The sequence below is a fragment of the Brevundimonas bullata genome (genome assembly GCF_003350205.1).
GTDB lineage: Bacteria > Pseudomonadota > Alphaproteobacteria > Caulobacterales > Caulobacteraceae > Brevundimonas > Brevundimonas bullata.
The window spans coordinates 1-54693 of the sequence record NZ_QLLC01000004.1 but is presented as its reverse complement, the minus strand read 5'-3'; the positions used below and the strand labels follow the sequence as shown (position 1 = coordinate 54693).

Sequence of the window (54693 nt, the reverse complement as noted above, 5' to 3'; positions counted from 1 at the left end):
GGCCTATGACCCCACCGCGGACGAGGCCCTGCTCAACAAGGCCTATGTTTATGCGATGAAGATGCACGGCTCGCAGCTGCGGGCCTCGGGCGATCCCTATTTCGCGCATCCCATCCAGGTCGCGGGTATCCTGACCGACTACAAGCTGGATACGGCGACCATCGTCACCGCCCTGCTGCACGATGTGGTCGAGGACACTTCGGCGACGCGCGACGACATCGCCGCCATGTTCGGCGAAGAGGTCGCTGTCCTGGTCGAGGGCGTGACCAAGCTGTCGCGACTGGAGCTTCAGGCTGAGCACACGCGCCAGGCCGAGAACCTGCGCAAGTTCATCCTGGCCATCTCCAAGGACGTGCGGGTCCTGCTGGTCAAGCTGGCTGACCGCCTGCACAACATGCGCACTCTCCAGTACGTCAAGCCGGAGAAGCGCGAGCGCATCAGCCGCGAGACCCTGGAAGTCTATGCCCCGTTGGGCCGCTCCATCGGCATCCACTCCATCGCCTCCGAGCTTGAGGAACTGGCGTTCGAGCATCTGAACGCCACGGCCCGCGTCGCCATTCAGCGGCGTCTGGAGGCGCTGAAGCTGGAGCATGGCCGCGCCATCGAGGGCGTGTCGCGCGAAATCGAACTGGTGCTGAGCGAAGCCGGCGTGCGCGCCCATGTGAAAGGCCGCGAGAAGACGCCCTATTCGATCTGGCGCAAGTTGCAGCGCAAGTCGGTCGGCTTTTCGTCCCTGTCGGACATCTACGGCTTCCGTGTCATCGTCGAAGCCGAAGACGACTGTTACCGCGCCCTGGGCGTCATCCACCGCGCCTGGCCCATGGTGCCGGAACGGTTCAAGGACTTCATCTCGACGCCCAAGTCGAACAACTATCGCTCTTTGCACACCACGGTGGTCGGGCCGGGCGGTTTGCGCATCGAGATGCAGATCCGCACCGAGATCATGGACCGTGTGGCCGAGGACGGCGTGGCCGCGCACTGGGCCTACAAGAACCACTCCTACGGCTTTGACCGCGAGGCGATGGAGGCGGACGGCGGGCGCGACCCGCTGCTGAACCTGCGCCATCTGGTTCAGGTCATCGAGCACGGCGAAGGCGGCGAGGACTGGGTCGAGCACGCCAAGCTCGAAATGTACCTGGATCAGGTCTTCGTCTTCACGCCCAAGGGGGCGCTGATCACCCTGCCGCGCGGCGGCATGGCGCTGGACTTCGCCTACGCCGTCCACACGGAGGTCGGTGATACGGCGGTGGGCGTGAAGATCAACGGCGAACTGAAGCCGATGCGCACGGCGTTGCAGAACGGCGACGTGGTCGAGATCATTCGCGGGACCAAGCGCGAGGTGCCGACCGACTGGCGCAGCCTGACCGTCACGGGCCGCGCCCGCTCGGCTATTCGCCGCCACATCCGTACCTCCGAACGCGACGAGTTCGTGCGTCTGGGCAGGGCGACGCTGGAGCAGACGCTGGAGCGGGCGGGCAAGTCCCTGGCCGAGGTCAAGCTGACCGAGACGCTGAAGACCTTCGCCATCGCGACGGAAGAGGATCTGTTCGACGCCATTGGCCGGGGTCGTCTGGCCGCCACCAAGATCGCCGAAACCATCTTCCCCGCGCTGAAGGGCCAGCTGAAGGCAGGGCCGGAGCGTAAGCGGATCGGCAATGACCAGGCGCGCCTGTTCGTACGCGGCAGCGGCCTGACGCCGGGCGTCAGCATCCACTTCGGCGCCTGTTGCAGCCCTGTGCCGGGCGACCGCATCGTCGGCATCCTGGAGCCCGACAAGGGGCTGACGGTCCACACCATCGACTGTCAGACCCTGGCCGACTTCGCTGACGACGACAGTGTCTGGCAGGACCTGCAATGGACGCCGCAGGCGGAACAGGACGCGGTGGCTTCGGCCCGTCTGCGCGCCACCATCCGCAATGCGCCCGGCGTGCTCGGGCAGGTGGCGACCATCATCGGCGAGGCCGGCGGCAACATCCTGAACCTGTCGATGGCCCATCGGCAGCAGGACTTCTTCGACGTCGACATCGACGTTGAGGTCGAGGATGCGCGTCACGCCACCATGATCATCGCGGCGCTGCGCGCCAATCCGTCCGTCGACACCGTGGACCGCGCGCGCGGCTGATCGGCCGCGCATCTGACTTTAAAGGCCGAAATGTCCCCCGAACAACAAGCACTCGCCAACGCCGCTCAACTGGCGTCGCCCTCCTATCGTCTGGCCGCCCTGGATCGCGATTTCCTGCTGGGCGAGTCGATGCGCGGCGTGCGTTTCCTGATGGAGTACGAGAAGGCTGAGGAGGCGCTGAAGGCCTGGGGCGTGCGCTCGACCATCGTGGTGTTCGGCAGCGCTCGCGTCGGCGTCAACGGCGATGGGCGTCACGCCCACTGGTACGAACAGGCCCGCCAGTTCGGTCGCATCGCCTCGGAGCGGGGCGGGGCCTTCCGCGGTTCGCCGGGCGAGGTGCGCGACAACGTCATCGCCACCGGGGGCGGGCCGGGCATCATGCAGGCCGCCAACCAGGGCGCGCACGAAGCCGGGGCGCCCTCGATCGGCTTCAACGTCACCCTGCCGCACGAACAGGTGCCGAACCCCTGGTCGACGCCGGAGCTGACGTTCCAGTTCCACTACTTCGCCATGCGCAAGATGCATCTGGCCATGCGGGCCAATGGTCTGGTGGTCTTCCCCGGCGGGTTCGGCACGCTGGATGAGTTGTTCGAGATTCTGACCTTGCGTCAGACCGACAAGGCGCCGCCCATCCCTATCGTCCTGTTCGACGAGGCCTATTGGCGCTCGGTCATCAACTTCGACACCCTGATCGAGCACGGCATGGTCAAGGCCTCAGACATGGCGCTCTTCTCCTTCGCCGACGACGCTGAAACGGTCTGGACCAGGCTGCTGGACGGCGGACTGAAGCCGAACTGCGACATCAAGTAGGTCGCTCGGCTTGAGGGGCGCGGATGCAGGGTCTAAGGGAGCCTTCCATGAACACTGAAGACGTCCTCAACGAATTCCGCGACGCCGGCGCCCTGCGCGAAGGCCATTTCGTCCTGTCGTCCGGCCTGCACAGCCCGGTCTTCCTGCAGAAGAACCTGGTCTTCATGGACACGCGCCGCTGCGAGCGCCTGTGCAAGGCTCTGGCCGACAAGATCGTGGCCACGGTCGGCCCGGTCGACGTGGCCATTTCGCCCGCCGTCGGCGGCATCATTCCCGGCTATGAGACGGCGCGCCATCTGAACGTGCGCTCGCTCTACGTCGAACGGGAAGGCGGCGAGTTCAAGCTGCGCCGCGGCTTCACCGTCGAGCGAGGCGAGAAGGTCGTCATGGTCGAGGACATCGTCACGACCGGCCTGTCGTCGCGCGAGTGCATCGCCGCCATCCAGAAGGCCGGGGGCGAAGTCGTCGCCGCCGCCTGCATCGTCGACCGCTCGGGCGGTCGCGCCGACGTGGGCGTGCCGCTGATCGCCCTGGCGACGCTGGACGTGCCGGCCTATCCGGCCGACGCCTTGCCGCCTGAACTGGCCGCCTTGCCGGTCGAGGACCCGGGCAGCCGCCGGCTGTCCAAGTAGAGAAAGAGAACGGGATGAAGCGCGAGCGGGTTCGTCTGGGCGTCAACATCGACCACGTCGCCACGGTTCGTAACGCGCGCGGCGGCGCTCATCCCGATCCGGCCCGCGCGGCCGAGGCGGCGCTGGCGGCGGGGGCGGACGGCATCACCGCCCACCTGCGCGAGGATCGCCGCCATATCACCGACGCCGACATCGACGTGCTGACGGCCCTGTGCCGCCGCGCGGACAAGCCGCTGAACCTTGAGATGGCCGTAACGGACGAGATGCTGGCCATCGCCCTGCGTCACCGTCCGCACGCGGCCTGCCTGGTGCCGGAACGGCGCGAGGAGGTCACGACCGAGGGCGGTCTGGCCGTCGCCGGTCACGAGGCGCGCATCGCCCCCGTGGTGAAGGCCCTGTCCGACGCCGGCATCCGCGTCAGCCTGTTCATCGAGCCGTCGGAAGCCCAGGTCGAGGCCGCCGCCGCCGTGGGCGCCCAAGTGGTCGAGTTCCACACCGGCCGCTATTGCCATCTGACCGATCCGGCCGAGCGCGCATTCGAGCTGGACCGTCTGGCCGCCGCCGCCGCCCAGGCCGACATCCTGGGGCTGGAAGTTCATGCCGGGCACGGCCTCGACTACGCCACCGCCAGCGTTGTTCTGGCCATCCCCGAGATCAAGGAACTGAACATCGGCCACTTCCTGATAGGGGAGGCTGTTTTCGTGGGGCTGGACGCGGCCATCCGCCGGATGCGGACGGCGATGGATGAGGCGATCAGCGGAGCCGGTCGGTGATCATCGGCGTCGGCGCCGATCTTTCGGACATCCGTCGCATCCAGAAGTCGCTGGATCGGTTCGGCGAACGCTTCAAGGAGCGCTGCTTCACCGAACTGGAACGCACCCGCTCGGACCGCAAGCCCGACCCGGCCTGGAGCTACGCCAAACGCTTCGCGGCCAAGGAGGCCTGCGCCAAGGCTCTAGGCACCGGGATGCGGGCCGACGTCTACTGGCGCGACATGGGCGTGGTGAATTTGAAGTCGGGTCAGCCGACCCTGGCCCTGACCGGCCACGCCGCCGAGCATCTGGCGCGCCTGGTCCCGGCGGGGCATGAGGCGCGTATTCATCTGACGCTCAGCGACGAACACCCGTATGCTCTCGCTTTCGTGGTGATCGAAGCCTTGCCCGTGGCGTAATCAGCCTTTACGCCTCAGGCTTCCAACCCCGCGTTCGGCGGGGGATTCGAGCAGACCATGAGCGACGACCACAAGGCGAACGGCGGCGCCGGCAATCCTGCCATCGACCCCACCGAGCAGCGACCGATCTGGAGCGACGACGGCGACGCCCCCTTTGACATGGGCGACGACCCCGAGGCCCTCGACAGCGACAAGCCGATCTACGCCACGCCGCGTCCCAAGAAAGCCAAACGTGTGAAAAAAGAGAAGTCCGCGAGCAACGAGACGGTCGAGATCATCAAGACCGTCGTCTTCGCCCTGCTGATCGCCTTCGTGCTGCGGGTGCTGCTTTTCCAGCCCTTCACCATCCCCTCGGCCTCGATGGAGCCCAACCTCTATGAGGGCGACTACATCGTCGTGTCGAAGTGGTCCTATGGCTATTCGAAGCACTCGATCCCGTTCAGCCCGCCGCTGTTCGACGGCCGCATCCTGGGCAAGGACCCGACGCGCGGCGACATCGTCGTGTTCAAGCTGCCGCGCGACAACAAGACGGACTACATCAAGCGCGTGATCGGCCTGCCGGGCGACAAGGTGCAGATGATCGCCAACAAGCTGTATCTCAACGGCGCGCCGGTGAAGGACGTCGTGGTCAGCCGCGCCGAACTGGCCGACATGTTCGGTCCGCGTCCGGTGACGCAGGTTCGCGAGACCTTGCCGAACGGCAAGAGCTTCATGACCCAGGACTATGGTCCCGGCGGCGATCTGGACGACACCCCGGTCTATGAGGTGCCGAACGGCCACTTCTTCATGATGGGCGACAACCGCGACAACTCGATCGACAGCCGCGTCGAGATGTCGGCCGGCGTGGGCATGGTCCCGGCCGAGAACCTGGTCGGCAAGGCCGAGATCATCATGTTCTCCTGGTCGCCGGGCGCGTCGCTGTTCAACCCGGTCAGCTGGTTCGCGAACCTGCGTCCGAGCCGGTTCTTCAAGATTCTCGACTGATGGCCAACGTTCGGGCCGAGGCCGTCGCCGCGCTCAGGCGTCGGCTGGGCCATGATTTCGCCGATCCGACCTTGCTGGAACGCGCCCTGACCCACGCCAGCGTGGGCGAGGGCGGGGGGCAGGTCGACGGCCGCACCGTGGCCGACAACGAGCGGCTGGAGTTCCTGGGCGACCGGGTGCTGGGCCTGCTGGTCGCTGATCGGCTGACGCGGGACTTCCCCTCGGCGGACGAGGGGCAACTGTCGGCCCGTCTGCACGCCCTGGTGGACAAGGCCGCCTGCGCCCGTGTCGGCGAGCGGCTGGGCGTAGGCGCGGCCCTGCGTCTGTCTGCGGGCGAGACCAAGACGGGTGGCCGCAGAAAGGCCGGAGTCATCGCCGATGCTGTCGAGGCTATTCTGGCCGCCGTCTATCGCGACGGCGGCCTGACGGCGGCCAAGGCCATGTTCGACATCGCCTGGGCCGAGGAGTTCGCGTCGCCGCCCGCCGCGGCCGTGACCAATCCCAAGTCCGCTCTGCAGGAGTGGGCCCAAGCCCAAGGGCGTCCGCTGCCGACCTATCGGGTGGTGGAACGCACCGGATCAGATCATGCTCCGACCTTCGTGGTCGAGGCGACGGTGGTCGGTTTCGACCCCGTGAAACAAACAGGACGTTCACGTCAGGAAGCGGAAAAAGCCGCGGCCACGGCGTTGTTGAAACGAGAAGGCGTAATTTGACCGAGACCCTCAACCCGAACCAGCGCGCGGGCTTCGCCGCCATCATTGGCGCGCCCAACGCCGGCAAGTCGACGCTGGTGAACCGGCTGACGGGAACCAAGGTCTCGATCGTCACGCAAAAGGTTCAGACCACGCGCTTTCCCGTGCGCGGCATCGCCATCGAGGGCGACGCCCAGATCGTTCTGGTGGACACGCCCGGCATCTTTACCCCGCGCCGCCGTCTGGACCGCGCCATGGTCGCCTCGGCCTGGGGCGGGGCGCAGGACGCCGACGTGGTGGTTCACCTGATCGACGCCCAGTCCCACATCGACGCCGAGGGCCGCGAAGGCACCGCCGCCGACCGTCGCTCGGCTGAAGACACCGAGACCATCATCGCCAATCTGCAATCGACGGGGACCAAGGTCATCCTGGCGCTGAACAAGATCGACGGGATGCGTCGCGACACCCTGCTGGCCCTGTCGAGCCGCCTGTTCGAAACCGGCGTCTATGAAGAAGTCTATATGATCTCGGCCCTCAGCGGCGACGGCGTGGATGACCTGAAGAAGCGTCTGGCGCGCTCCATGCCCGCTGGTCCGTGGCTCTACCCGGAAGATCAGTCGGCGGACGTGCCCGTCCGGGTCCTGGCCGCCGAGATCACCCGCGAGAAGGTCTATCTGCGCGTCCATGAAGAACTGCCCTATTCGGCGGCGGTCGAGACGACCTCGTTCGAGGAAAAGGCCGATGGTTCGGCACGGATAGAGCAGACCATCTATGTCGAGCGCGAGAGCCAGCGTCCCATCGTTCTGGGCAAGGGCGGCCAGACCCTGAAATGGATCGGCCAGAAGTCGCGCGAAGAGCTGATCGAACTGCTCGACCGTCCCGTTCACCTGTTCTTGACCGTCAAGGTCGATCCGAAGTGGCAGGATAGCCGCGCCCTTTACGCCCAATTCGGGCTGGAGTTCGACGTCTAGGATCGTAGTTCAGTATCGTGTTTGTAGTTCCCAAGTCTGCTGGCGGTCGGCCCTGGTTCCTCGGAACCTTGGCCGCGGTCGCCCTGGCCTCCGCCGGCGCCGGCGCCTGGATCGTCCACGCCATCGCGCCGGAGACCCAGGCGGCGACGGCCAGCAAGACCAGGCTGCCCGAGCGACCGCCGGTGGAGGTGGTCGAGGCCTTGCCGCAACTGAAGGCGCGGCTGGATTACCTGGGCGAACACAAGCAGTTCATGGGCGCCATCCTGGTGGCCAAGGGCGATCAGGTCCTGTTCCGACAGGTCTATGGCAAGGCGAACTACGAGAACGATCAGCCGCTTAAGCTGGACACCCGTTTCCGTCTGGCCTCGGTCTCCAAGCAGTTCACCGCCGCTGCGATCCTGAAGCTGCAGGACGAGGGCAGGCTGTCGGTCAATGATCCGGTGTGCCAATGGATCGAGGCCTGCCCGGATGCGTGGAAGCCTCTGCGCATCCACCACCTGCTGTCGCACACCTCGGGCATTCCCGATCTGATGGCCCAGTCCGAATGGGGGCGCATCCGCGTCACCCCGCGCACGCCGCAGGAACTGACTGAAACCTCGGCCCACTATGGCCTGCAGTTCCAGCCGGGGACCAAGATCCGCTACGATAACGCCGCCTATAATCTGGCTGCCGAGATCGTCGCCAAGGCCAGCGGCAAGCCGTTCGAGACCTATCTGAACGACGCCATCCTGAAGCCCCTGGGCCTGAAGGACACGGGATCGGACGCCCATGCCGATGCGCAAGGCCTGGCCATGGGATACGCCAACTTCCCCGGCGGTCTGACGGCCCAGCCGATCGCCAATGTCAGCGTCGTCTTCGGCGCCGGGGCGCTGTATTCGACGCTGGACGACATGCTGGCGTGGAACCGCGCCCTGCATAAGGGGCACGTGCTGAGCGACGGCGCCTATGCTCAGATGATAGCCGACCACGCCCCTGCGGACACGCCCAAGGAGCGGGGCCGCCCGCATCGGTCCTATGGCTATGGCGTCTACGTCAACAGCCTGGGTGCGCAGGTCTCGCCGTCGTTCGACGACAAGCAGATCTATCACACGGGCAGCTGGGCCGGGTTCCGCAACCTGGTCCTTTATCAGCCGGACGCCGACGTGACCGTGGTGGTCCTGTCCAACAACTACCACCAGCGCGACCTGGTCTTCATGCTGAGCCAGCAGGCCATGGCGGAGGCTCTGGGCCGACCCTTTCCGACCGGCCTGAACCGCTAGGCGCAGCCCCCGGCGGGCAGGCCTGACCAGTCCATGGGCTCGAAGGCGCGGGGCAGGCGCAACGCGATCTGATCGCCGGCCAGCGCGGTCAACTGCTTCATCGTCTGATCAAAGCGATCAATCGCATAGGGGAAGGGCTTCAGCGGCTCATCCAGCGAACGCGAGAAGTCGTCCCAGTGGATCGGCACGACCAACCGCGCGCCGGTCGCCGCCACCGTGTCGCGCCAGTAGGCGGCGACAGCCTCAGGCCCTTGCCGGGACAGGTTGCCCACACCCAGCATGACCACGTCGGAGCGCACGTTGTGGAAGACGTCGCCCGGATGGCCCGCGCTGGGCACGATCAGGATGCGGCACGTCCCATGTGTGATCAGGAAGGAATGAGCGTCGCCCTCGGGGTAGGCGCGGGCACGGGCCGGGATGCGGAAGTCCGCAGCCGTCGCGCCCGCCGCGACGTCGCCGGGTGCGTGGGGCGTGCGGAAGGGCGTGATCTGAAAGGCGCCTACGGTCCAAGGCTGGCCTGACGCCAGGCGATGGACGGGCGCCGTGACGCCCTCGGCGGCGGCGATGGCCGCCATCGTGTCGCCGCCATACAGGGTCGCGCCATAGGCCTTGGCCAGACTGGCCGAGTCCAGGGCGTGGTCGAAATGGGTGTGGGCGACATAGAGGGCCGAGATGCGTCGAATGTCCGCCTGTTTCAGGTGCCGTACGATGGCGGCCTGATCCGGGCGCAGAGGTCGTGTCAGCAGGGCGACGACGCCGGGGCGGCTGAGATAGCCGTCGATCAGGACCACGTCCCGACCGTCGTCGAAGGCCAGCGTCGAGGTCCCGAGGAAGCGGACGGTCAGTTGCCCCGGCGTAGGCGGCCCGGCGCGCGCGGCCAGCGTCGGATAGGCCTCGGGCGAGGGACGCAGGGTGAAGGCGACGACCCGTCCTGCAAGCGCCAGCCCGACACAGGCAAGCGCGATGCGGCCCAGCGGCCGTTTCAATAATCCCCGCCCCATGCGTCGCCCCTCCATTGGGAGAGCGACGATACGCGTCATGCGGCGAGGGGCAAGGCGAAGCTTACGGCTTCATCGACCCCGTTTCGATGAAGCGCTGGTGCCAGGACAGGGCCTCGGTCAGCAGGTGCGGCGATTGCAGACCATAAGAGCCCTTCAGCGCGCGGTCGTAGTAGTCCTTCAGCGCGTCGCGATAGTCGGGATGGGCGCAGTTGGCGATGATGACCTGGGCGCGTTGTTTCGGCGACAGGCCACGCAGGTCGGCCAGACCCTGTTCGGTGACGATGACCTGCACGTCCTGGGTGATGTGGTCGACGTGGCTGGCCATGGGGACGATGGCCGAGATCTTGCCGCCCTTGGCCGTCGAGGGCGTGACGAAGCAGGAGATGTAGGCGTTGCGCGCAAAGTCGCCCGAGCCGCCGATGCCGTTCTGTATGCGCGAGCCCATGACGTGGGTCGAGTTGACGTTGCCGTAGATGTCGGCCTCGATCAGGCCGTTCATGGCGATGCAGCCCAGACGGCGGATGATCTCCGGGTGGTTCGAGATTTCCTGCGGGCGCAGGATGATCTTGCCGCGGAACTGCTCCATGCGGCTGTTCAGGTCGGCGGCAGCCTCGGGGCTGAGCGAGAAGGCGGTGGCCGAGGCGACGGTCAGCTTGCCCGAGTCCAGCAGGTCCAGCATCCCGTCCTGAAGCACCTCGGTATAGGCGGTCAGTTGCTCGAAGGGGCTTTCGGCCAGTCCCGCCAGCACGGCGTTGGCGACATTGCCGACGCCCGATTGCAGCGGCAGCAGATGGGCGGGCAGGCGACCCAGCTTCACCTCGTGCTGAAGGAATTCGATCAGATGCCCGGCGATGGCGGTGGCTGAGGCGTCAGGCGCGGCGAAGGGCAGGTTGCGGTCAGGGCTGTCCGTCTCGACGATGGCGACGATCTTGGACGGATCGACGCGGAAGACGGTCTCGCCGATCCGGTCGGTAGGCTTGGTCAGCGGGATCGGCACGCGCGCCGGCGGCAGGGCCGTGCCGTAATAGATGTCGTGCATCCCCTCCAGCGCCGGGTTTTGCCAACTGTTGACCTCCAGGATGATGCGGTCGGCGCGGTCCAGCCAGGTCTTGTTGTTGCCGATCGACGACGAAGGGATCAGTGATCCGTCCTCGCGGATGCCCGAGACCTCGACCACGGCGGTCTCCAGCGGGCCGAGGAAGCCCTGCCAGGCGGCGGGCGCCACCTGCGACAGGTGCATGTCCAGGTACTCCATCTCGCCCTTGTTGATCTTTTCGCGGGCGATGGGATCGGAGTTGTAGGGCAGGCGGAATTCGATGCCGTCCGCCTTGGCCAGGGCGCCGTCCAGTTCCGGCCCGGTTGAGGCGCCGGTCCAGACCTTAAGCTTGAACGGATTGCCCGCTGCGTGCTCGGCCTCGATCCGGCTGGCCAGGGCCATGGGCACGGTCTTGGGATAGCCGGAGCCGGTAAAGCCGCTCATGCCCACCGTCGAGTTGGCCGGGATCAGGGCGGCGGCGTCCTGGGCGGACATGATCTTCGACTGCAGGGCGGCGTTGCGGACGCGGGACATCGGAAACCTGACGGCTGCGGCCCAGTAGGGCGCGGGGGAACGGGGGCGGACATAGGCGCCGCATCACCCTGATTCCAATACGGCTTTGGTCGTAACATCGCGTGATCACAAGGGCGTTAGCTGGCCGGTTTCACAGGTTATGGGGGCGGGCCTTCTGCCCCTTGTGACCTGACGACGGGTGGGCGAGCGCAGCGGTGATTTGATGGGCCTATTCATCAGCGGTTGCGAGACCCCTCATCCGTCAGCCTCCGGCCGCTCCCTTCTCCCACAAGAGGCGAAGGGAAGAAGTTGTGGCGTTGGTCTTGTGGTATTTTAATACCGTTTATGATAAGTTATTTTAAATCAATGCGTTGACATAAGTTGGTGTTGCGGACTGGTGTTGACCTGCGGGGGGGGAGCCTCTATCAGCACGCCTTCCGCTCATTCCTGCCTTGGGATGAGCCGCACCGTTCGTCTTTCAGGACCCTCAATATGCTGAAGAGCACTACGGCTTCGATGAAGCCGGCAGAGGTCGAAAAGAAGTGGATCCACATCGACGCCGAAGGCGTCGTGGTGGGCCGTCTTGCGACCTTCATCGCCAACCGTCTGCGCGGCAAGCACCTGCCGACCTACACCCCGCACGTTGACATGGGCGACTACGTCATCGTCACCAACGTCGACAAGGTGGTGTTCACCGGCAAGAAGAACACCGACAAGGTCTACTATCGCCACACCGGCCACCCGGGCGGCATCAAGCAGACGACCCCGGAGAAGGTCCTGAACGGCCGCTTCCCCGAGCGCGTGCTCGAGAAAGCCGTTGAGCGCATGCTGCCGAAGGAAAGCCCGCTGGCTCGCAAGCAGATGACGCACCTGCGTCTGTTCGCCGGCGCCGCCCACGAGCATGAAGCCCAACAGCCGCTGACCATCGACTTCAAGTCGGCGTCGCCCAAGAACACCCGGAGCGCCTGAGCATGACCGACGTGACTGCTGAAGCCACCGGCTTCGACGCCCTGAAGAGCCTGGGCACTGTTGAAAACGACACGCCCGTCTATGAGCAAAAGCTGGACGCGCAAGGCCGCGCCTATTCGACCGGCAAGCGCAAGAACGCGATCGCTCGCGTCTGGATCAAGCCGGGCACCGGCAAGATCACCGTCAACGGCAAGGACCAGGAAGTTTACTTCGCTCGTCCCGTCCTGCGCATGATGATCGCCCAGCCGCTGACCGTTTCGGACCGCGCCACGCAATACGACGTGATCTGCACCGTCGAAGGTTCGGGTCTGTCGGGTCAAGCCGGCGCCATCCGCCACGGCCTGTCGCACGCCCTGACGCACTTCGAACCGGAACTGCGCAAGGTCCTGAAGCCGCACGGCTTCCTGACCCGCGACAGCCGCGTCGTCGAGCGTAAGAAGTACGGCCGCGCCAAGGCACGCCGCAGCTTCCAGTTCTCGAAGCGCTAATCGCCTTCAGGCGATTTGGATTTGGGGCGCTTCGGGGAAACCCGGAGCGCCCTTTTTCTTTTTTGCCCTTCTCCCGATGGGAGACGGTGGCGCGCAGCGCCGGATGAGGGGCGGGGCTGTCCTTCGGCGAAGCCGCCGCCCTAATTGTGCTACTGCTTTCGCCGACTGATGCGGCGGACCCTCACCCTTTCGCGCAGCCGATCGCCTTCGGCTCTCGGGCGCTCAAGCCCTCTCCCATTGGGAGAGGGGGACGGAGTTAGACGATGCATAAGGTCTTCATCGACGGCGAGGCCGGGACCACGGGGCTGGAGATCCGCGAGCGTCTGGAGGCGCGTACTGATCTGGAGTTGATCCTGCTGGGCGAGCGTCGGCGCGACGTGGCGGCGCGGCGTGAGGCGCTGAATAGCGCGGACGCTGTGATCCTGTGTCTGCCTGACGATGCGGCCAAGGAAGCTGTGTCGATGATCGAGAACCCGAGCGTGCGGGTCATCGACGCCTCGACGGCCTATCGGGTCGATCCGGCCTGGACCTATGGCTTCGCCGAGATGGATGCAGGTCAGCGCGCGGCCATCGCCGCCTCGACGCGGGTGTCGAACCCCGGGTGCTATCCGACCGGCTTCATCGGCCTGATGCGGCCGCTGGTGCGGGCGGGTCTGGTGCCGGCCAGCCATTCGGTCACGGTCAATGCGGTGTCGGGCTATTCCGGCGGCGGCAAGGCCATGATCGCGGAGTTTGAAGCTGAGGGCGCGTCCACCGCCTATCGCGCCTATGGCCTGACCCAGAAGCACAAGCATGTGCCGGAGATGACGCAGCATACGGGGCTGACGCTGCCTGTCCTGTTCGCGCCCGCTGTTGGGAACTATCGCCAGGGGATGCTGGTCGAGGTTCCGCTGCACCTGTCGACCCTGCCGGAGACGCCCTCGGTAGAGCGGCTGCATGGGGCCTTGCTGGAGGCCTATGAGGGGCAGCGCTTCGTCGAGGTCGCCGATCTGGACGAGACCGAGGCCATGACGGGCATCGAGCCGGAGGCCCTGAACGGCACCAACCGGATGCGGCTGCATGTCTTTGGCGATCGGGGCGGGGAGCAGGCGCGCCTGGTCGCCCTGCTCGACAACCTGGGCAAGGGCGCTTCGGGGGCGGCGGTGCAGAACCTGAACATCATGCTGGGTCTGGACGAGGCGACGGGTCTGGTCTGAACCAAAAGCGTTTGCCCGCCGTATAGGGGGCATGGACGCTGTATTCGACCGTCGATCCGTGCTGCTGGGGTGCGTCGCTGTCGCCTTGAGCGGCTGTGCGCCCGAGGCGGCGGACGCGTCGGAAGGGCAGTGGGCCAACTCGCCGTTTCGCCGGATCAGCGACGCGGAGTGGAAGCGACGTCTGGGCGACGCCTCGTGGCGGGTGCTGCGGCATGAGGGCACCGAGCAGCCCTTCAGCAGCCCTCTGAACGACGAGCACCGACGCGGCGTCTTTGTCTGCAAGGGCTGCGCCCTGCCGCTGTTCCAGTCGGGATGGAAGTACGACAGCGGCACCGGCTGGCCGAGCTTCTTCCGCGTGATCGAGGCCAATATCGGGACCAAGACCGACCGACGGATCGGCATAGCCCGCATCGAATACCACTGCGCCCGGTGCCTGGGGCATCAGGGGCATCTGTTCATGGACGGGCCGCCGCCGACCGGGCGGCGCTACTGCAACAACGGCTTAGCGCTGAGGTTTCAGCCTGCCTGACGGGCCTTGATCGCGGATTCCACCGTCACGCCGAACCACAGGCCGGCGATAATGATCAGCAGGCCATAATCGTGGCCGGGCCAGAATACGGGAATCGCCGCCGACAGCATCACCATCATGGGGAAGATGCTGGCCCAGGCGGCGGTCGAGGCTGCGGCCGGATGGATCATCGGCGGGCGGTCCCATCCCATGCGCTTGCGGAACATGGCGTTCAGCGGGATGAAGGCGACCACCACAACCACAACGAGGATGGCGTATTTCAACGCGCCGCCGGGCTGTCCGAAGACGCTGGCGGTCAGGATCAGCAGCAGCAAGGCGATGCCGGTCGTGATCGCCAGCAGCAGGTTAGGTTCGATACGCTTCAAGACTTCACTTTCACATAGGCGCCGGGCGCGGGCTCGATAGGCTTTAGCTGGCCGGTCTTGGGGTCGCGGGCGGGAATCTGTTCGCCCGATTTCTCACGCAGCCAGGCGGCCCAGTGAGTCCACCAGCTGCCCGGATGTTGCTCAGCCTCCGCTTGCCAGTCCGCAAGCGTCTCGGGAAGGGCGGGGTTGGTCCAGTGCTGGTATTTGTTGGCGGCGGGCGGGTTGATGACCCCGGCGATGTGGCCCGATCCGGCCAGCGTATAGGTCACGGGGCCGCCGAACAGCCGCGCCGAGCGATAGACCGAGTTCATCGGTGCGATGTGGTCCTCGCGGCTGGCCAGGAAGTAGAGGGGCGTCTTGACGGTCGAAAGGTCGATGCGCTCGCCGTCGATCTCGAACTCGCCCTTGGCCAGGGCGTTCTGGCCGTACATGTGGCGGAGGTAGTCGAGGTGCAGGCGCTTGGGCATCCGCGTCTGGTCGGCGTTCCAGAACAGCAGGTCGAAGGCTGGCGGCGCCTTGCCCATCAGATAGTTGGACACGAAGAAGGACCAGATCAGGTCGTTGGCGCGCAGGGCGTTGAAGGTGTCGGCCATGGCGGCGCCGGGCAGGACCCCGCCGGCGGCGTCGATCTGTTGCTCGATCTCGGCCAGCCAGTGTTCGTCGGTGAACAGCAGCAGGTCGCCGGCCTCGGCGAAATCGTGCTGGGCGGCGAAGAAGGTGGCCGAGGCGACACGGGCGTCCTTGCGCGCCGCCATATGGGCCAGGGCCGCGCCCAGCAGGGTGCCGCCGATGCAATAGCCGACCGCGTTCAGCTGCTTCTGGCCCGTCTGCTCCAGCGTCTTTTCAACGGCGCGATAGACGCCCTTGTCCAGGTAGTCGTCGAAGCCGTACTCGGCCTTGTCCAGATCCGGGTTGACCCAGGAGCAGACGAAGACGGTGAAGCCCTGGGCCGACAGCCAGCGGATCAGCGAGTTCGCCGGCTGCAGGTCCATGATGTAGAATTTGTTGATCCACGGCGGGAAGATGAGCAGCGGTATAGCGTGCTGGGCGTCCGTCGCGGCGTCGAACTGGATCAGCTCGAACAGTTCGTCGCGCCAGACCACCTGGCCGGGGGCGGTGGCGACATTTTCGCCGACCTTGAACTGACCGTAGTCGGCCTGACTGATCTTCAGCTTGCCGGCGCCGCGCTCCAGATCGGCGGCGAAGTTCTGCATCCCTTTCACCAGGGATTCGCCGCCCGTCTCGGCCAGGGCCTTCAGCGCCGCTGGGTTGGAGGCCAGGAAGTTGGCGGGCGAGAAGGCGTCGGTCAGCAGTTTGGTGAAGAACTCGGCCTTGCGCTTCACGCGCGGATCGACGTTCTCGACGCTGGAGACCAGGCCGTTCATCCAGTCCGAAGTGACCAGATAGGACTGGCGCATGACGTCGAAGACCGGGTTCTCGCTCCAGGCCGGGTCGCGGAACCGCTTGTCGGTGGAAGGGGCGGGGGCGACCTCTTCGCCCATGGCGCGGCGCGACGTCGTGGACCACAGGTCCATATAGCGGCTGAACAGGTCGGCCTGGGCCTGGAACAGCTTTTCGGGGCGGGCGGCCAGACTGGTCATGACCGAGGTCATGGCCGGGGCGACGTTGAAGGGATCGGGCGACAGGGCGGCGGGCCGGTCGGCCTGGCTGAGGGCGGCCTCGGCGATGGCCGACTGGGCCGTCATGGCCGCCTTGGCCAGGTTCAGCGACAGGGTTTCCAGCAGATGACGTTGATCGGCCCCGAAGGCGAAGGGATCGGCAGCCTCGGCTTGGGGCGGCGGCGCATTGGGGGCGGTCGGTTCGGCCGACGATTCGGGGGCCGGTTCGGGTGTCGCCGCCTTCTTCGGCCGGGGCTTGGCCGAGGTCGGACGGCCTGATTTACGCGGCGCTGCGGCGGCTGCCAGCGGGGCGGGGGGAGCCTTGGTCGGGTGCTTGGCCATGGGCGAACCTGTGGAACCGGCCTCGCGTCGGGCCGCGAGCCTTCCTCCGGGACGGATGATGGCATATGACCGGGGTTGAGATGAATGTGTTCCTGTCGAAAAAGACGATCCTGCTGGCGATGACCGGCTTGCTGTTGCCCGTGGGCGGCTGCGTGGGGTCGTTCGACCCGCAAACGGACGCCACGTCGCCGCTGGCGCCGCGTATTCAGCAACTGGTGGACGCGAACCGAAACTACCCGCGCTGGGCCGATTTTCCGGCTGCGCCAACCGACGTGCCGCAGCCGGCCCAGGTGGCGGCCAATGTTAGCACGCTGAACGCCGACAGCGGCGCTCTGGCCGGTCAGGTGGCGCAGATCGACTGGACCATGGACAGCGATCCGACGGCCTTTATCGAATCGATCCGGCAACGCTTCGATCCGGCGAAGATGGCTCCCATCGGCGCCCAGACGCCGGAGGAGGTCGAGGCCTTCGCAGAGGCCTTGCGTCGCCGCGCCGCCGCGCCGCCGCCCATCGACCGTCCGCGCCCCTGACGCTCCGCCTGTCGGATCAAGGTCGTCTGGCAGACAGAATCCCGGAATGATGTCCGGGCCAATAAGGATTGCTCATGGCTGACGGTGGAAACGCTCCCGCCTTCCTCGACGTGTCGCGCTCGCTGTCGGGCCGCGCCTGGCGTCAGCGTCCGGCCGAGGCGGGGACCATCCGCGCCCACATGCAGGCCCTGAACCTGGACGAGCCGATGGCCCGCGCCCTAGCGGCGCGCGGCGTGGCGGCGGATCAGGGCGAGAATTTTCTGAGGCCCACGCTGCGGGCGCTGTTCCCCGACCCGTCCAGCTTCATGGACATGGATACGGCGGCGACCGCCATCATCGACGCCCTGCAGGCGGGCAGCAGCATCCACGTCTTCGCCGACTATGACGTCGACGGGGCGTCCAGCGCGGCCCTGCTGGTGCGCTGGTTTCGGACGCTCAATGCGGAACTTCCTATCTATGTCCCCGACCGCCTGACCGAGGGCTATGGCCCCAGCGCGCGGGCGTTCGATACGCTTAAGGCGCGCGGCGCCGATCTGGTCATCACGGTGGACTGCGGGGCGGCGGCCAATGAGGCCGTGGCCCATGCCGCCGCCATCGGTCTGAAGGTCGTGGTCATCGACCACCACATGATGCGCGAGGAGCCGCCGGCCTGTCTGGCCGTGGTCAATCCCAACCGACCCGGCTGCAACTCTGGCCAGGGCAATCTGGCGGCGGCGGGGGTGGTCTTCGTCCTGCTGGCCGCCCTGAACCGCGAGGCGCGGGCGCGGGGGCTGTTCGAGGGCAAGACCGAGCCCGACATTCGCCAGTGGCTGGATCTGGCCGCGATGGGGGCCATCTGCGACGTGACGGGGCTGACGGGCTTCAACCGGGCGCTGACCAGCCTAGGTCTGAAGGTCATGTCGGACTGGAAAAATCCGGGGTTGAAGGCCTTGCTGGCCGCCGCCGGGGCGGAGCCGGGACCGGCAAAGTCCAATCATGCGGGCTTCATTCTTGGCCCGCGCATCAACGCCGGCGGTCGGATCGGCAAGTCGGACCTGGGCGCGCGCCTGCTGTCCACCGACGATCCCGACGAGGCGCGGATGCTGGCGCAGGAACTGGACGCCCTGAACATCGCCCGGCGCGAGGTCGAGGCCCAGGTGACGGAACAGGCGGTGCGCCGGGTCGAGGCGACGGGCGCGCACAACGACGAATCCGCCATGGTCGTGATCGCGGGCGAGGACTGGCACCCCGGCGTGGTCGGCATCGTCGCCGGGCGTCTGCGCGAACGCTGGAGGAAGCCGGTCGTGGTGATCGGCGTCGACGCCATCAATGGTCTGGGCAAGGGTTCGGGCCGCTCGCAGCCGGGCATGAACCTGGGCCGGGCCGTGCAGGCGGCCTGGAACGAAGGCGTCCTGATCGCCGGGGGCGGGCACGCCATGGCGGCGGGCCTGACGGTCGCCGCTGATCGGATCGACGAACTGCGGGCCTTCCTCAACGACCGCCTTTCCGGCGAGCGGGCCGAGGCCGTGGCCCAGGACTGGGTCGAGGTGGACGCCCTGATCGACCCGAGTGCAGCCACCCGCGATCTGTTCGAAGCCTTCGAGCAGTTGGCGCCCTATGGGCCGGCCAACCCTGAGCCCCTGTTCGCCCTGCAAGGCGTGCAGGCGCGTGAGCCGGCGGCGATGAACGGCGGCCATGTGCGGTGCCGTCTGGTCGGTGCGGACGGGGCCTCGGTGCGGGCCATCGCCTGGCGCTGCGCCGATCTGCCCAGCGGCAAGGCGCTGCTGGCCGGGCAGGGCGGGCTGAACCTGGTCGGGCGACTGAAAGCGGATGACTGGAACGGCCGTCGCGGGGTGCAGTTCGAGATTGAGGACGTGGCTGATCCGCGCATGGCCTGAGACGGGACCTTGCCGAGCGCAGGTCTTTGAAAAAGTCACACAAACTGCGCAGCAAGCGCTTGCAAGCGGCGGAATCGGCGGCTATTACCCCGGTCCTCCGCGCAGCGGTCCCTTCGTCTATCGGTTAGGACGTCAGGTTTTCAACCTGAAAAGAGGGGTTCGACTCCCCTAGGGACTGCCACGCGGAGCCTTCTTCCTTCCCTGACATCGACAGCCTCAATCGTCCTGCAAGGGGCGTTCTCGCGCGCCCAGTGCGCCGGTGAAGTCTTTGTTCAGAAAGTTGAAAAACAGACTTGCTTCATACGGTGGGGATGGCTATCAGACCACTCCTCCGCGCAGCGGTCCCTTCGTCTATCGGTTAGGACGTCAGGTTTTCAACCTGAAAAGAGGGGTTCGACTCCCCTAGGGACTGCCACGCGGAGCTATCCCCCTGCATCATGGATCGTGGTCGCCCGCTCAGCGGGAAGGGGCGCTTTTGTCGATGGTCGGGCTTAAAATCGTCATTTTTGTTTTTCCGCAGTTCACAGAACCGTGTTAATCATAGCCTCTGCACGCTTTGCAGGCGAGGGTTGTGAGTTGTCGGACTACGACGAGATTGAAGCACCGGATGTCGTCCTGATCGCCGGTACGGTGAAATGGTTCGATCCGGGCAAGGGCTATGGCTTCATCGTGCCCGATGAGCCGGACCTGACCGAGCTGAAAGATGTGCTGCTGCACGTCAGTAGCCTGCGGGACGGGGGGCATGAGGTCGCCGCCGAAGGCGCAGTCATCACTTGCGAATGCGCCCGCCGCGCCAAGGGATGGCAGGTCGTGCGCGTGATCGATCTGGGGCAGGGGCAGCCGACGCCGATGCGTCGCGAAGCGCCGCGTGCTTCGGCATCGCCGCGCCCTATCTTTGAGATGACCGGCGATGGCCCGCTGGAGACAGCGGTCGTCAAATGGTTCAATCGCACCAAGGGCTATGGATTCGTGGTGCGCGACGGCGCGGCCGGCGATATCTTCGTCCATGTCGAAACGCTGCGACGCTGCGGGCTGGATGATCTGGCGCCCGGCGAGGCGGTGCAGGTGCGGTTCGCCGACGGCCCCAAGGGCCTGGTGGTGGCCGAGATCAGGCCGGGCGAATAGGTTTCGCCCATTGGGGGGCGAAGTCATGGGTTTCTCGCGTCGTATGCTGTTGGCGGGCGTCCTTGCGGTCGCGGGCCTGGCCTCCGCCTGTGCGCCGAAGGGGCCGGTCGATGCCGCCGGTCAGCCGCTGGAACCGCTGAGCATCGTCACCGCCTCGGGCGAGCATAAATTCATGGTCGAGATCGCCGACGACGACGCCGAGCGCGCGCGCGGCCTCATGTACCGCCCGCCGCTGGAAGACGACCGGGGAATGCTGTTCCAGTTCCCGGCGGCGACCGAGCAGAGCTTCTGGATGAAGAACACGCCCAGCTCGCTGGACATCATCTACATCGACCCGCAAGGTCGGATCGTCTCCATCGCCAGCCACGCCACGCCCTATTCGCAGACGCCTCTGCCCTCGAACGGCGCGGCCAACGGCGTGCTGGAATTGCGCGCCGGCCGGGCCGACGAGATCGGCGCCAAGCCCGGCGACCAGGTTCGCCACAGCTTCTTTCGCCCCTAATCCAGATTAAGGCCTTGAATGCGTTGCGGTGGGACGCCCGCCGTGTCATGAGGGCGCTCCATCGGTTCGGGGTGTAGCGCAGCCTGGTAGCGCATCTGGTTTGGGACCAGAGGGTCGGAGGTTCGAATCCTCTCGCCCCGACCATGGAATAGCCCGTTTGGGCTGGATGAGTTTTACACTCATCCAAGAGGCGCAATTGCTGCCTTTCGATCCGTTTTCTTGATCGACATTGCCCTTGATCCCATAAGCGGACACAGTGAACGTCCGCTAAGGGGGCGGACCTAAGCTATGACTTTGGCCTCGCCAATCGCTCGCCCTTCCCAGAGAAAGAAGCGACCGGCGTTACGCATAATGGTCGCAGCTTTCTCGCCGGACAGAAAAACCATCCCCAAGCGTCGCTCTTCACCTGGTTTCAAGGGCTCACCAAGTAAGATGGGCCAAGCGTCACAACCCTCGAGCGGCTCTTCAAGAGACACCATGCATGGGCAACCCCAACCGAGGTGTGCCGGTGTCTTGCGGCCCCCATCCGCCGTTGCGTACATCCGTACGTCAGCAATCAAGTGGGGCTCAGCGTTCCTAAGGAAGTCTTCGCGGGTCATGACCTTAGCTTGAGGGTGGATTGCGGAGACCGCAATGGGGTCGAAAGCAGACTTGAGCACCCTGCTTGAGGTGGGACGAGCGTCTCCACCTCAGCCAGACCAGACCTCGCGGCCTTCCTTCCAGGTGCTGGTGACCTTGATCGCCGCCAGCTTGTCGCGGTCGATGGTCATGGGGTCAGCGTCCAGGATGGTCATGTCGGCGAGCTTGCCGACGGCCAGGGAGCCCTTGCGGTCGTCTTCGTAGTGCTGCCAGGCGGCCCAGAGGGTCATGGCCTTCAGGGCGATGTCGACGGGGACGCATTCATCGGGGCCGAGGATGTCGCCCGAGCGGGTGCGGCGGGTGACGGTGGCGGACAGGACGCGCATGGCGTCGGGATTGGCCACCGGCGCGTCGTGGTGGCTGGTAAAGCGCATCCCGCGTCGCACGACCGAGGCGCAGGGCGAGATGAACTCGGCCCGGCGCGGTCCCAGAACCGCGTCCCTGTGGAAGTCGCCCCAATAGAAGGTGTGCATGGGGAAGAGGGACGGCACGATGCCCAGGGTCTTGAGTTCGTCCAGCTGATCCATACGGACGGTCTGGCCGTGGATCATGACCGGGCGACGGTCCTTGGCGCCGTGCCGGTTTGTGGCGTCGCGCACCGCGCCGATCAACAGGTCGATGGCGGCGTCGCCATTGGCGTGGACCTCGATCTGCCAGTCGTTTTTGAAGGCCAGTTCGACCGCGTCCAGAACCTGTTGCTCGGTCGCGGCGGGATAGCCGCGATAGGAGGCTGGCTTGCCTTCGGGCGGAATATAGTAGGGCTGCGACAGCCAGGCGGTCTTGCCCTGGGGCGAGCCGTCAATGGTCAGCTTGACCCCGCCGATGCGGTATTTGCCGACGTAGTTCTTGCGATATAGCGGCGTCGCCATGACGTCGGTCGAGGTGAGAATGTCGGGGAAGGACAGGATGTCGATGGGCAGCTCGCCACGCTCGGCCAGCATGGCCATCATGCGGCAGGTGTCGGTCGAGGAGCGCCCATCCTGAGCCGTGGTGTAGCCGAAGCTGGAATAGAAGCGCGCGCCCTCGCGGATCATCTCAAGGTTGGCCCGAAGGTCCAGGCGGGTGAACAGGGCGCCCATGACCGTGAAGAGGGCGGTTTCCTCCATCACCCCGTTGGGTTCCTGCGAGCCGTCTTCGCGGCGGAAGGCGCCGCCGTCGGGGTTGGGCGTCGAGGCGCTGATCCCGGCGGCCTTCAGGGCCGCGCTGTTGGCCACGCCCAGGTGGCCGGACTGGTGCATGAACAGGATCGGCACGCTGTCGGAGATGGCGTCCAGCTCAGTCCGTGTCGGGTGGCGATGCTCTTTCAGCTGGGAGTCGTCATAGCCGAAGCCGATGACCAACTGGGTGTCGCGGACCAGCTGTTCGTGGGCGTTCATCCAGTCGCGGGTGATGCCTTGCAGGGCCGGGATGTCGTCGCCCTGGCCGTCGGGCGCAGGAAGCAGGTTGGCGTAGCGCGCCTGCAGGCCGACCATCGACACGTGGCCGTGGGGATCGAAGAAGCCCGGCAGCAGGGTGCGACCGTCCAGATTGACCACTTGGGCGTTGCGGCCCACAGCCGCGCGGGCGGCGTCCAGCGAGCCCACCGCGACGATGACGCCGTTGCGCACGGCCACGGCCTCGGCGGTCGGCATGGCGTCGTCGATGGTCAGGATGGGGCCGCCGGTGAAAATCATGGCCGACGCGCGTGACTGGGCCATGGCCGAGCGCCCTCCGATCAGGGCGGCGCCGGCCAGGGCGCCCGCGCCGGCCAGCAAGCTGCGGCGGTCGGTCGGCGGTGCGAGCAGGGTCATGGACGTCTCGTTCGGTTCAGTAGTTGGCGATCAGATTGACGTAGGCGCCGGCCCAGACGGGTGCGTCCTCGACGATGGACTTGGTCCCCGCGCCGGGCACGGAGACGGAAAAGCCCGTCGTTAGGTACAGGTTGGCCGATATCGCGCGAAAGTACTCGACGTAGAGGTCGTCGGACAGGTGGTGGCGGGTGACGCCGGTGATGGGGTTGTCGATGTCGTCGCCCTCGACGCGGGTCGCCTGACCGAACTGGATCGGGCTGCGCAACTGGTCGGCTTCGATGCGGTGGATGCGCAGCGTGAAGGTGTCGGCCGGCGTCGGCGCGACGCTGACTGCGACCTGCCAGGAGTTCACATTGGAGTTGATGAAGACCATCGACGACTTGGTGCCGGTCGACCAGGCCGAGGGGTTGCCCTCGTAATAGAGAGGGTCGAACCGCTCCAGCCGGGGGGTGTCGGGATCGTCGCCGGAGAAGGTCTGATAGCCCAGGGTGAAGGTCGGCTTCCAGCGATGTTCGGCGAAGGCGTAGCCGATCTGGGCGCGGCCCGCCCAGGCGCGCAGGTCGATGCGGTCGTTGCGCTCGACCGCCAGATCCGCCGCCATGAAGGCGTTGGGCGCGCCCCTGAGCGGCGAGCGGATGTAGAGATTGGCGAACTTCAGTCCGTCGCGGGCGCCGGGAATGATGCTTGGAACGCCGATCCCGCCGGGCGGGGCCTTGGGGTAGGGGGACTCGGATTCGAGCACCTTGCCCGCCGTCAGGCCGATGACGGCGTTGGGGTTGGCGTCGTAGCGGATGTCCACGCCGGCCAGTCGATTGTGGCTGTCGTTGTCCGGCGACTCATTGGGGTCAAGGTAGAAGGCCGTGCCCTTGAAGCCGCCGCGGCTGACCTCGCCTAGGGCGGCGAAGGCCCAGGCCTTGCGCGGGCCAAGCTTCAACGCGCCGCGCGAAAATCCACTGGAGCCGCCCGCCTCGATCAGCATCCCCGTGCCGGCCTTGAAGACGCGCGGACCGACGGAGACGTCGAAGGTGGTCTCATCGGCCTTGTAGCGCCAGCCGAGGTAGCCTTCCTCTAGGGTCGCCCGGCCGGTATCCCCGGCGTCGAAGGCGTCGGTGCCCACGGTCATGGAGGCCACCGCCGACACGCCGCCATAGAAGGTGGCGCGTTCGCCCACACGCCGCTCAAAGGTCAGGCCGGGCTTTACATAGGCTTCGAACCATTCGGCGTTGGGGTCGAAATCGGTGACGCCGGCCACCGTCTCCGAGAACCGCCAGAAGAGATCGTGTTCGGCGACCAGATTGCCGCCCGCCTGCAGATGCGCCCGTAGGGTGGTCCCGTCCTTGTCGTAGAGAACCATGGGGTCGTCGTCGGCCGCGTTCTGTCCGTCCTCCTGTGCCGCCCATGTAGGCGAGGCGGCCAGGGCGAGAGCGGCGGCGAGGACCGGAAAGCCGGAGCGAATGCGCATGGGTCGGTCCTCTAGCGGGGCGACAGATCCCAAGAGGCAACGCCAGACCAAGCTCGGCAGTTCCGCTATGCGGCGAAAAGATGGCCTCAGGTCGAGGCGTAGCCGCCGTTCAGGGCATAGCTGAAGCCGATCGGCAGGGCGGCGCGGAACAGGGTGAAGAAGGCGGCGAGCTCGCCAAGGGTTGAGCGCGGCACGAAGATGATGTCGCCGCGATGCAGGGGCACGACCTCGGCCCGGCGCGGACGAAGGTCAATGGCGCGCATCATGCGCACCCCGCCTGGGCCGCGTCGGATCAGGGCGGCCTGGGCGGATTTGGCCGAGGGCAGGAAGCCGCCGGCCATGATGACGGCCTGATAGGCGTCGATGTCGCCGGGCATGTCGAACACGCCGGGATTGCGGACCTCGCCGTCGACCCAGACCTTGAGCGGGCCGGCCAGGCGCAGGGTGACTTCGACCTCGGGGCGGCGCAGCTGAGCGGCGTAACCCTCGGCGACGTCGGCCTCCAGTTCGGCCAGGGTGCGGTCCGCCGCCATGACATGGCCCAGCAGCGGTAGGGAGACGCGCCCATCGGGGCCGATCTTGAGCTGACGGGTCAGCTCGGTCGCGGTGGGCAGGGCGACCTCGATCTCGTCGCCAGGGAAGAGCAGGTATTCGGGGGCTACATCCGTCCACGGCGCGAAGGCCAGATCGGCGGGCAGGGGCGCGCCGGGCAGGGGCGGTTGGCCACGACCGCTGGCGCAGCCCGCCAGGCCGGCGGCCAGGCCCATCAGGATAAGGCGGCGATCAGGGATCATGAGGGCGCGAACAGCTGTCGTTTTCGAATGAAGGTGAAGCTGGACCCTTATGGGTAACGCCCGGTTAACGTGGGTCATTCAAGGGTAGCGCCTGAAAGCTTCCTGGAATGGATTTCCCCGGCTCATGCGTTTGGCCTCTCGTGCAGCAGCTCGACCGCGTTATGGCGTCCTCGACGTCGTGGCGCTGCTGTTCCGCGAACTGTGGGTCATGGTGCTGGTCTTCGCCGTCCTGTTCGTCCTGGGCGCAGGAGCGGTTCTGACGCTGAAGAAGACCTATACCGCCGGGGCCAGCCTGTTCGTCGGCGTGGGTCAGGAATACGTCTATCAGCCGCGCGTCGGGGTGAGCGAGAGGGGCTCGCCGCCGACCGCCGCCGAGGTGGCGCAGTCGGAAGGGGCCATCCTGAACAGCACGGAGGTCAAGCGCCGCGTGGTTCGCGCCATGGGCGTCGAGAGCTTCCAGGACGGCAAGCCGTCCAAGGCCAGCCCGGCCAAACAGGAAGAAAACGCGGTGCGCGCCGTGGCCTCGGGCCTTGAGGTGGTGGTGACGCCGCTCAGTCCCGTGATCGGCCTGCGTTATGAAAGCGATGATCCCGCCCTGTCGGCGCGGGTGCTGAACACGGTCATCGAGCAATACCTGACCTATCGCCGCGAAGTCTTCCAGGACCGCGCCACGCCGGCCATCCAGACCCAGCGCCGGGCCTTCGAGGACGAGCTGTCCACGGCGGATCAGGCCTATGAAGAATTCTTGCGCACCAACAATATCGGCGACTTCGCCACGGCCAAGGCGACGCTGGCGGCCGCCTATCAGTCCATCTTCACCGAGCGGATGGCGGTGCAGGCGCAACTGAACCAGGCGGCGCAGCGTCTGACGACGCTGGCGGGCCAGCAGAGCCGCACCCCGGTCGAGATCGCCCTGCAGCAGGACCTGAACATTTCGGCGCAGGACCAGATCCTGCAACTGCGCACCCAGCGCGAGGATCTGCTGAGCCGCTATCGGCCCGACGCCCAGCCCGTGCGTGAGATCGAGGCGCGGATCGCCCAAATGCAGGCCTATGTCGGCACTGGCACGGCGGTCGGGGCCAAGGAGGTCCGCACGGGGCCGAACCCTGTCTGGGTCGAGCTGGAGACCACGCGGATCAACGCCCAGGCCGAGCGCGACGCCCTGGCGGCGCGTCTGGCCGTGCTGGATCGTCAGGTGGTGGACCTGCGCACGCGTCAGGCCCGTCTGACCGAGCTTGAATCCCGCAACGCCACCCTGGCCGGCAACCGCGAAGTCCTGACCGCCTCGATCCGCGAGTTCCAGCAGCGCGAGACCCAGAGCCGCGCCGACAATGAGCTGGTCAAGGCGGGCGCCGATAATGTCACGGTGATCGAGCGCGCTCAGCCGCCGTCAAAGGGCAAGAGCCTGAAGGCGCCGCTGATGATCGCGGCCTTCCTATTCGCCGGTTTCACGGCCCTTTGTGTCGGCTTGCTGCGGGTCTTCCTGCGGCGCGGGTTCTCGCTGCCCTCGACGGCCAGCCGCACCTTGCAGATGCCGGTGCTGGCCGTGGCGCCGATGAAGGCGGGCTGAGCCTCTTGGATGCGCCGGCCCATGCTAGGCTGACGCATCAATGATGGGCGCGTAACCGATTCGATGGTGGATCTGACGACGGAAATGGCGGGACTGTGGGCGGCGCTGGGACCAGCGTCGGCTCATCGCGGCCGCGTCATCCAGTTCGCCTCGGCCACAACCGGAGACGGCGTCTCGACCGTGGCGCGCGAGTACGCTCGCCTAGCGGCTGTGCGGGCGCGCAAGCCGGTCTGGTTGATCGATGGTGATCTGAGCCAGCAGGGACAGATGGACGTGATCGCGTCCGAACCCGAGCGGTTCGGTCGTCTGGCGGCTCCGGTCCAGGCCTCGCCGGACAGTTCCGCCTTCTATGCCGTCACGCCGCCGATGCGGGGCCGCGACGGTTTGCCGGTCAAGCCGGCCCGCCTGATGACCGCGCGGGCCTGTCTGGGCGGGCGGCTGTTCGTCACGCGGTTCCATACCGAGCTGCTGCGCGCCGGTCAGCGGGTCGAGCCGGTGGGTGAGGCGCGCTACTGGACGGCCTTGCGCGCCCATGCCGACACGGTGGTGATCGACACCCCCGCCGCCGACCGCAGCGACATGGCCATCACCCTGGCGCCCTTTGTCGACGCCACCATCCTGGTGGTCGCCGCCGAGACGACGGCGGCCAGCGAGCCAGTGGCCCTGCGTGACGAAATCGACGCCGTGGGCGGACGCATCGCCGGCGTGGTGATGAACCGCTCCACCTGGGCGCCGCCGCCAATGCTGAAGCGGCTGGTCGGCTAGATCTTCTGGCGCTCCAGCCGCGCCAGTTCGCGCGTGCCGTAAAAATGCGGCTCGAACCCCTTCATCCAGAACAGTTTTCCCAGGCCGCGCGCGGCGCGATCCAGCCTATCCGCGCGCCTCGGATCACGGATCAGGATCAGGGGCAGGGCGGCCAGGGTCCAGACGGCGGTCTGGGCTGCGCCGATGACCATCCAACGGGCGACGGCGGGCCAGTCACGGGCGGCGGCGGCGGTCTGGCTGGGCCCCTGGCCATAGGCGAAAGCGCGGGTCAGGGCGTAGCGCAGGGTAGCGCGGTGCGGCGGCGCGAACTCGTCCACCCAGGCGTCGGCGGCCCAGCCGAAGCGGCCGCCCCGTGCCGCCAGGGCCGTGAACAGGGCGTCGTCCTCGCCGCCTGATTGGTCCGCTGAGGTGTTGAACGGGGCGACGCCGGGCAGGGCGGTAGCGCGCACCAGCAGGGCGTTGCCGCAGCCGTAAGGCTGGTCGATCAACTGCGACTGCGCCGGGCCTTCGCGACCGAAAAACCGTTCGAGGTAGTGGGTGGTCCAGCCCGTTCCGTCGGGGACGCGCCCCCGGATCGGACCGAAGACGGCGTCGGCGCCGGTCGCTTCCTGGCCCGCCAGCAGGGCCGCCAGCCAGCCGGGCGAGGCGGCTTCGTCGTCGTCGAGGAAGGCGATCAGGGGCGCGTCTGTGGCGGCCAGACCTTCGTTGCGGGCGGTGGCGACGCCGGGACGGGGGGCGTGACGCCAGACCAGGGGCACGGGGGAGGCGGGACGCAGGCGGTCCACGGTGTCGCGCGAACTCGCCGCCGGATCGTTGTCGACGACGACGATCTCGCGCAGACGGTCCGAGACGTCGGTCTGGAGGAACAGCGAGCGCAGGGCGCGCTCCAGACTGTCGGGGCGACGCAGGGTCGGGATGACGACAGCGACGTCGGTCGCGTTCATGCCGCCAGCACCTCGCCCACCGTGCGGATGTCGCAGCCGGTCGCGCGGGCATGGGCGATCAGGCGCGACAGGGCGTCAGGCGTGCAGCCCCAGGGCGAAGGGGCCTCGCGGACGTCGTGGGTGTAGAGAATCAGCCAGGCGTTTTCAGACACGGCGCGGTCGATCCACTGGCGAGCGACAGCTTGACCCTCCGGGCCTTCGATGCCGACGCCCGGCAACTGGTTCAGGTCGCCGCCGTCGTGGACAAGCCCCTTGTGCACCCCGCGCAGCGATGCATAGCGCCCGGCCAGCAGGGCCTTGGCGCGCGGCGAGACCTCGCCATAGGGATAGGCGAAATGGATGGGGGCGGCGCTCAGGTCGTGCAGGGCGGCGTCATTGGCGTCGAGGTCGGCGATCAGTTCAGCCTCGGGCGTTCGGTGGCAGTCCAGATGGCCGAAGGTATGGCCCGCGACCTCATGGCCGCGTCGGATCAGATCGCCGATCTCGCTGCTGTCGGCAAAGCGGCCCATGTGTCCGTTCTGCCCGAACAGGCCGGCGCAGACGTAGAAGGTCCCCCGCGCGCCATGCGCCTCCAGCGCCTCGGCCCCGGCCTGTCCGGCGCTGGCGGGGATGTCGTCGAAGGTGAAGCTGACGGTCGGTCGGGTCAGGCCCAGGCGCGCCGGGCGCCGGTGCGTCAGTCGGGCGAAGCGGCGGCGCAGCTTGCCCTTCAGGCTGACGTCAGGCGTGTAGGGCTGGATCATATCGCCTCCGCATAGAGGGCGGCGCGGTAAAGGCGCAGGCTGAAGGCGCGCAAGGGCACGGGCAGGGCGGTTAGATGGGCGGCGCGCTTGAACAGGGGACGGACGGCCTTCAGGCCCGGCACGGCCTTCAGCTTTTTCGCCACGCGATAGCTGGGATAGGCGGCGACGAAGTCGGGGTGGCGGGCGACGACACGGGCGAAATTGGGCGCCGACTGTTCGTACTTGGCGGCCAGGGCCTCGACCGTGTCCAGACCCATGTGGGTGGCGGTGTTGTCCAGATGGACGACGGCGAACCGGCGCGAGACGCGCATGGCCCATTCCACGTCCTCCCAGCCCCAGCCCGAAAAACCGGGATCGAAAGCCTCGGTCTCGAACACGTCGCGGCGAACCAGAAGGTTGGAGGTGAAGACGTATTTCTCGGGCTGCAAGGCGCGCTGCTCGTGAGACAGGCAGTCCGACTTGGCCGCCATGCTGCGATGAACGGCGAAGCGGGCCTCTTGAGGGGCCTGCAACAGCGAGAAGCCGCCGAAGGCCACGGCGGGCGCCTGTTCGGTCGTCAGCCTCGCCCAGGTTTGCAGAAAGCGGTCGTGGTCGGGCCTCATGTCGCTGTCGAGGAACAGAAGGCTCCCGCCCCGTGCGGCGGAGGCCAGCCGGTTGCGGCCGATGGAGCGGCCCTCATTGGCGGGCAGGGTGATCAGGCGCGTCGGCAGGGCCAGGGCGTCGATCTGGGCCGTCAGACGGGCGGTCAGGGCGGGGTCAGCCGTGCCGTCATCCAGCAGGACCAGTTCGACCGCGCCATCCAGGGCGAGGGCTTCGCGCTCCAGAAGCGCCAGCAAGACGCCTGGATCATCGCGAAGGAAGGGGATCAGCACCGACAGGACCGGACTGGCCATCGGCCAGCCTGGGTTGTCGTGGATCTGGGCCGAGGCGCTCATGCGACGGCTCTCCGGGCACGAACGGCGGCCCGAAGCCGCTGGCCGAGTTCGCGTACGCCGCCAGCGTTCAGGGCATAGGCGCAGACGCCGTAAACGGCCGCTCCGACCGAGGCGTCCAGCATCAGTTCGGCAAAGCCGCCGATAGCGGGCAGGAACCAGACGACAAGGGCCATGACGGCGGCGGCCAGCGAGGAGCGGATCAGGGCGTTCCATGGGATCGGCAGCGGCAGGATGCGCCGACCGATGGACAGCGACGCGATCAGGCCGACGGCGAAGCTGGCGGCTGTGGCCCAGGCCGCGCCGAGAACGCCGAAGCGCGGAATCAGCAGCAGGTTGAGCACGACATTGGTCAGGGCCGGAACGCTCATGGCCGCCAGCAGCCAGCCGGTGCGGCGGCCCAGGGTGAAGGCCTGATGGAAATAATAGACGGTCATGCCCGACAGGAAGGCCGAGAGGGCGATCCATGGCGTCACCAGAATGGCGGCGTCACGCAGCTCCTCGCCGATCATGAACTCCGACAGGGGGCGGGCGACCAGGGCCACGCCAACCGCGGCGGGCAGGCCGATCAGGACCAGGGTCGAGGCTTGCTCTCGTGCGGCGGCGATCAGCGGGCGGCGGCCGCCGCGCTCCAGCGCCATGACCAGGGCCGGGGTTCCAGCCGTGCCCAGCCAGATGAAGAGGACGTCCAGCGTCCGATTGGCGATGCTGTAGCTGGCGTGATAGGCGCCGACGGCGGCCTCGTCGAGGAAGAGGGCCAGCAGGAAGCGGTCGGTCGAGGCCAGCACTAGCGAAAGCCCGAGCGAGGCCGCGATGGGATAGCCATAGACGGCGTAGGTCTTGAGTCGCTGGGTATCGACCACGCCCTGCCGCGCCTCGCGCAGTTCGCCAGGCAGGAAGAAGGGCATCGCCATCAGAGGCGCGATCAGCAGGCCCGCCAAGGGCGAGGCGCCGCCCGCGCCGGCCAGGGCGAAGGCTGCGCCGACGGCGAGGCCGGCGACGCTGTTCCAGATGTCGAGGGTGGCCGCCTTGCGAACCTCGCCCGAGGCGCGATAGCGCTCCTGCGCCAGTTTGGAGAAGCAGCGTACAGGAATGCCGAACAGGGCCATCGCCAGAGGGAAACGGAAGGCGTCCGGCATGGGCCACAGCCAGATCGCCAGCCCCACGAGAGGCAGGAACAGGCCGCTGACGATGAAGGCCGTGCGGTACAGGCTGGCGAAATGGCTGGCCATGTCCGCGCCTTCGCGCTGGGCGGCCCAGAACCGCGCCATGGCGGCCTCCAGCCAGCTGAAGCTCGCCACATGGGCCAGGGTCATGACCGACAGGGCTAGGGCGTAGCGCCCATAGTCCTCGGCGCTGAGAAGGCGGGTGAAGACGATGATCGTCAGAAAGCCGATCAGGCCCTGCATCACATTGGCAGGCAGGTAGCCCAGTACGCCACGCCAGAACATCAGCGCACCGAGATCCTGTCGCCCAGCAGGACGGGCACGGTGACGGCGATCACCCAGAGGTCCAGCCAGAAGGACTGACGCTCGATATAGTCGATGTCCAACTGGACCCGGCGGCGAACTTCGGCGGCGGTGTGCATGGGGCCGCGAGATCCGTTGATGGCCGCCCATCCCGTCATGCCGGGCTTGATGCGGTGGCGATGGGCGTAGTCGGCGACCAGACGGGCGGACTCGGTCTCTCCGGTCTTCATGCCGATGGCGTGCGGACGCGGGCCGACCAGGGACATTTCACCGCGCAAGACATTCAGGAGTTGCGGCAGTTCGTCCAGGCTGCTGACGCGCAGGAAGCGGCCGATGCGGGTGATGCGGTCGTCGTCGGCCGTGACCTGGCGGGCGGCGGTGGCGTCGGCGGTTTCGTGCCGCATGGTGCGGAACTTCCACACCACGATCTCTTCCTGATTGAAGCCGTGGCGGCGCTGACGGAACAGGGCCGGGCCGGGGCTGTCCAGCCGCACCAGGGCGGCGATCAGCAGCAGGGCCGGCGACAGCAGCATCAGACCGACAAGAGACAGCACGATGTCCTGCAGTCGCTTGTTGAACGCCCGGCGATCAGGATCAGCAGGCCCCTCCAGGGGCGCCAGCGGGGCCTGGGCCAGGGTCTCGAGCGCGGCGTTGCGTTGCTCGGCGGCCTTGGGATCGACCAGCAAAGTCAGGGGGATCGGCAGGGCGCCGAGGCGGGCCGTCAGGTCCCGCACGCGGGCCTCGGCCTTGGGGTCGATGGCCAGGACGATGCGGTCGATATAGGGCGTCAGCCTGTGGTTCAGCAGGGCGTCGGCCTCGCCCAGCACCGGCACGCCCTCGACGGCGTCGGGCGAGCGGGCCAGACGATCATCGAACACGCCCAGCACGTTCAGGTCGCGACGCTGCAGCGCCTCCTGAATCAGCCGCTGGGCATAGCGGGTGGCGCCGACCACGACGATATTGGGCGTCAGAACGCCGCTTCTACGCCAGTCGGCGACCAGCAGGCTCCAGGCGGTGTGCAGGCCCAGCAGCATGACCAAGGTCGCGGCGCCCCACTGGGCATAGGCGGACCAGGGCGTCGCCGCGCCATGCAGGGCGAGCCCAAGCATCGCAGTCAGGCCGACCCCCGCCGTCACGACGCCGGCGACCGAGGTCAGGTGCCGTGCAAGGCCATGACCCTTTTCGAAGCGATAAAGGCCCAAGGAGCGCATCAGGCCCAGGATCGCCAGGGCGCCCAGGGCAAAGGGGGCGATATCCGCCAGGCGGGCAGACAGCAGCGCGCCGGGGATCAAGCCTGCAACGGCGACAGCCGCAACGGCGCCGACGCCGACGATGTCGAAACCGCGAAAATAGAAGACCCGCAGCCGGGTGGCGTTTCTCTGGCGGGTGTTCAGCCAGACATCGGGACGAAAGGGGCCACGACGCGGATGAGGCGAGGCTGACGCCGAATCAACTTCGGCGACGGCTGATCGACGACCCTGTTGCGCTTGGACGCGGGGGTCGTTCGCGGGTGAAAAAAGGGTGTCGGCGGACGTCATAAGGCGGTTTTGAACGTTTCTGAGGCTTGAAGAGCCCCGTTTTTGTCGCACGTGGCCTATCTATGGCGCGTTAACGCGACAGTTGGCAGGTCCCCCGTTGCACAGCGCCTCGCGACTCGCTATGCACGCCGCCTGCCGGAGACGTGGCCGAGTGGCTGAAGGCAACGGTTTGCTAAATCGTCGTACCCTGTAAGGGGTACCGAGGGTTCGAATCCCTCCGTCTCCGCCAGATTTCCCTGATGAAAATCAAAGCCTAATCCCCGGATGGGGCGTCCTGCCGGCGGCGCTGGCAGGCTGGGTTGGTGCAAATACTGGACGCCAGGGCGCTACAAGCCAGATCAGGGCCGTGATAGTCTTGGTTTTTAACGCCAGTTTTGGGGGCTATATGAACGACGCCGATACAGGGGCTGACATCCTCGGCATGACGACTGACATCGTTTCGGCTTATGTCAGCAACAACAAGGTTGAGGCCTCAGCCCTGCCGGGAATGATTGCGGCCATTCATGGCGCCCTGTCGGCGACGACCGCTCCCGTTATCGAAGAGGTGGTGGAAACCGTCACGCGTCCGACGGCGTCGCAAATCCGCAAGTCGATCACCGACGACTTCCTGATCTCGTTCGAGGACGGCAAGCAGTACAAGTCCATGAAGCGGTCGCTGGCGATCAAGGGACTGACGCCGGCGGAGTATCGGGAGAAGTGGGGCCTGCCCGCCGACTACCCGATGGTGGCGCCTGCCTATGCGGCGGCGCGGTCAGCGATGGCCAAGTCGATGGGTCTGGGGGCCGGGGGACGCAAGCCCGCCGCCACCGCGCCGGCCAAGCGTGGACGGCCCGCAAAAGCCACCGCATAAACAACGAGGGGCCGGTCGCGAGACTGGCCCTTTTCAATTGCCGATCATGTCGCGGCTAGACGTGCGCGCCTGTGGGCCGGGATGGCCCCAGGTTCGGGTGTGGTGTGCCTAAGTCATTGATCCTGATCTTCATCAGCATGAATGATCAGTATCCCGCATTTTTCCTCTTGCCGCCTTCGCAATTGCAATAAATAGTTCGCAACTGCGAAACGCATGAGGGGATACAGGCATGACGCAGTTCAAGAACAGCTTACCGGGCCTATTGGCCCTTCTCTGTCTGACCGGCGGGTTATTCGCCGTCGGAGCGGCGCTTGCGGCGCCGGACGCCGCGACCGTCGCCAACATTGCTAGTGCTGCTGTAACAGCGTCGGAGCCTGCTCCGGCGCTGTTTTCACATCAGGTTCCGCTGGAGCTGGATGCGGCGGGCACGGCCTGGCTGGGGACCTCCACCGCCCTGGTCCTGCTGATGACCCTGCCGGGCCTGGCGCTCTTCTATGGCGGTATGGTGCGCCGCAAAAACGTGATCGCCACGATCACCCAGTCGGTCGCCGCCTTTGCGGTGGTGTCGCTGACCTGGTTCATCGCCGGCTACACCATCGCCTTCGGCACCAACGGCGACGAAGGGATCAACCAGTACATCGGCAGTCTGGACGCCCTGTTCCTGAATGGGGTGACGGTGGATACGGCCCACAGCCTGCTGCCGGGCATCCCGGAGTTCCTCTGGGTGTCGTTCCAGCTGACCTTCGCCATCATCACCCCGGCGCTGATCACCGGGGCCTTCGCCGAGCGGTTGAAGTACTCGGGCATGCTTCTGTTCACGGCCCTGTGGTCGCTGATCGTCTATGCCCCTATCGCCCACTGGGTCTGGGGCGGCGGCTTTCTGGGCGCGCAAGGCGTTCTGGACTTCGCCGGGGGCGCAGTGGTTCACGTCAACTCGGGTGTGGCGGGTCTGGTCTGCGCCCTGTTCCTCGGGCCGAGGAAGGGTTACGGCGTCGAGCCCATCACGGCGCACAACCCCGTTCTGACCATGATCGGCGCCTCGCTGCTGCTGGTTGGCTGGATCGGCTTCAACGCCGGTTCGGCAGGCGCGGCCAACGGCCTGATGGGGGCCGCCCTGATCAACACCCTGCTGGCGGCGGCTGCGGCCTCCCTGGCCTGGAAGTTCGTCGAGGTCGTCTACAAGAAGAAGTGGTCGCTGATCGGCGTCCTGTCCGGCGTGGTCGCGGGTCTGGTCGCCATCACCCCGGCGGCGGGCTTCGTCGATCCCAAGGGGGCGGTCATCATCGGCCTGATCGCCGGTCCGGCCTGCTATGTCTCGTCGGTCTGGCTGAAGAAGCTGCTCAAGTATGATGACAGCCTGGACGCCTTCGGCCTGCACGGCGCCGGCGGTCTGGTCGGCGCCCTGTTGACCGGGGTCTTCGCCTCCACGGCGATCAACAGCCTGTCGGAAGGGGCCAATATCGGGGCTCAGGCCCTGGGGCTGGTCTGGACCATCCTGTGGAGCGCGGTCGGCACGCTGATCATCCTGCTGATCTGCAAATACACCACAGGCCTGCGCGTCACCGACGAGCAGGAAGAGGATGGCCTGGACGCGCATCTGCACGGCGAAGTGCTGGACGGCGTCTGAGGCGAGGGGCGGGACGCGGCGCCTCCCCGCCGCCATGCCCTGAGAACCTGACAAGGGAACCAAGGCCCGGTCGCGCTCCATCAGCGACTGGATGAGTAGGCGTGACCGAAATCAATCAGACTTTGAGGGGATATGTCATGAGACTTGCACTTGCCTGCGTTTCACTGCTGGCGCTGAGCGTAGGGGCTGGGGCCGCTCAGGCTCAGGCCGCGCCGGAGGTCGCCTTCAACATCGGCGTGGTCAGCGACTATGTCTTCCGCGGCGCCAGTCAGACCAATGAGGACCCGGCGCTTCAGGGCGGAATCGACGCCACCTTCGGCGGCGGATTCTACGCCGGGACCTGGGCGTCGATGGTCGATTTTGGCGATGGCACAGACGCCGAAGTCGATCTGTATGGCGGCTATCGCACCGAGGCGGCGGGTTATGCGTTGGACTTCGGCGTGGTCGGCTATCTCTACGTCAATGAACCCGGCCCTGCGGACTACAACTTCGTGGAGTTCAAGGCGGCGGCGTCGCGGGCCATCGGTCCGGCGACCCTGGGCGCGGCGGTCTATTACTCGCCGGACTTCTTCGGAGCGGATGACGCCGCGACCTATCTGGAAGCCAACGCCGCCTATGCGGTGGCCGACAAGTGGACCGTCTCTGGCGCGGTCGGGCATCAGTGGCTGGACGTCAATGCGGACTACACCACCTGGAACCTGGGTCTGGCCTATGCCCTGACCGATTATCTGGCGGTGGACGTGCGCTATCATGACACGGACGTGGACGGGCCGCTGACCGACGACCGCTTCGTGGTGGGTCTGAAGGCCGGCTTCTAGGGGGCGACGGGGCGGCGATCTGGCGCGACCAGTCGCCGCTTTCCCTAGCGTGATCTTGGCGCCGCCCTCGCAGCGGGCTACGCCTTCGCCTCAATCTTGCTCTTGGGAGAGACGCACTTGGACCTGAACGCTGTCACTGAACACATCCGCGGCGCCGTCGGCGAAAACTCCGGCCTTGGCAAGACCGTCAAGCTGGACCTCGGCGATGTCGGCAAGATCTTCATCGACGGCGCCTCCGTGCCGAACTCGGTGTCGAACGAAGACAAGCCCGCCGACGCCACCGTCTCGATGAAGTGGGACGACTTCGTCGCCCTGTCGGAAGGCAAGCTGGACCCGATGATGGCCTTCATGCAGGGCAAGCTGAAGATCGCAGGCGACATGATGATCGCCCAGAAGCTGGCGCCGCTGCTGAAGCGCTGATGCGTTTCTGAGCAACCCAAAAAAGAACGGCGCGGCTTCCTCGGGGCCGCGCCGTTTTGCTATCGGCGCTCGCAGAAGCGCGATGAAGAGTTTGAGGACACGATCATGGATTTCGCCCCTTCCGAACGCGGCCTGATGTGGCGCGAACGCCTGTCGCGCTTCATCGAAGACCACGTCGCCCCGGCCGAGGCGGAATACCGCGCCCAGGTCCACGCCAATCCCAAGGTCCAGGCGCCGGTGATGGAGGCGCTGAAGGCCAAAGCGAAGGACGCCGGCCTTTGGAACATGTTCCTGCCGGGCGAGCACGGCGCCGGTCTGACCAATCTGGAATATGCGCCCCTGGCGGAGCTGATGGGGCGGCGGCTGTGGTCGGCCGAGGTGTTCAACTGCAACGCCCCCGACACCGGCAATATGGAAGTCCTGCATATGTACGGCGACGCCGCGCAGCAGGAACGCTGGTTGAAGCCGCTGATGGCCGGCGAGATCCGCTCGGCCTTCCTGATGACCGAGCCCGAGGTGGCCTCGTCCGACGCCACCAATATCCAGACCAGCATCGTCCGCGACGGCGACCACTATGTCGTCAACGGCCGCAAATGGTGGTCGACCAATATGGCCCACCCCAACGTCGCCATGACCATCGTCATGGGCAAGACCGACCCGGACGCCGCCACCCACCAGCAGCAGAGCCAGATCATCGTGCCCGTGGACACGCCGGGCTTCCGCGTCGAGCGGATGCTGTCGGTGTTCGGCTATGACGAGGCGCCGATCGGCCACGCCGAGGTGGTGCTGGAGAACGTCCGCGTCCCGGTCGCGAACCTGATCGCGGGGGAGGGGCGAGGCTTCGAGATCGCGCAAGGGCGGCTTGGCCCTGGCCGCATCCACCACTGCATGCGCGTGATCGGCGCGGCTGAACTGGCGCTGGAGCTGATGTGCGAGCGACTGCTGTCGCGCACCGCCTTCCGCAAGACCCTGGCCGAGCATTCGGTGTGGGAGCAGCGCGTGGCCGAGGCCCGCACCAATATCGAGATGTGCCGCCTGCTGGTGCTGAAGGCGGCCTGGATGATGGACGAGGTCGGCGCCAAGAACGCCAAATCCGAGATCGCCCAGATCAAGACGGCGGCGCCGAAGATGGCGCTTCAGGTCATTGACGACGCGATCCAGGCCTTTGGCGGGGCGGGCGTGTCGGGCGATACGCCGCTGGCCGAACTCTACGCTACGGTTCGCACCCTGCGGATTGCCGACGGCCCGGACGAGGTGCACAACCGCACCATCGCCCGTCTGGAATACGCCAGGCACGGTGGTCTGCGCCGCTAGGAAAAAATAGGGGGCCGTCGCGTTCGCCATGGCCCCTTTTCGCGCCGTTTCAGATTGTCGTCCAACGGTCAGTGCCGCTTGTCTTGGCGGAACACTTGGTGGCGATGATGCGAGCCGATGCCGCCTTCCGTCACGTCGCTGATGAAGAAGTTTTCGCTGTGGCGGTGGGGCGGCTCCGAGCCGAAGTGCTGGCGAATCCAGTTTGTGAAGCCGGTTCTTTTGACCTGAGCTTCGCCAGAGGCTGTTGACGACGCACTGTTCTGATCGGACGGGGCATGGGATTGGGTATGCAGGGGGTTCATCATGTTCAGACTCTCCCGTGTCTGCCCCTAGAACCGATCAAATGAGGCGGTGTTCCCCCCGTCTAGCTGCCTTCTTCGATTACATTTTCGACAGCTTCCAGCGGGACTTCCATATCCAGCAAAACGGCGAGCCGATGCCGTGCGCGATTGACCCGGCTCTTGATAGTGCCGACCGCGCAGCCTGAGATGTCGGCCGCTTCCTGGTAGGACAGGCCCGCCGCCCCGACCATGACGATGGCCTCACGATGTTCGGGGGGAAGGGCGTTCAGCGCCGCCTGCAGCGAGGTCAGTTCGGCGGTCCATTCCTGGCTGGCCTCGGCGGTCAGGCCGGCGGCGTAGCGGCCTTCCTCGTCGGGGACTTCGCGGCGGCGCTTGGCGGCGCCCGTGTACCAGCTGTTGCGCAGGATGGTGAAAAGCCAGGCGCGCAGATTGCTGCCCGGCTCGAAGCGGGCCCGGTGCGCCCAGGCCTTGGTCAGGGTCTCCTGCACCAGGTCGTCGGCGTCGGCCGAGTTCCGGGAAAGGGTGAAGGCGAAGGCGCGCAGCGAAGGCAGGAAGCCAGTAATCGACGCGCGCCAATCGACCGGATCGACAATACCAACGGGACGATGAGAGCCTTGATAGCCCGGGCCTTTGTCCTGCGGCCCGTCAGGCACGCGAACATGAGGCATGCAACGGGAATCCTGAACTCTAAGCCGCGCCCCGAAGACGGGCTGCGAGTAGCAGGAACGTCGCCTTCGGCGGACCGTTCCGTCTTCTTGGCGATGTAATCAAGCGGAACCGGGACGTCTCAACCTGCATTGAAGCGACTGCGGCGACGCCGGGTTTCAGAAAGAATTGCGCGAATGAATCAACCTGTTCGGGTTTCCTCGATCACCGATCAGGATGTCGCGGCCTATCGGCGGGTGAGGGCGCGGATGCCGCAACTGGCGGCGGGCCTTTCGGCAGAAGACCTGGCGGCCCAGTCCATGCTCGACGCCAGTCCGGGCAAATGGCACCTGGGCCATGTCAGCTGGTTCTTCGAGACGATGATCCTGGCGGGCCGGCCCGGCTATCAGGTCGTCGACGAGCGGCTGAACGCCGTGTTCAACTCCTACTATGAGGCGCTGGGCGAACGGGTCGAGCGGGCTGAGCGGGGCTTGATGACCCGTCCGTCGCTGGCCGAGGTCATGGCCTATCGCACCGAGATCGACCGCCGCATGGAGACGTGGCTGGCCGAAGGGCCAGGCGACGGGCTGGAACCCTATCTGTTCGCCCTGGGCCTGCACCATGAGCAGCAGCATCAGGAGCTTTTCCTGATGGATGTGCTGAACCTGATGTCGCGTTCAAGGCTGGACCCGGCGGCCTATGAGGCCGAGCCGCGTGTCGGTGAGCGCGAAGCCCGTCTGGGCGGCTGGGTCTCGTTCGAGGGCGGGCTGACGCAGATCGGCGCTGGCGACGACGGCTTCGCCTTCGACAACGAGCGGCCCGCGCACAGGGTCTGGCTGGAGCCCTTTTCCCTGGCCGCCGATCTGACGACCAATGCGGACTGGATCGAGTTCATTGACGACGGCGGCTATCGACGCGCCGAGTTTTGGCTGGCGGACGGGTGGGCGCGGGTGAAGGCGCAGGGCTGGGCCGCGCCGCTCTACTGGCGTGAAGAGGCGGCGGGCTGGAGCGTCATGACCCTGACCGGGCGGCGTCCCGTCGATCCGGCGGCTCCGGTTCGCCATGTCAGCTTCTATGAGGCCGACGCCTTTGCGCGGTGGTCGGGGCGAAGGCTGCCGACCGAGGCGGAGTGGGAGCAGGCGGCGCGATCCGATCCGACGGCCTTTTCGAACCTGACGGGCGAGGTCTGGCAGTGGACGGCCAGCGCCTACGCCCCCTATCCGGGATTTTGCCCGACCGAGGGGACGGCGGCGGAATACAACGGCAAGTTCATGGCCAATCAGATGGTCCTGCGAGGCGGGGCCTTCGCCACGCCCGAGGGCCATGCGCGGCCCAGCTATCGCAACTTCTACTATCCGCATCAGCGCTGGATGTTCGCCGGGGTGCGCCTGGCGGCGGACGGCGCCGTGATCGAAGAAACGGGCGCGCACGACGCCTTTCGTCAGGACATGATCGACGGCCTGTCGCGCCGGGTGAAGGCCCTGCCGCCCAAGTGGTTCTATGACGCCGAGGGGTCTCGGCTGTTCGAGGAAATCACCCGCCTGCCGGAATATTATCCGACGCGGCAGGAGGCGGCCTTGCTGCGGCGGGTCGCGCCGGAATGGGCCGGGCGTTTCGGGCCGGGCGCGGTGCTGGTGGAGCTGGGGTCGGGGGCCAGCGAGAAGACGCGCATCGTGCTGGACGCGGCGCGGGATCTGGCCGCCTATGTCCCCATCGACATCAGCCCTTCGGCCCTGAACGAGGCGGCCGAGCGTATCCGCGCCGATTATCCGGGGTTGAAGGTCCTGCCGGTGGTCGGTGATTTCGAGCACCTGGCGCCGCCGCCCGTCGAGGCGGGGCAAGGGCGACGGATCGGCTTCTTCCCCGGATCGACCATCGGCAATCTGACGCCCGAGGCGGCGATCGCCCTGTTGCGTTCGGCGCGGGAGGTGCTGGGCGAGGGCAGCCTGTTCATCCTCGGCGTGGATCTGGTGAAGTCGCCGGAGGTGCTGGTCGCGGCCTATGACGACGCCCAGGGCGTGACGGCGGCGTTCAACCGCAACCTGCTGGTGCGCGCCAATCGCGACCTGGGCATGGATTTCGAGCCCGAGGCCTTTGACCATCTAGCGCTGTGGAACCCTGAGCATTCGCGGATGGAGATGCACCTGAGAGCGATGCGCCCGATGACGGTGCGGTTGGGCAAGCTAGCCTTCCGCTTTGTCGCGGGAGAGACCGTCCATACCGAAAGCTCACGCAAGTTTGACGAGGCGTCGGTGACGGCGCTGGCTCATGCGGCGGGGTGGGGTCTGGAGGCGTTCGAGGTCGGGCCCGACCCGGCGGTCGGTTTAGCCCTGCTGGTGGCCTGACGCGGGTTCAGGCGCAGCAAAAAGGCGGCGCGCCGAAGGGCTGCGCCGCCTTGATGGCTGACAGGTGACGCTTAACCCTTGGGCGGGGTGTCGCTGTCAGTCTTGTTGCGCGAGCCGTGCGAGGCTTCGCCGCCCTTGCGGCCGGCCTGGGCCGCCAGGCTGCGGTCCTGAGAGAAGCTGCGCTTCTCGCTGGGGACGCTGGCGCCGCCCTTGCGGGCGATCTCGCGTTGGCGTTCGGGGTCCATCGAGGCGAAGCCTCGCTTGGAAACACCGGAGCCGCGGGTGGGCTGACCTTCGGCCATTCGGCTGTTCCTTTCAAAGACGGTGGCGCTTGCCGGAAAGAACCCGACGCCGCCGCCGTGGTTCCGAACAAGAACGATTTCCTTGTTCTGTGGACGGTCAGTCGTGGGGCCGGGAATCGCCAGGCTGTCCGCCGCCCGGTTCGAGCGGGGGCAGTTCCTCAGGCGTTTCGCCGGGCTGCAGGTCGGGCTCAGGCGTGGCGGGCGGCTGGATCTCGGGCACGCCGCCGGGGGTATCGGGCTCGATATAGGTCATGCGTCTCTCCTGTTGGTCCAGTCCAACGCCTGGGAAGAGAAGGCGGTTCGATCAGGAACCTGCGGCGGATCGACGGGTTGAAAAGCGACCCCCCATCACAGGAGATTGCTTATGGCCGAGCCCTATACGTCCGCGGTTTCGCCGGAAGACATCATCAATGGCTCATCGACGGAGAGCCTGAAACTGGAGCGCGAAGCCGACTCCATCATCGCCAGGGGAGCGCAGCCGCGTCCGATCCATGAGGCCGTGCGCGAGGATGCGGCGGAGGCGCGGGCCTGGGCCGACCGGCGCGTCAAACGTACGCGCGACGCCATCCGCGACGAGCCGATGCGGGCGACGCTCTATGCCCTGGGGATCGGCATGATCATCGGTCTGCTGGCCGCGCGCTAGATCAGGAGGGGCCGGTCGCCGGGCGGGCGATGGGCGCGCGCGACATGGCCTGATCCGAAACATAGGGGTTGGTCCGTCGCTCGGCCCCGAAGGTCGAATGCGGACCGTGACCCGGCACGAAGGTCACGTCGTCGCCTAGGGGCCACAGCTTATTCGTGATGGCGTGCAACAGGGCGCCGTGGTCGCTGCGGGGAAAGTCCGTGCGGCCGATCGAGCCCTGGAACAGGACGTCGCCGACTTGGGCGAAGCGGGCCTTGCGGTTGAAGAAGATGACATGGCCCGGCGTGTGGCCGGGGCAGTGAACGACCTCCCAGGCGGTCTCGCCCAGCGTCAGGACGTCGCCGTCATCGAGAAAGCGCGTCGGGGTGAAGCTGCGCACGTCGGGTAGGCCGTACTTCTGACCTTGGGTGGGAATCAGGTCGATCCAGAACTGGTCCTCGGCGTGAGGACCGATGATGTCGACGCCGGTCTTTTCCTGCATCTCGGCGGCGCCGCCGGCGTGGTCGAGGTGGCCGTGGGTGATCCAGATGGCGTCCAGCGTCAGGCCGCGTCGCCCGATCTCGCTCAGAATCGCATCCGCCGAACCGCCGGGGTCAATGACGGCGGCCTTGTTCGTCTTCGTGCACCAGACGGTGGTGCAGTTCTGCTGCAGCGGCGTGACGGGCGTGACGAAGACGCCGATGGGGGAGGCGGGCTGGCTCATGGCCTCTCAGATAGCGGCAGCAGGGCGACTAAGGAACCGGGCGCGTTGACCTTTCGGCCCCTTCTCGACATAAGAGCGGGCTTCGAGGCGCCGCTCCAAAAGGGCGGCCCTATTGCTTTATCCACCGCGCGCGCCGTTCGGCGTCGCCACAGAGCGTCAGAATCCCGACCATGCAAGTCGTCGAAAAGTCGAACGAAGGCCTCAGCCGCGTGATCGCGGTGACCATTCCGGTAGCCGAGCTGAACGAAAAGCTGGAAGCGCGCATCAAGGAAGTTGCGCCGCAGATGAAGCTCAAGGGCTTCCGTCCGGGCAAGGTGCCGGCCGCGCACGTCAAGAAGACCTTCGGCCGTGACTTCATGGGCGAAATCATCAACGCCTCGCTGAACGAAACCAGTCAGAAGGCCCTGGACGACGCCAAGCTGCGTCCGGCCGCCCCGGCCGAGATGAAGCTGATCTCGGACATGGACAAGGTCATCGCCGGTCAGGAAGACCTGGCCTACGAAATGGCCCTGGAAGTCATGCCCGACTTCACCCCGGTCGATCCGAAGACCCTGAAGCTGGAGCGCCCGACCTACACCGCTTCGGACGAAGATCTGGAAGAAGCCCTGAAGGAACTGGCCTCGCAGGCCAAGTCCTACGAGGACAAGACCGGCAAGTCGGTCAAGGCCGCCGAAGGCGACCAACTGACCATCGACTTCGTCGGCAAGCTGGACGGCGAAGTGTTCGAAGGCGGCTCGGCCGAGGACGCTGACCTGGTGATCGGCTCCAACCGCTTCATCCCGGGCTTCGAAGAGCAGCTCAAGGGCGCCAAGGTCGGCGAAGAGAAGACCATCGAAGTCACCTTCCCGGAAGACTACCAGGCCAAGAACCTGGCCGGCAAAGCCGCGACCTTCGACGTCAAAGTCAAGGCCATCAAGGCCGAAGCCGAAGCCAAGATCGACGACGAGTTCGCCACCCGCATCGGCCTGGAGTCGCTGGACAAGCTCAAAGAGCTGCTGAAGGCCAACCTGGACCAGCAATACGCCGGCGCTGCCCGCTTCAAGCTGAAGCGCGCCCTGCTGGACCAACTGGACGAGGCGCACAGCTTCGACCTGCCGCCCAAGATGGTGGACGCCGAGTTCGAAGGCATCTGGGCCCAGGTGTCGGCTGACAAGGACGCCGGCCGTCTGCCGGAAGAGGACGCCAAGAAGTCGGAAGACGAGCTCAAGGCCGAGTACCGCAAGATCGCCGAGCGCCGCGTGCGCCTGGGTCTGGTGCTGGCTGAAATCGGTCGCGCCAACAACGTCGGCGTGACGGATCAGGAGCTGTCGGGCGCCATCATGGCCGAAGCCCGCAACTACCCGGGCCAGGAAAAGATGGTTCTGGACTTCTACCGCCAGAACCCGAACGCCGCCGCCCAGCTGCGCGCGCCGATCTATGAAGAAAAGGTCGTCGACCTGATCGTCGGCGTCGCCGACGTCACCGACACGCCGATCTCGAAAGAAGAGCTGCTGAAGGAAGAAGACGAGGGCTAAGCCCTTCCTTCCCGAGCCAAGGCTTGCGATCCCCGTCCCGGTTCTTCCGGGGCGGGGATTTGCTTTTGGGGCGCCGCCTTGCGCCGAGGCTCTATGAACGCGATATCGTAGGAGACAGGCGCGCGTTCGGTTGAGTCGCGCGGCCTCCCAGCATTCGAGAAGGCCTTCATGCGCGATCCGATCGACTACATCTCCAATAACCTCGTCCCGATGGTGGTGGAGCAATCCAGCCGCGGCGAACGGTCGTTCGACATCTTTTCGCGCCTGCTGCGCGAGCGGATCATCTTCCTGACCGGGCCGTTCGAGGACGGCATGGCCTCGCTGATCTGCGCCCAGCTGCTGTTCCTGGAATCGGAAAACCCGAAGAAGGAAATCAGCATGTACATCAACAGCCCCGGCGGTCAGGTGACCTCGGCGCTTGCGATCTACGACACCATGCAATACATCAAGTCGCCGGTCTCGACCGTGGTCATGGGCATGGCCGCCTCGGCCGGCTCGCTGATCCTGACGGCGGGTGAAGCGGGTCAGCGCATCGCCCTGCCGAACGCGCGGGTCATGGTGCACCAGCCCTCGGGCGGCTTCCGCGGCACGGCCTCGGACATCGAGCGCCACGCCGAGGACATCATCGCCACCAAGCGTCGCCTGAACGAGATCTACGTCCACCACACGGGTCGGACCTATGAGGAGGTCGAGCGCACCCTGGACCGCGACCACTTCATGACCGCCGAAGAAGCCAAGGCCTGGGGCATCGTCGACCACGTCTATGACAAGCGCACCCAGGCCGACGACGACGGCGTGAAGACGGTCTGAACCTGAGGTTCAGCGTCTGAGATAGCGAGGCGGGGTCCGGCGACGGGCTCCGCCTCGAATCGTTTCAACGCCCGTGCTATCAGGCGGCCATGCAGTACACGCGCGATTCCAAAGGCACCGTCGAAGTCGACGGCGACATCTATGAGTGGGAGATCCGCCGCCAGCCTCAGCCCAAGTCGGGCGGGAAGTGGGAGGGCATGGCCGTCACCCTGTGCCTGGTCGATTTCAAGCGCGAGGCCATCATCCAGTTTCCGCCGCCGCTGCGCCCCAACGGCCGGCCGGACGTCGAGAAGCAGCGGGTCAACGTCGATGCGGTTCGCAACGCCGTGGTCTCGGCGATGGAGGCGGGCTGGAACCCGACTTCGCGCGGCAAGCCCATGGTCTTTGACGTAGACGCCGACGGTCACTGACCGCCGACGCTGCCCGTCACGGCGTCGCTCAAGGATGGGCGGTGAAGACGCGGAAGCCTTTTTCAGCGGCGATGGCGATCATTTCGGTGTCGCCGGATGTGTCGCCATAGGCGGCGGCCAGCGTCATGTCGTCGCCATAGGCGGCGCGCAGACGGCGCACCTTTTCCTCGCCCCGGCAGTTCTCGCCCGCGAAGGCGCCCGTGACGCGATCCTGAGAATCGAACACCAGCTGGGTCCCGAGCAGGCCTTCGGCCCCCAGGCGACGGGCGAAGGGGGCGACGGTCGTTTCCGGCGAAGCGGTGACGATGACGCGGTGCGCGCCCTTCTCGCCCCAGGCCTTCCAGCAGGCGAGGGCGTCGGGGCGCATGAAGCGGTCCCAGACCTGATCCGCATAGCGTTCGGCCTCGGCCTCCAGCGCCGCGCGCTCCACGCCGTGCAGGAATTCACGCACCGAGGCGGCCTTGATCCGGCCCCGGTCGCGGTCGACGATGTAGGCCGCTAGCGCGGGCGCCATCTTGGCCAGACCGATAGCCCAGCCAGCCGCACCGACCCGCCAGCGCAGGAAGGCGGTGAAACTGTCGCGAATCGTCAGGGTGCCGTCGAAATCGAAAGCGACGATCTGACGGTCCCCGACGGGGGACTGGCGAAACGATTGTGCGGCGCCCATGTCTGCCATTAGCCGTGATCCCCTTAGAAACTGCATTGTCCGTCCGTGTTAGCGACATTGTCGTGTCGCAACAGGGTTGTGGCGGAACGTGTGATGGGTGATTGTCTTTTTTTGAAGACCTTCGTGCATAGATTCACGGATCAATGACGAGGTATGCGCCTTCCGTCCCATGTCGGGCCGGATCGCGGGAGTGAGAAGGGTCTATGACCAAAGCCGCCGGCACAGACGCTAAAAGTACGCTCTATTGCTCGTTCTGCGGCAAGAGCCAGCACGAAGTCCGCAAGCTGATTGCGGGACCGACCGTGTTCATCTGCGATGAATGCGTCGAACTGTGCATGGATATCATCCGCGAAGAGCACAAGATCGCCTTCAAGACGACCAAGGACGGCGTGCCGACTCCGAAGGAGATCCGCGACGTCCTGGACGATTATGTGATCGGCCAGAGCCACGCCAAGAAGGTGCTGAGCGTCGCCGTCCACAACCACTACAAGCGCCTGAACCACGCGACGAAGAACAACGACGTCGAACTGGCCAAGTCGAACATCATGCTGATCGGGCCGACCGGCTCGGGCAAGACGCTGCTGGCCCAGACGCTGGCCCGCATCATCGACGTGCCGTTCACCATGGCCGACGCCACGACCCTGACCGAAGCCGGTTATGTGGGTGAGGATGTCGAGAACATCATCCTGAAGCTGCTTCAGGCCTCGGACTACAACGTCGAGCGGGCTCAGCGCGGCATCGTCTACATCGACGAGATCGACAAGATTTCGCGCAAGTCGGACAACCCGTCGATCACCCGCGACGTGTCGGGCGAAGGCGTGCAGCAGGCCCTGCTGAAGATCATGGAAGGCACCGTCGCCTCCGTGCCTCCGCAAGGCGGCCGCAAGCATCCGCAGCAGGAGTTCCTACAGGTCGACACCGCCAACATCCTGTTCATCGTCGGCGGCGCCTTCGCCGGCCTTGAGAAGGTGATCTCGGCGCGCGGCGCAGGGGCTTCGATCGGCTTCGGCGCCAAGGTCAAGGAAATCGACGAACGCCGCACCGGCGATATCCTCAAGGGCGTCGAGCCGGACGATCTGATGCGCTTCGGCCTGATCCCCGAGTTCATCGGCCGTCTGCCGGTTCTGGCGACGCTGGAAGACCTCGATGAGACGGCGCTTGTCACCATCCTGACCGAGCCGAAGAACGCTCTGGTCAAGCAGTACAAGCGTCTGTTCGAGATGGAGAACGTGGCGCTGACCTTCACCGACGACGCGCTGAACGCCGTCGCCAAGAAGGCGATCACGCGCAAGACCGGCGCTCGCGGCCTGCGTTCCATTCTGGAAGGCATCCTGCTGGAGACCATGTTCGAACTGCCGACCTTCGAGGGCGTCGAGGAGGTCGTGGTCAATGCCGAGGTGATCGAAGGCCGCGCCCAGCCGCTGCTGATCTACTCGGAAAGCTCCAAGAAGAAGGCCGACGGCGCCGCTTGATCGGGCGATGCACTGTCGGAAGGGGGCGGCGCCGGCGACGGCCCGCCCCCTTTTCCATTCCAGCCTGGTCTGCGGCCCCGGCGCCACAGACTGTTCGAGGTGGAGATGACTTCCCCGGACGCCGTCGGCGCATGAACCGGCCTCGGCGCCGGAGAGGGCCGATCAGGTCGTCCACCGTGGCCGCCGAAACACGCATCTGTGGGCCATCCGCCCGCTACGCTTGAACACGGCGTCACACGAACCACATACTCACACGAAAGCCGCCGGAATCGGCGGGTCGTTCAGGAGGGTCTTGGCATTCGCGCCGGGGCGTTTCAGAGCGGCGGGCCGGAGATCTCCGATGGCCCAGGAAAGTACGCATCATGACCGAGAGCAAAATCCTCCCCGTCCTGCCGCTGAGAGACATCGTCGTCTTTCCGCACATGGTCGTGCCGCTGTTCGTAGGACGCGAGAAGTCCGTGCGGGCGCTGGACGAGATCATGAAGGGCGACAAGCAGATCCTGCTCGCCACCCAGAAGAACTCCGTCGACGACGATCCTGCGGCGGACGCCATCTATCAGACGGGCGTTCTGGCCACTGTCCTGCAACTGCTGAAGCTGCCCGACGGCACCGTAAAGGTGCTGGTCGAGGGCAAGGGCCGCGCGCGCCTGATCCGCTTCACTGACCGCGAGGACTATTACGAGGCCGAGGCCGTCGAGATCGCCGATGAAGAAGGCGACGCCTCGCAGAGTGAAGCCCTTCTGCGCGCGGTGATCGAGCAGTTCGAAAACTATGTGAAGCTGAACAAGAAGGTCCCGCCCGAGGCCCTCAGCTCCATCCCCCAGATCAGCGACCCGTCCAAGCTGGCGGACAGCGTGGCCGCCCACCTGTCGGTGAAGATCGCCGACAAGCAGAGCCTGCTGGAAACCATCGAGGTGCCGGCCCGACTGGAGAAGGTCTATGGCCTGATGGAGGGCGAAATCAGCGTCCTTCAGGTCGAGAAGAAGATCCGCTCGCGCGTGAAGCGCCAGATGGAGAAGACCCAGCGCGAATATTATCTGAACGAGCAGATGAAGGCGATCCAGCGCGAGCTGGGTGAGACCGACGACTCGCGCGACGAACTGCTGGAACTCGAAAAGCGCATCCGCAAGACCAAGCTGTCCAAGGAGGCGCGCGCCAAGGCCGATGCGGAGCTGAAGAAGCTGCGCAACATGTCACCGATGTCGGCGGAATCGACCGTGGTGCGCAACTACCTCGACTGGCTGCTGTCCGTGCCGTGGGGCAAGGCCAAGACCAAGCCGATCGACCTGCAAAAGGCCGAGGACATCCTCGAGGAGGATCACTACGGCCTCGAGAAGGTCAAGGAACGGATCATCGAGTATCTGGCCGTCCAGGCGCGCACCGGCAGCCTGAAGGGTCCGATTCTGTGCCTGGTCGGCCCTCCCGGCGTCGGTAAGACCTCGCTGGCGCAGTCCATCGCCAAGGCGACCGGGCGTGAATACGTCCGCATGTCGCTGGGCGGCGTGCGCGACGAAAGCGAGATCCGCGGCCACCGCCGGACCTACATCGGCTCCATGCCCGGCAAGATCATCCAGTCGATGAAGAAGGCCAAGACGACCAACGCCTTCGTTCTGCTGGACGAGATCGACAAGCTGGGGTCCGACTGGCGCGGCGACCCGTCGTCGGCGCTGCTGGAGGTGCTGGACCCGGCCCAGAACTCCACCTTCGGCGACCACTATCTTGAGGTCGACTATGACCTGTCGCAGGTCATGTTCGTGACCACGGCCAACAGTCTGAACATGCCTCAGCCCCTGATGGACCGGATGGAGATCATCCGGGTCAGCGGCTACACCGAGGATGAGAAGGTCGAGATCGCCAAGCGTCACGTCCTGCCGAAACAGCTCAAGGATCACGGCCTGAAAGACGGCGAGCTGATCGCCCCGGAAGAGACGATCCGCGACTTGATCCGCTATTACACGCGTGAAGCCGGCGTGCGTTCGCTGGAACGCGCCCTGGGCGGTCTTGCCCGCAAGGCGGTGCGCGAGATGGCCAAGACCAAGGCTGTCTCCATCACCGTCGATGCGGCCAAGCTGGCCGAATATGCGGGGGTGAAGAAGTTCCGCTACGGCGAGACGGATGCTGAGGATCAGGTGGGTATCGTCACCGGCCTGGCCTGGACCGAGTTCGGCGGCGACATCCTCACCATCGAGGCGATCAAGATGCCGGGCCGCGGCCGCATGACCGTGACCGGCAACCTGAAGGAGGTGATGAAGGAATCGATCTCCGCCGCCGCCTCCTACGTCCGCAGCCGCGCCCTCAGCTTCGGCGTCAAGCCGCCGGTGTTCGAGAAGACCGACATCCACGTTCACGTGCCGGACGGCGCCACGCCCAAGGACGGCCCCTCGGCCGGCGTGGCCATGACCGTGGCCATGGTCTCGGTCCTGACCGGCATCCCGATCCGCAAGGACATCGCCATGACCGGCGAGATCACCCTGCGCGGCCGTGTCACGGCCATCGGCGGCCTGAAGGAAAAGCTGCTGGCGGCTCTGCGCTCTGGCGTGAAGACGGTGCTGATCCCTCAGGAGAACGAGAAGGACCTGGAGGAGGTGCCGGAGAACGTGAAGTCGGCGCTGGAGATCATCCCGATCTCGACCGCCGACGAGGCGCTGAAGTGGGCCCTGACCGGCACGCTGACGCCGGTGGAATGGGACGAGGCGGCTGAGCCGCTGCTGCCCGCGCCGCAGGGGACGCCGACCCAGGACGGAACCGCCGTCAGCCACTGAGGCCGACGACCATCTGACCGACAGCGCGCGGCCCGGGGGAACCCGGGCCGTGTTGCTTTTGACGTCAGCGTCAGGAAGGCCTTAAGTGCGCCCGGGGAAATTTGCTGGGGAGCAGACAATGAACAAGACCGAGCTGATCGGCGTCATGGCCGAGGCGGCGGGCATCAGCCGCGACCAGGCCAAGCTGGCGCTGGAAGCCTTTACGGACAATGTGACGGCCTCGCTGACCCGTGGCCGCGACGTGCGCCTGGTCGGTTTCGGCAGTTTTATCGCCGTCGAGCGCAAGGCCGGAACCGCCCGTAATCCGCAGACCGGCGAGGCCATCGCCCGCCCCGCCTCGCGCACCGCCCGCTTCCGGGTTGGGGAAGGATTGAAAAGCGCCTTGAACGGCTGAGCGGACACGGGCATTAAGCGCGCCTGACGCACACGTCATGAGGGCGGCTAGCTCAGCTGGTCAGAGCATCTCGTTTACACCGAGAGGGTCGGCGGTTCGAACCCGTCGCCGCCTACCACTTTAAGTTATTGATAAATAATCATTATTTTTGATATCTGGGATTTTTGGCGGATGACTATGAGCTTCTGGTACCCAGATATCATGTGAATGCGAACAGCTAGGCGGCCAGACGACTTGAGAGCGGACACTCCCAACTTCCGCAACGGGTAGTAACACGATAGCTCCGCCCGCACCGCGGCCAGACGGCCTGTTTAACGTCGCCGGAACGAAAGGACGATGTCAGCGTCCCTAGGAATGGCCGAGATGACTATCCATGAGCCAGCGTCGCGCGGTTCACTTATTTCGAGGCGCAGCCCTTGGAACCGAATGACCTGCTTCCCGTCCAATCGCTCCGGCATGATGGGGCAGGGGGCGGGGTTCACCAGCCAGTCGTTGTCGTGCAGGGGAACGGTGATGGCGAAGCCGTGCTGGCCTGAAATGTTGCGGCACAGGATCAGGCCAAAGCGGGTCGTCGGACGCTCCTCCGGAGTCGCCTCGCGATAGGTGGCTTGCTGGGCAAGGTCACGGTAGTCGCCGATCGCGGCGACGCCGAAGGTAAAGTAGCCGGGCTGAGTCAGACCCCGGAGGCTCCGGTCGAGCCGGCCATCGTCATCACGGTCCTCGAAACACGCAGCGTCGCCGGAACTCCAGCGCCCCATTGGGCGGACATCGCACCATACCCGCTGGACAGGGAGGGAGTTTGAGCGGACCTGCGCCAATGGCGTCCCCGCTGGAATGATGCGCCGTCCCACTGTGAGAGGCATCTCGGTGACGATGGCATTGGAGGCCCGCACGACATGCTCCGCGAACCGCGCCCCGCTCAGCACGCCTTGTTCGCCCACAGGAGGACCCGAAACCACTGTAACCGGCATGTGGACCATGCCCTGCGCCATTGCGATGCTCGGGGCGGCTAGGCCGATCAGGACGGCAAGCAGGCTAAATGGGCGCATGGGGTGTCCTCGCTACGTGGTGCGCGTCGTGGCATGGCCGATGCCCCGGTCTAGGAGCGCTCCGGCGGGAAGCGGACGTTAGCGAACTTCCCATCGGGCAAAAGCGTAATAGCTGTCGCCAGGCGTGGGCAGATTGCCATCCGTTCCCTGTGCAATCGCCCGAAGCTGAACACTTGTCGCCCACGCGCCGAACGGAGATTGTGGTTCTGACTCTTCAACAAGTCTACAGGCAGTAGTCACGCCGTTTTCGCCGAGATCGCATTTCAACAATGCCCATCCCTTACCGACCTGATCGATGGGGGCAGTCGCTAATAGGCGTTGCGGAACCCGCCCTTTGACCTCAGCAGGGCACCACAGACGAGATCCCGTAACTGGATCTCGTTCGGACTGTTCACAAACGACAGGTTCAGGCCCCGCCGCATCGAAGGGGGGCGATTGGCTAAGAACCAAGAGCATCATGGCGATAATCATCGGCTCTCCTTCTATCGGCTGGCCGCCAAAATCCGCAACGGGTTGATAGGCGACGATGGGCTGGGCGCGGCAAGAGGTGCCCAGAAAGTTCCCAGAAACAGCCTAAAATTGCCGGAACGAAACCGGAAACTTAGCCACCGGAACGTTAGAAAATACAGTCTCTTAGGCGCAGGCCCATTTGTTTACACCGAGAGGGTCGGCGGTTCGAACCCGTCGCCGTTTGCCAGACTTTCTTAGTAAAATCAGTATATTGTACCGATTTTTCGGGAGTCGTTTGTTCCGTATTCGGAGTAACTTAGTTCAAGGAGGGCATCAGGGGGGCAGTTTCTGTGGATTTCGTTGAAACGTTCTGAAAAGCCGTGTGCCCGCCGACGATGTGATTGGCCTCCTAGCGTAAGGCCGGCCCGGGACGATCTCCACGCCTAGGCTCAGGACTCATAGCCAGAACAGGACGGTTGCGGCGAGGGCTATGACGGAGAGGAAGACGATCGGGCAGCGATCATATCGGGTGGCGATCCGCCGCCAGTCTTTCAGGCACCCGAACATGATCTCTATCCGGTTACGCCGTTTGTACCTGCGCTTGTCGTAGCGGATGGGCTCGGCTCGGGTTTTGCGCCCCGGGATGCAGGGCGTGATCCCCTTGGCCCCGCAAGGCGTCCCTGAACCAGTCTGCGTCATAGCCCCAGTCGCCCAGCAGCCATTGGGCTCGGGGCAGGCCGTCCAGCAAGGCTGCGGCGCCGGTGTAATCGCTGACCTGGCCCGCCGTCACGAACGGGCTGATGGGCCTTCCGTTCGCATCGCTCACGGGGTGCAGCTTGGTGTTCATGCCGCCTTTCGTGCGTCCGATCAGCCGCCCGAGGCCCCCCTTTTTACCCGCAGGCTTGAAGCCGTGCGGTGCGCCTTGAGATAGGTCGCGTCGATCATGACGGTGCGGCGTTCGGTCTGAGCCCCGGACAGACCATCCATCATCCGCATGAAGACGCCTGCCTCGCTCCATCGCTTCCAGCGATTGTAGAGGGTCTTGTGTGGCCCATAGGCCGCCGGCGCATCACGCCAGCGCAGGCCGTGGCGGTTGACGAAAATGATCCCGCTCAGAACCCGGCGGTCATCCACCCGAGGCTTGCCGTGGCTCTTCGGGAAATAGGGCGCCAGCCGCGCCGTCTGCTCGTCCGTCAGCCAATACAGGTCACTCATGTCCAGACTCCTCAGGAGCCTGAATCAGATCGTCTCACTCGGATCAATGGGTCCTGAGCCTAGTCAGTCCAGCTGGTCGGCGAAAAGGACGGCGCACACGCGCCTACAGTGGATGTGGGCGATCATCCGTCTAGGGCCTGGGGAAGGGGCGGATCAAGCGTCAGGTTTGATCTGCATCTGCGATGCGTATGGCGTGAGACGGAGCGCTGCCGAGGATGGATATGGACAGGCTACAGACCATTGAAGAGCGCGCCGCCAGGACGGCCAACGGGTTCAAGGATCTCGAAGCGGCGGCGCAGGAGGTTCTCGATAGCGAGGAGCTCGCCTGTTCCAAAGAGCTGGCCCTGGCGCTCCTGGAGTCGGACGCTCATCAGGCCCGCTGCGTCGCCACCTTCATCATCGGCGGTCTGGCGGCTGCTGATGCACGCGCTCGCGACGCGCTTGATTGATCGCCCTACGGCAGGCTGATGCGGCTTGGGCGGCTGCGGCGGTTGGGAGAATTCGTTTTCAGGCTAGGTGTCGATCACCGGGCGAATGCGCGGTCTGACTCTGACGTGCCTCTGAGTTTTCATCCAGCGGCGACCAGAGTCCTTGGGTTAGTTACG

At 66.0% G+C, this 54693-nt stretch carries 53 protein-coding genes, 5 tRNA genes and 1 pseudogene (1 of these 59 only partly in view); 38 read left to right on the top strand and 21 right to left on the bottom strand.

Going from position 1 to position 54693, the window contains the following annotated elements:
- The 9 genes in view from DXK21_RS02850 to DXK21_RS02810 are tightly spaced (at most 57 nt apart) and all read left to right on the top strand, a layout consistent with a single transcriptional unit that may run on beyond the window.
- On the top strand, positions 1-2122 hold the 3' portion of the coding sequence (locus DXK21_RS02850) for a RelA/SpoT family protein (RefSeq protein ID WP_170136945.1). Its footprint begins 32 nt before the window's first position; the window shows 2122 of its 2154 coding nt (coding positions 33-2154); its start codon lies beyond the left edge, outside the window; its stop codon occupies positions 2120-2122.
- A gap of 30 nt (positions 2123-2152) precedes the next feature.
- Entirely contained in the window at positions 2153-2932 is a 780-nt protein-coding gene (locus DXK21_RS02845; RefSeq protein WP_114816274.1) for an LOG family protein, read from the top strand.
- Between the two features lie 47 nt (positions 2933-2979).
- Positions 2980-3564 (top strand): orotate phosphoribosyltransferase, encoded by a 585-nt coding sequence (gene pyrE / locus DXK21_RS02840; protein WP_114816273.1) that lies wholly within the window; start codon positions 2980-2982, stop codon positions 3562-3564.
- Between the two features lie 14 nt (positions 3565-3578).
- Positions 3579-4337, top strand: coding sequence for a pyridoxine 5'-phosphate synthase (locus tag DXK21_RS02835; RefSeq protein WP_114816272.1), 759 nt, complete (start codon positions 3579-3581; stop codon positions 4335-4337).
- Positions 4334-4735, top strand: a complete 402-nt coding sequence (acpS, locus tag DXK21_RS02830; RefSeq protein ID WP_114816271.1) for a holo-ACP synthase — start codon at positions 4334-4336, stop codon at positions 4733-4735. Before DXK21_RS02835 ends, acpS begins: the two co-directional genes overlap by 4 nt.
- A 57-nt stretch (positions 4736-4792) precedes the next feature.
- Complete coding sequence (gene lepB, locus DXK21_RS02825) at positions 4793-5719, top strand: signal peptidase I (protein WP_114816270.1); 927 nt, start codon at positions 4793-4795, stop codon at positions 5717-5719.
- Positions 5719-6432 (top strand): ribonuclease III, encoded by a 714-nt coding sequence (gene rnc / locus DXK21_RS02820; protein ID WP_114816269.1) that lies wholly within the window; start codon positions 5719-5721, stop codon positions 6430-6432. Before lepB ends, rnc begins: the two co-directional genes overlap by 1 nt.
- The gene (gene era, locus DXK21_RS02815) at positions 6429-7382 is read left to right on the top strand and encodes a GTPase Era (protein WP_114816268.1); all 954 of its coding nucleotides are present in this window, start codon (positions 6429-6431) and stop codon (positions 7380-7382) included. The genes rnc and era overlap by 4 nt, the downstream gene beginning before the upstream one ends.
- A 17-nt stretch (positions 7383-7399) precedes the next feature.
- Positions 7400-8641, top strand: coding sequence for a serine hydrolase domain-containing protein (locus DXK21_RS02810; RefSeq protein ID WP_114816267.1), 1242 nt, complete (start codon positions 7400-7402; stop codon positions 8639-8641).
- On the opposite strand, the gene DXK21_RS02805 is transcribed toward DXK21_RS02810, so the two are convergent.
- Together DXK21_RS02805 and scpC are read right to left on the bottom strand one after the other, a co-directional pair.
- On the bottom strand, positions 8638-9642 hold the full coding sequence (locus tag DXK21_RS02805) for an MBL fold metallo-hydrolase (protein WP_162790563.1): 1005 nt from the start codon (positions 9640-9642) through the stop codon (positions 8638-8640). The two genes, DXK21_RS02810 and DXK21_RS02805, sit on opposite strands and share 4 nt — an antisense overlap.
- A gap of 61 nt (positions 9643-9703) precedes the next feature.
- Positions 9704-11212 (bottom strand): succinyl-CoA:acetate CoA-transferase ScpC, encoded by a 1509-nt coding sequence (gene scpC / locus DXK21_RS02800; protein WP_114816265.1) that lies wholly within the window; start codon positions 11210-11212, stop codon positions 9704-9706.
- A gap of 471 nt (positions 11213-11683) precedes the next feature.
- On the opposite strand from scpC, the gene rplM reads away from it, so the two are divergent.
- From rplM to msrB, 4 genes are all read left to right on the top strand, one after another.
- On the top strand, positions 11684-12160 hold the full coding sequence (gene rplM / locus DXK21_RS02795; protein ID WP_114816264.1) for a 50S ribosomal protein L13: 477 nt from the start codon (positions 11684-11686) through the stop codon (positions 12158-12160).
- Positions 12161-12162: 2 nt separating this feature from the next.
- Complete coding sequence (gene rpsI / locus DXK21_RS02790) at positions 12163-12648, top strand: 30S ribosomal protein S9 (protein ID WP_114816263.1); 486 nt, start codon at positions 12163-12165, stop codon at positions 12646-12648.
- A gap of 263 nt (positions 12649-12911) precedes the next feature.
- Positions 12912-13844: an N-acetyl-gamma-glutamyl-phosphate reductase gene (argC, locus tag DXK21_RS02785; RefSeq protein ID WP_114816262.1), complete on the top strand. Its 933-nt coding sequence runs from the start codon at positions 12912-12914 to the stop codon at positions 13842-13844.
- Between the two features lie 31 nt (positions 13845-13875).
- Positions 13876-14373 carry a peptide-methionine (R)-S-oxide reductase MsrB gene (gene msrB / locus DXK21_RS02780; RefSeq protein WP_114816261.1) on the top strand — a complete coding sequence of 166 codons (498 nt, stop codon included), beginning with the start codon at positions 13876-13878 and terminating at the stop codon, positions 14371-14373.
- Here msrB and DXK21_RS02775 read toward each other — a convergent pair.
- Complete coding sequence (locus DXK21_RS02775) at positions 14361-14738, bottom strand: hypothetical protein (protein WP_114816260.1); 378 nt, start codon at positions 14736-14738, stop codon at positions 14361-14363. The genes msrB and DXK21_RS02775 overlap by 13 nt on opposite strands.
- Positions 14735-16699 (bottom strand): class I poly(R)-hydroxyalkanoic acid synthase, encoded by a 1965-nt coding sequence (gene phaC / locus DXK21_RS02770; protein WP_114816259.1) that lies wholly within the window; start codon positions 16697-16699, stop codon positions 14735-14737. Before phaC ends, DXK21_RS02775 begins: the two co-directional genes overlap by 4 nt.
- Positions 16700-16764: 65 nt before the next feature.
- On the opposite strand from phaC, the gene DXK21_RS02765 reads away from it, so the two are divergent.
- From DXK21_RS02765 to DXK21_RS02735, 7 genes are all read left to right on the top strand, one after another.
- The gene (locus DXK21_RS02765; RefSeq protein WP_114816258.1) at positions 16765-17229 is read left to right on the top strand and encodes a hypothetical protein; all 465 of its coding nucleotides are present in this window, start codon (positions 16765-16767) and stop codon (positions 17227-17229) included.
- 74 nt (positions 17230-17303) lie between these two features.
- Positions 17304-19106, top strand: a complete 1803-nt coding sequence (gene recJ / locus DXK21_RS02760; protein WP_114816257.1) for a single-stranded-DNA-specific exonuclease RecJ — start codon at positions 17304-17306, stop codon at positions 19104-19106.
- A gap of 106 nt (positions 19107-19212) precedes the next feature.
- Positions 19213-19287, top strand: a tRNA-Glu gene (locus tag DXK21_RS02755).
- 159 nt (positions 19288-19446) lie between these two features.
- A tRNA-Glu gene (locus tag DXK21_RS02750) sits at positions 19447-19521 on the top strand.
- A 161-nt stretch (positions 19522-19682) separates the two neighbouring features.
- Entirely contained in the window at positions 19683-20231 is a 549-nt protein-coding gene (locus DXK21_RS02745) for a cold-shock protein (protein WP_245945074.1), read from the top strand.
- Positions 20232-20256: 25 nt separating this feature from the next.
- Positions 20257-20733 carry a DUF192 domain-containing protein gene (locus DXK21_RS02740; RefSeq protein ID WP_114816256.1) on the top strand — a complete coding sequence of 159 codons (477 nt, stop codon included), beginning with the start codon at positions 20257-20259 and terminating at the stop codon, positions 20731-20733.
- Between the two features lie 67 nt (positions 20734-20800).
- Positions 20801-20877 (top strand) — tRNA-Pro (locus DXK21_RS02735).
- 545 nt (positions 20878-21422) lie between these two features.
- Here the strand turns inward: DXK21_RS02735 and DXK21_RS02725 are convergent.
- From DXK21_RS02725 to DXK21_RS02715, 3 genes are all read right to left on the bottom strand, one after another.
- Positions 21423-23162, bottom strand: coding sequence for an amidohydrolase (locus DXK21_RS02725; RefSeq protein WP_114816255.1), 1740 nt, complete (start codon positions 23160-23162; stop codon positions 21423-21425).
- Between the two features lie 16 nt (positions 23163-23178).
- On the bottom strand, positions 23179-24624 hold the full coding sequence (locus DXK21_RS02720) for an alginate export family protein (RefSeq protein WP_114816254.1): 1446 nt from the start codon (positions 24622-24624) through the stop codon (positions 23179-23181).
- A gap of 86 nt (positions 24625-24710) precedes the next feature.
- Positions 24711-25418 carry a polysaccharide biosynthesis/export family protein gene (locus tag DXK21_RS02715; RefSeq protein WP_114816253.1) on the bottom strand — a complete coding sequence of 236 codons (708 nt, stop codon included), beginning with the start codon at positions 25416-25418 and terminating at the stop codon, positions 24711-24713.
- Positions 25419-25542: 124 nt separating this feature from the next.
- Here DXK21_RS02715 and DXK21_RS02710 point away from each other — a divergent pair, with 124 nt between their 5' ends.
- Positions 25543-26988, top strand: a complete 1446-nt coding sequence (locus tag DXK21_RS02710; RefSeq protein ID WP_114816252.1) for a GumC family protein — start codon at positions 25543-25545, stop codon at positions 26986-26988.
- Positions 26989-27051: 63 nt separating this feature from the next.
- Positions 27052-27753 carry a P-loop NTPase family protein gene (locus tag DXK21_RS02705; RefSeq protein WP_114816251.1) on the top strand — a complete coding sequence of 234 codons (702 nt, stop codon included), beginning with the start codon at positions 27052-27054 and terminating at the stop codon, positions 27751-27753.
- Here DXK21_RS02705 and DXK21_RS02700 read toward each other — a convergent pair.
- From DXK21_RS02700 to DXK21_RS02680, 5 genes are read right to left on the bottom strand one after another with little or no spacing between them, the layout of a single operon-like run.
- Positions 27750-28697: a glycosyltransferase family 2 protein gene (locus tag DXK21_RS02700; protein ID WP_114816250.1), complete on the bottom strand. Its 948-nt coding sequence runs from the start codon at positions 28695-28697 to the stop codon at positions 27750-27752. The two genes, DXK21_RS02705 and DXK21_RS02700, sit on opposite strands and share 4 nt — an antisense overlap.
- Positions 28694-29437: a polysaccharide deacetylase family protein gene (locus tag DXK21_RS02695; RefSeq protein ID WP_114816249.1), complete on the bottom strand. Its 744-nt coding sequence runs from the start codon at positions 29435-29437 to the stop codon at positions 28694-28696. The genes DXK21_RS02700 and DXK21_RS02695 overlap by 4 nt, the downstream gene beginning before the upstream one ends.
- Positions 29434-30372: a glycosyltransferase family A protein gene (locus DXK21_RS02690; RefSeq protein WP_114816248.1), complete on the bottom strand. Its 939-nt coding sequence runs from the start codon at positions 30370-30372 to the stop codon at positions 29434-29436. Before DXK21_RS02690 ends, DXK21_RS02695 begins: the two co-directional genes overlap by 4 nt.
- On the bottom strand, positions 30369-31820 hold the full coding sequence (locus DXK21_RS02685; protein ID WP_114816247.1) for a lipopolysaccharide biosynthesis protein: 1452 nt from the start codon (positions 31818-31820) through the stop codon (positions 30369-30371). Before DXK21_RS02685 ends, DXK21_RS02690 begins: the two co-directional genes overlap by 4 nt.
- On the bottom strand, positions 31820-33376 hold the full coding sequence (locus tag DXK21_RS02680; protein ID WP_114816246.1) for an exopolysaccharide biosynthesis polyprenyl glycosylphosphotransferase: 1557 nt from the start codon (positions 33374-33376) through the stop codon (positions 31820-31822). Before DXK21_RS02680 ends, DXK21_RS02685 begins: the two co-directional genes overlap by 1 nt.
- Positions 33377-33513: 137 nt before the next feature.
- Here DXK21_RS02680 and DXK21_RS02675 point away from each other — a divergent pair.
- The 6 genes from DXK21_RS02675 to DXK21_RS02650 all read left to right on the top strand — a co-directional run bounded on the left by DXK21_RS02675 (position 33514) and on the right by DXK21_RS02650 (position 38405).
- Positions 33514-33605: transfer RNA gene (locus DXK21_RS02675), tRNA-Ser, on the top strand.
- A gap of 156 nt (positions 33606-33761) precedes the next feature.
- A complete protein-coding gene (locus DXK21_RS02670) occupies positions 33762-34226 on the top strand; it encodes a Ros/MucR family transcriptional regulator (protein WP_114816245.1) in 465 nt (154 codons plus the stop codon).
- A gap of 229 nt (positions 34227-34455) precedes the next feature.
- Entirely contained in the window at positions 34456-35853 is a 1398-nt protein-coding gene (locus DXK21_RS02665; RefSeq protein ID WP_114816244.1) for an ammonium transporter, read from the top strand.
- Positions 35854-35990: 137 nt separating this feature from the next.
- Complete coding sequence (locus DXK21_RS02660) at positions 35991-36671, top strand: TorF family putative porin (RefSeq protein ID WP_114816243.1); 681 nt, start codon at positions 35991-35993, stop codon at positions 36669-36671.
- Positions 36672-36788: 117 nt separating this feature from the next.
- Entirely contained in the window at positions 36789-37091 is a 303-nt protein-coding gene (locus DXK21_RS02655; RefSeq protein WP_114816242.1) for an SCP2 sterol-binding domain-containing protein, read from the top strand.
- 105 nt (positions 37092-37196) lie between these two features.
- The gene (locus DXK21_RS02650) at positions 37197-38405 is read left to right on the top strand and encodes an acyl-CoA dehydrogenase family protein (protein WP_114816241.1); all 1209 of its coding nucleotides are present in this window, start codon (positions 37197-37199) and stop codon (positions 38403-38405) included.
- Positions 38406-38473: 68 nt separating this feature from the next.
- Here the strand turns inward: DXK21_RS02650 and DXK21_RS02645 are convergent, their stop codons facing one another.
- A complete protein-coding gene (locus DXK21_RS02645) occupies positions 38474-38710 on the bottom strand; it encodes a hypothetical protein (protein ID WP_114816240.1) in 237 nt (78 codons plus the stop codon).
- A 59-nt stretch (positions 38711-38769) separates the two neighbouring features.
- Positions 38770-39375: a sigma-70 family RNA polymerase sigma factor gene (locus DXK21_RS02640; RefSeq protein WP_114816239.1), complete on the bottom strand. Its 606-nt coding sequence runs from the start codon at positions 39373-39375 to the stop codon at positions 38770-38772.
- Positions 39376-39549: 174 nt separating this feature from the next.
- On the opposite strand from DXK21_RS02640, the gene egtB reads away from it, so the two are divergent.
- Entirely contained in the window at positions 39550-41697 is a 2148-nt protein-coding gene (gene egtB / locus DXK21_RS02635; protein WP_114816238.1) for an ergothioneine biosynthesis protein EgtB, read from the top strand.
- A 71-nt stretch (positions 41698-41768) separates the two neighbouring features.
- On the opposite strand, the gene DXK21_RS02630 is transcribed toward egtB, so the two are convergent.
- Together DXK21_RS02630 and DXK21_RS16445 are read right to left on the bottom strand one after the other, a co-directional pair.
- Positions 41769-41999: a con-10 family general stress protein gene (locus DXK21_RS02630; RefSeq protein WP_105562276.1), complete on the bottom strand. Its 231-nt coding sequence runs from the start codon at positions 41997-41999 to the stop codon at positions 41769-41771.
- A 97-nt stretch (positions 42000-42096) separates the two neighbouring features.
- Entirely contained in the window at positions 42097-42252 is a 156-nt protein-coding gene (locus tag DXK21_RS16445) for a hypothetical protein (RefSeq protein WP_162790561.1), read from the bottom strand.
- Positions 42253-42363: 111 nt separating this feature from the next.
- Here DXK21_RS16445 and DXK21_RS02625 point away from each other — a divergent pair, with 111 nt between their 5' ends.
- Positions 42364-42642: a hypothetical protein gene (locus DXK21_RS02625; protein ID WP_114816237.1), complete on the top strand. Its 279-nt coding sequence runs from the start codon at positions 42364-42366 to the stop codon at positions 42640-42642.
- Between the two features lies 1 nt (position 42643).
- On the opposite strand, the gene DXK21_RS02620 is transcribed toward DXK21_RS02625, so the two are convergent.
- Positions 42644-43345 (bottom strand): MBL fold metallo-hydrolase, encoded by a 702-nt coding sequence (locus DXK21_RS02620; RefSeq protein WP_114816236.1) that lies wholly within the window; start codon positions 43343-43345, stop codon positions 42644-42646.
- A gap of 170 nt (positions 43346-43515) precedes the next feature.
- On the opposite strand from DXK21_RS02620, the gene tig reads away from it, so the two are divergent.
- From tig to DXK21_RS02605, 3 genes are all read left to right on the top strand, one after another.
- Positions 43516-44859 carry a trigger factor gene (gene tig / locus DXK21_RS02615; protein ID WP_114816235.1) on the top strand — a complete coding sequence of 448 codons (1344 nt, stop codon included), beginning with the start codon at positions 43516-43518 and terminating at the stop codon, positions 44857-44859.
- A 168-nt stretch (positions 44860-45027) separates the two neighbouring features.
- Positions 45028-45669, top strand: coding sequence for an ATP-dependent Clp protease proteolytic subunit (locus DXK21_RS02610; RefSeq protein WP_114816234.1), 642 nt, complete (start codon positions 45028-45030; stop codon positions 45667-45669).
- An 89-nt stretch (positions 45670-45758) separates the two neighbouring features.
- Positions 45759-46079 carry a hypothetical protein gene (locus DXK21_RS02605; RefSeq protein ID WP_114816233.1) on the top strand — a complete coding sequence of 107 codons (321 nt, stop codon included), beginning with the start codon at positions 45759-45761 and terminating at the stop codon, positions 46077-46079.
- 28 nt (positions 46080-46107) lie between these two features.
- Here DXK21_RS02605 and DXK21_RS02600 read toward each other — a convergent pair whose 3' ends face one another.
- Complete coding sequence (locus tag DXK21_RS02600) at positions 46108-46755, bottom strand: HAD-IB family hydrolase (RefSeq protein WP_114816232.1); 648 nt, start codon at positions 46753-46755, stop codon at positions 46108-46110.
- 194 nt (positions 46756-46949) lie between these two features.
- Here DXK21_RS02600 and clpX point away from each other — a divergent pair, with 194 nt between their 5' ends.
- The 4 genes from clpX (at position 46950) to DXK21_RS02580 (ending at position 51492) form a co-directional block, all read left to right on the top strand.
- A complete protein-coding gene (gene clpX / locus DXK21_RS02595; protein WP_114816231.1) occupies positions 46950-48218 on the top strand; it encodes an ATP-dependent Clp protease ATP-binding subunit ClpX in 1269 nt (422 codons plus the stop codon).
- 362 nt (positions 48219-48580) lie between these two features.
- On the top strand, positions 48581-50980 hold the full coding sequence (gene lon / locus DXK21_RS02590) for an endopeptidase La (protein WP_114816230.1): 2400 nt from the start codon (positions 48581-48583) through the stop codon (positions 50978-50980).
- A 118-nt stretch (positions 50981-51098) separates the two neighbouring features.
- The gene (locus DXK21_RS02585; RefSeq protein ID WP_114816229.1) at positions 51099-51374 is read left to right on the top strand and encodes an HU family DNA-binding protein; all 276 of its coding nucleotides are present in this window, start codon (positions 51099-51101) and stop codon (positions 51372-51374) included.
- Positions 51375-51415: 41 nt separating this feature from the next.
- Positions 51416-51492, top strand: a tRNA-Val gene (locus tag DXK21_RS02580).
- A gap of 193 nt (positions 51493-51685) precedes the next feature.
- On the opposite strand, the gene DXK21_RS02575 is transcribed toward DXK21_RS02580, so the two are convergent.
- From DXK21_RS02575 to DXK21_RS02570, 3 genes and pseudogenes are all read right to left on the bottom strand, one after another.
- Positions 51686-52423 (bottom strand): hypothetical protein, encoded by a 738-nt coding sequence (locus DXK21_RS02575; protein ID WP_114816228.1) that lies wholly within the window; start codon positions 52421-52423, stop codon positions 51686-51688.
- A gap of 78 nt (positions 52424-52501) precedes the next feature.
- Entirely contained in the window at positions 52502-52894 is a 393-nt protein-coding gene (locus DXK21_RS16440; RefSeq protein ID WP_162790562.1) for a hypothetical protein, read from the bottom strand.
- 435 nt (positions 52895-53329) lie between these two features.
- Positions 53330-54088 (bottom strand): annotated as a pseudogene (locus DXK21_RS02570) (IS5 family transposase).
- A 215-nt stretch (positions 54089-54303) separates the two neighbouring features.
- Between DXK21_RS02570 and DXK21_RS02565 the strand changes: the two are divergent.
- Positions 54304-54537 carry a hypothetical protein gene (locus tag DXK21_RS02565; protein ID WP_211305954.1) on the top strand — a complete coding sequence of 78 codons (234 nt, stop codon included), beginning with the start codon at positions 54304-54306 and terminating at the stop codon, positions 54535-54537.
- Positions 54538-54693: the final 156 nt, after the last annotated feature.

Bases quoted from the DNA above. Each gene is read 5' to 3' on its own strand.
- DXK21_RS02845 (WP_114816274.1), top strand. From the start codon at position 2,153: ATGTCCCCCGAACAACAAGCACTCGCCAACGCCGCTCAACTGGCGTCG.
- pyrE (WP_114816273.1), top strand. From the start codon at position 2,980: ATGAACACTGAAGACGTCCTCAACGAATTCCGCGACGCCGGCGCCCTG.
- DXK21_RS02835 (WP_114816272.1), top strand. From the start codon at position 3,579: ATGAAGCGCGAGCGGGTTCGTCTGGGCGTCAACATCGACCACGTCGCC.
- lepB (WP_114816270.1), top strand. From the start codon at position 4,793: ATGAGCGACGACCACAAGGCGAACGGCGGCGCCGGCAATCCTGCCATC.
- rnc (WP_114816269.1), top strand. From the start codon at position 5,719: ATGGCCAACGTTCGGGCCGAGGCCGTCGCCGCGCTCAGGCGTCGGCTG.
- DXK21_RS02805 (WP_162790563.1), bottom strand. From the start codon at position 9,642: ATGGGGCGGGGATTATTGAAACGGCCGCTGGGCCGCATCGCGCTTGCC.
- scpC (WP_114816265.1), bottom strand. From the start codon at position 11,212: ATGTCCCGCGTCCGCAACGCCGCCCTGCAGTCGAAGATCATGTCCGCC.
- rplM (WP_114816264.1), top strand. From the start codon at position 11,684: ATGCTGAAGAGCACTACGGCTTCGATGAAGCCGGCAGAGGTCGAAAAG.
- rpsI (WP_114816263.1), top strand. From the start codon at position 12,163: ATGACCGACGTGACTGCTGAAGCCACCGGCTTCGACGCCCTGAAGAGC.
- argC (WP_114816262.1), top strand. From the start codon at position 12,912: ATGCATAAGGTCTTCATCGACGGCGAGGCCGGGACCACGGGGCTGGAG.
- msrB (WP_114816261.1), top strand. From the start codon at position 13,876: ATGGACGCTGTATTCGACCGTCGATCCGTGCTGCTGGGGTGCGTCGCT.
- phaC (WP_114816259.1), bottom strand. From the start codon at position 16,699: ATGGCCAAGCACCCGACCAAGGCTCCCCCCGCCCCGCTGGCAGCCGCC.
- DXK21_RS02765 (WP_114816258.1), top strand. From the start codon at position 16,765: ATGACCGGGGTTGAGATGAATGTGTTCCTGTCGAAAAAGACGATCCTG.
- recJ (WP_114816257.1), top strand. From the start codon at position 17,304: ATGGCTGACGGTGGAAACGCTCCCGCCTTCCTCGACGTGTCGCGCTCG.
- DXK21_RS02740 (WP_114816256.1), top strand. From the start codon at position 20,257: ATGGGTTTCTCGCGTCGTATGCTGTTGGCGGGCGTCCTTGCGGTCGCG.
- DXK21_RS02725 (WP_114816255.1), bottom strand. From the start codon at position 23,162: ATGACCCTGCTCGCACCGCCGACCGACCGCCGCAGCTTGCTGGCCGGC.
- DXK21_RS02720 (WP_114816254.1), bottom strand. From the start codon at position 24,624: ATGCGCATTCGCTCCGGCTTTCCGGTCCTCGCCGCCGCTCTCGCCCTG.
- DXK21_RS02715 (WP_114816253.1), bottom strand. From the start codon at position 25,418: ATGATCCCTGATCGCCGCCTTATCCTGATGGGCCTGGCCGCCGGCCTG.
- DXK21_RS02710 (WP_114816252.1), top strand. From the start codon at position 25,543: ATGCGTTTGGCCTCTCGTGCAGCAGCTCGACCGCGTTATGGCGTCCTC.
- DXK21_RS02705 (WP_114816251.1), top strand. From the start codon at position 27,052: ATGGTGGATCTGACGACGGAAATGGCGGGACTGTGGGCGGCGCTGGGA.
- DXK21_RS02700 (WP_114816250.1), bottom strand. From the start codon at position 28,697: ATGAACGCGACCGACGTCGCTGTCGTCATCCCGACCCTGCGTCGCCCC.
- DXK21_RS02695 (WP_114816249.1), bottom strand. From the start codon at position 29,437: ATGATCCAGCCCTACACGCCTGACGTCAGCCTGAAGGGCAAGCTGCGC.
- DXK21_RS02690 (WP_114816248.1), bottom strand. From the start codon at position 30,372: ATGAGCGCCTCGGCCCAGATCCACGACAACCCAGGCTGGCCGATGGCC.
- DXK21_RS02685 (WP_114816247.1), bottom strand. From the start codon at position 31,820: ATGTTCTGGCGTGGCGTACTGGGCTACCTGCCTGCCAATGTGATGCAG.
- DXK21_RS02680 (WP_114816246.1), bottom strand. From the start codon at position 33,376: ATGACGTCCGCCGACACCCTTTTTTCACCCGCGAACGACCCCCGCGTC.
- DXK21_RS02670 (WP_114816245.1), top strand. From the start codon at position 33,762: ATGAACGACGCCGATACAGGGGCTGACATCCTCGGCATGACGACTGAC.
- DXK21_RS02665 (WP_114816244.1), top strand. From the start codon at position 34,456: ATGACGCAGTTCAAGAACAGCTTACCGGGCCTATTGGCCCTTCTCTGT.
- DXK21_RS02660 (WP_114816243.1), top strand. From the start codon at position 35,991: ATGAGACTTGCACTTGCCTGCGTTTCACTGCTGGCGCTGAGCGTAGGG.
- DXK21_RS02650 (WP_114816241.1), top strand. From the start codon at position 37,197: ATGGATTTCGCCCCTTCCGAACGCGGCCTGATGTGGCGCGAACGCCTG.
- DXK21_RS02645 (WP_114816240.1), bottom strand. From the start codon at position 38,710: ATGATGAACCCCCTGCATACCCAATCCCATGCCCCGTCCGATCAGAAC.
- DXK21_RS02640 (WP_114816239.1), bottom strand. From the start codon at position 39,375: ATGCCTCATGTTCGCGTGCCTGACGGGCCGCAGGACAAAGGCCCGGGC.
- egtB (WP_114816238.1), top strand. From the start codon at position 39,550: ATGAATCAACCTGTTCGGGTTTCCTCGATCACCGATCAGGATGTCGCG.
- DXK21_RS02630 (WP_105562276.1), bottom strand. From the start codon at position 41,999: ATGGCCGAAGGTCAGCCCACCCGCGGCTCCGGTGTTTCCAAGCGAGGC.
- DXK21_RS16445 (WP_162790561.1), bottom strand. From the start codon at position 42,252: ATGACCTATATCGAGCCCGATACCCCCGGCGGCGTGCCCGAGATCCAG.
- DXK21_RS02625 (WP_114816237.1), top strand. From the start codon at position 42,364: ATGGCCGAGCCCTATACGTCCGCGGTTTCGCCGGAAGACATCATCAAT.
- DXK21_RS02620 (WP_114816236.1), bottom strand. From the start codon at position 43,345: ATGAGCCAGCCCGCCTCCCCCATCGGCGTCTTCGTCACGCCCGTCACG.
- tig (WP_114816235.1), top strand. From the start codon at position 43,516: ATGCAAGTCGTCGAAAAGTCGAACGAAGGCCTCAGCCGCGTGATCGCG.
- DXK21_RS02610 (WP_114816234.1), top strand. From the start codon at position 45,028: ATGCGCGATCCGATCGACTACATCTCCAATAACCTCGTCCCGATGGTG.
- DXK21_RS02605 (WP_114816233.1), top strand. From the start codon at position 45,759: ATGCAGTACACGCGCGATTCCAAAGGCACCGTCGAAGTCGACGGCGAC.
- DXK21_RS02600 (WP_114816232.1), bottom strand. From the start codon at position 46,755: ATGGCAGACATGGGCGCCGCACAATCGTTTCGCCAGTCCCCCGTCGGG.
- clpX (WP_114816231.1), top strand. From the start codon at position 46,950: ATGACCAAAGCCGCCGGCACAGACGCTAAAAGTACGCTCTATTGCTCG.
- lon (WP_114816230.1), top strand. From the start codon at position 48,581: ATGACCGAGAGCAAAATCCTCCCCGTCCTGCCGCTGAGAGACATCGTC.
- DXK21_RS02585 (WP_114816229.1), top strand. From the start codon at position 51,099: ATGAACAAGACCGAGCTGATCGGCGTCATGGCCGAGGCGGCGGGCATC.
- DXK21_RS02575 (WP_114816228.1), bottom strand. From the start codon at position 52,423: ATGCGCCCATTTAGCCTGCTTGCCGTCCTGATCGGCCTAGCCGCCCCG.
- DXK21_RS16440 (WP_162790562.1), bottom strand. From the start codon at position 52,894: ATGATTATCGCCATGATGCTCTTGGTTCTTAGCCAATCGCCCCCCTTC.
- DXK21_RS02565 (WP_211305954.1), top strand. From the start codon at position 54,304: ATGGATATGGACAGGCTACAGACCATTGAAGAGCGCGCCGCCAGGACG.